Genomic DNA, 57122 nt, shown 5'->3' with positions numbered 1-57122 from the left:
GGGCGGTTCTCCGGGCTGGGACCCAGTCAAACGGTGTCCGCACCCGCCACTCCATGGGGGAATTCCCCCGACCTGCTGACGTACGCGTCGTCGACCGTCCTCGGTCGGTCAGGGCAGCCAGCCCTCGTCCAGGGCGCGGACGACCGCAGCGGTCCGGCTCGTCGTGCCGCTCTTGCGCAGGACCGCGCTCACGTGCTTCTCGACGGTCTTGGGGGACAGGCACAGCCGGGTGGCGATGGCCCTGTCGCTCAGTCCCTGCCAGAGCAGCACCAGCACCTCCTGCTCGCGGGCCGTGAAGGGAGCGGCATCGGTGGCGTCGCCCGTACCCCGGGCCCCGGCGCGGGCGCCGGCCAGCGTGGGCGCGTCCGCACCGTCGGACCCCTCGATGACCTCGTGCCAGCGCAGGGTGCCGCGCCCGACCACGAGGTCGTCCTCCGAGCGGACGAGCAGGCGGTGGCGGTCCTCGTCGCGGACGACGCGGACCTGAAGGTCGCGATGGTTCCCGAGAGCACCCCCGGACGCCCGCTGCGCGAGGTCGACCAGGTCGGCGACGACGTCCTTGACCGACGGGACCTCCGGAGCCACCTGAGCCGGCAGGGCGGTGAGCCAGTGCTCGTCCCGGCGTCTCGTGAGCGCCTTGTCGGGCAGCTCACGCTGCACGGCGCTGACCAGCCCGGGGGCGACGACCTGGGTCACCAGCTCGAGGCTGTCGACCTCACCCGTGGTGAACGGCCGCGGCGACCCGACGAAGATGACGTTGACGGCGACGATGTCGGCGCGCCACCAGATGGGGATGGCCGCCACGGCACCGTCCCACGCGGCGTGCCCCGGCTTGAGGTGACCGGTCCGGATGTCGCGGTAGGAGCCGAGGATGACCGGCGCGCGCCGGTTCACCACCTGTCCGGTGACCCCCTCGTCGATGGGGAAGCTCTCGCCGAGCTGGCAGGCGGTGCCGAGCTCGGCGATCTTGGTGTAGCGGCCGGCCGCGGAGTCGACGAGCGAGACGCTGCCCCCGACCGCACCGGTGATCTGGCAGGTGCTGCGCACGAGCTGGCGGAGCATCGGCATCAGCCGGGAGTCGTCGTAGAGCTCGCTCGCCTGGCGCGAGAGCATCGTGAAGACGTCCGCGGCGGCGAGGTCGCTGCGCTGCGACTCGACCATGAGGTCAGTGTAGGCCGCATCCCCGCTGGTCACCGCGACCTCCTCCTGAGGAGCCACACAGCGGTCACCCCGCGACGGAGGGCAGGGGCCGGCCGTCCAGCACGGCGACCGCGTGCCGGGTCAAGGGCGCCCCGGTGCTCCAGGCGGCGACGCTGAGCGCGCGCAGCGCGTCGATCCGGGGCCCTGCCCCGGCGACATGGATGACACCGTCCCCCAGTCGGCAGTCCCAGCCGCCGCACGACCACGTGCCGCCTCGGCGCACCACGGGAGGGTGGGGTCGCAGCAGTCCATCGGGAAGGGTCTCGGCCACCCAGGTGGGCCGGTGCGACGGCTCGGCCATGACCACGTCGAGGGGAGTGGTGATGCCGGTGAGGACGAGCAGGGTGGGCACACCCGCCCGGTTGCCGCCCTCGATGTCGGTGTCCAGCCGGTCCCCGACGACAAGGGGGCGCTCGGAACCGGTTCTGCGCACCGCCTCCCGGTGCAGCGGGAGCTCCGGCTTGCCGGCGGCCAGCGGGAACGAGCCGGTGGCGCGGGCGACGACCCCCACGAGGGTGCCGTTCCCCGGTGCGGGCCCGCGGGGGGTCGGCACGGTGAGGTCGAGGTTGCTCGCGACCCACGGCAGGCCGGCCCGCACGGCGAGCGCGCCCTCGGTGAGCTGTCGCCACCCGACGTCGGGAGCGAAGCCCTGGACGACCGCGTCCGGCTCGTCGTCGGCCGACCACACCGGCCGCAGCCCCCTCTCCTTGAGCGCCTCCTCGAGTCCTGCCCCGCCGACGACGAGCACCCGCGAGCCGGGTGGCACCAGTTCGGCCACGAGCGTCGCGGCAGCCTGGGCGGAGGTCACGACGTCCGCGGCCACCGCGGCGATCCCGAGCTCCGTCAGGTGCTCGGCGACGACCTCGGGCGTGCGCGAGGCGTTGTTCGTCACGAAGGCGACCCGCATCCCGGCGCGGCGCGCGGCCTGCACCGCCTCCGGGGCGCCCTCCACCGCGCTGCGTCCGACGTAGAGCACGCCGTCGAGGTCGACCAGGGCAGCGTCGAACCGCTTCGAGAGCGGGTCCACACTGCCCTGGCCGAGTGGCTCGATCACCTCGTCACACCCCGTGGGAGGTGGTGACCGGCATCACGACATCCGGTCCGCGATGGTGCGCACGATGAGGGCGAAGGACACGGCGCCGGCGTCGGGGTGCCCCACGCTGCGCTCGGCCAACGGCCGAGCGCGGCCGATCCGAGGGCGCAGCGGGGCCGTGGCCCAGGCAGCCGCCTCGGCTGCCTCGGCGGCGGCCCTCCAGGCCTGGGCCGGCGAGCGCCCCGCGCCGAACTCGGCCTCGAGGGTCTCGACCGCCGGGATGAAGGCGTCAAGCATCGTCTTGTCGCCCGGCTGGGCACCGCCGATGCGCTGGAGCGCGTCGAGCCCGGCCCTGGCCGCGCGGGCGTGCGCCTCGGGGCCCACCCCCTCGACGTCACCGAGTGCGCTCCCCGCGGCAGCAAGGACCGCGCCCCACAGCGCGCCCGAGGTGCCGCCGGCCTGCTCCGACCAGCGCGACCCTGCCCCGGCGAGGACGGTCTGGGCGCCGCCACCACGCTCGGCGAGCTCGCGGGCCGCCGCGTGGCCGTTCTCGGCTCCGCGCACCATCCCGACGCCGTGGTCCCCGTCACCGGCGAAGGCGTCGAGCCTGCCGAGCTCCTCCTGCTGCTCCCGCAGGCTGGCGAGGACGGCCTCGAGCCCGTCGACGAGGTGCTGCGCCACCGCGCGGGACTCGGGAGAGCCCTCCTCCTTGACGACGAGCTCGGGCGCCTCCACGGACAGCTCGCCGTCGTCGACGAGCTCGACCTCCCCGACGGCGCCGCGACGAATGGCCGGGGTGTCGCACGGCGCGTTCCAGAGCCGTTCGATCTCCTCGTCGGTCCAGGTCAACGACAGCGAGACCCCACCCATGTCCATGGAGGTGGTGAGCTCGCCAACCTCGCAGTCGACCACGGTCACACCGTGGTCGGCCAGCAGCCGCTCGACCGCCCCGTAGGTGACGAAGAGCTCCTCGTACGTCGTCGAGCCCAAGCCGTTGAGCAGGGCGATGACCCGGTCGCCCGCGTCGTCGGGGCGGTCCTTCAGCAGGCCCTCGACGAGGACGCGGGCGACCTCGTCGGCAGTGCCGAGGTCGGCGTCGTAGATTCCCGGCTCGCCGTGGACACCGAGGCCGACGCCCATCTTGCCGGTCGGCACGGTGAACAGCGGACCGTCGGCGCCCGGGAGGGTGCACCCGGAGAAGGCGACGCCGAAGGTACGGGTGCGACGGTTGACGTGGTTGAAGACCTCGACGACCTCGTCGAACGAGCGACCCTCCTCACACGCCGCACCGGTCACCTTGAACACGGTGACCCAGCCGCAGATGCCGCGGCGCTTGTGGGCCTCCTCCGCGGGCGCCGAGGCGATGTCGTCGGTGACGACGGCGATCGCGGAGTTGATCCCCTCGGCCTTGAGGGTCTCGGCCGCCTGCCCGAAGTGCAGCACGTCGCCGGCGTAGTTGCCGAACGCGATGAGGACGCCGCCGCCCTGGTCGGCCGCCCGCCCGACGCTGACGGCCTGGCCGGCCGAGGGCGAGGAGAAGATGTTCCCGAAGACCACGCCGTCGGCCATTCCCTGGCCGACCCAGCCGGCGAAGGCGGGGTAGTGGCCGGTTCCGCCCCCGACGACGAGCGCCACCTTGCCCGGGCGGCTCTTCGTGGCGCGGACGGCGCCGCCGAAGACCTTGCGGACGTAGCGGCGGTTCGCCGCGATGAAGCCGTCCGCGAGCTGGGTCGGGAAGTCGGCGGGGTCGTTGAGCAAGAACGTCATTGGTCTTGGCCTTTCTCGGGCTGGGTCTCGCGTTCAGGCGAGGATGGTGATCGGGTTCTCGAGGAGCGACTTGAGGTGCTGGAGCCACTGCGCCGCGAGGGCGCCGTCGACCGGGCGGTGGTCCACCGAGAGCACGACGGTGAGGCACCGGCCCAGCTCGAGGCCACCGTCGGCCGCCTCGAAGGCCTGGGGGACCACGGCGCCGACGGCGAGGATGCCGACGTGCGGGGGGTTGATGATGGCCGCGAACTCCTCGACGCCGTACATGCCGAGGTTCGAGATGGTCAGGGATCCGCCCTCGAGCTCCTGCTGCTTCAGGCTGCCCGCGGACGCCCGCGCGGCGAGGTCCTTGATCGCCGCGGAGACGTCGGTGAGCGAGCGGGACCCGACGGAGCGGACCACGGGGGTCATCAGGCCGCGCTCGGTGGCCATGGCCACCGCGACGTCGGCCGACTCGAACCGACGCACCGCGTCGCCCGTCCACACGACGTTCATCTCGGGCACCCGGAGCATCGCGGCGGCCGCGGCCTTGACCACGAAGTCGTTGATCGTGACCTTCGGGCCGCCACCGGCGTTGACGACCTCGCGCAGCCTCAACAGCTCGTCGACCCGACAGCTGGCCTTGAGGTAGAAGTGCGGCACCGTCTGCTTGCTCGCGGTCAGGGCCGCGGCGACGGCCCTGCGGAACCGGGTGGCCGGCACGTCGGTGTACCCGGCGGCCGACGGCTGGGCGGAACGGGCGGTCGCAGTGGTAGCGGCCTGAGCCTGCGCGCCCGCTTCGGCCGGGGCCGCAGCCGGCGCGGCGGCGGCATCGCCGGCGGGTCCGCTCGGACGCTCCGCCAGGGCTGCCTCGAGGTCCCGTCGGCGGATGCGCCCGTTGGGGCCGGTCCCGGTCAGCTCCTCCAGGGCGACGCCCGCCTCGGCCGCGAGACGGCGAACCAGCGGGGTGGCGAAGACGCGCCGGCCCTCACCGGGTTGGCCGCCCGGCTCGACGACCTCGTCGCTCGTGTGCTCGATCGGAGGCCGGGCCCCCGGGACGAGGGTGTCCTGGGAGCGCTCCTCGTCGACGGCGTCGAGCGGACCCGCCGCCTGGGGCCCGAGGCCCAGCTCGGCAAGGAGCTCGGCCTCGTCACGGCCGGCGTCGTCCTCGGAGACGAGGACGGCGATGGGGCCGCCGATGGCGACGGACTCGCCGGCGACGGCGAACGTCTTGAGCAGCGTGCCGCTCGCCTCGGCCTCGATGTCGACGACGGCCTTGTCGGTCTCCACGGTGGCGATGACGTCACCGCGGGTGACGCTGTCGCCGGCGGCGACGGCCCACTCGACGAGGGTCGCCTCGGCCGCGTCGGCGGAGACCCCAGGCATCCTGACCACGCTTGCCATGCGTTTCACACCCTTCCGCGTGCTGGGTCGGTCAACTGCAGGACGACGCGCGGGGCCCTCACGGGGTCCCCACGAGGGCGGTGAGGGCGGCGACGACGTCCTCGGTGTTGCCGAGGGCGGCGCGTTCGAGGACCTTGCTCACGCTCGGCGACGCCTCGCCACCAGTGACCCGCTCGACGGGGGCGTCGAGCCAGTCGAAGTACCGCCGTTGGATCTCGTCGGCCAGCCTCGTGCCCCAGGAGGTCCCGATCGCACCCTGCTCGACGATGAGCACGCAGTTGGTCTTCTTGACGCTGGCCTCGATGAGGTCCCAGTCGAGGCTGGCGTGATCGAGCCAGCGCAGGTCGATGACGTCGGCCGAGACGCCGGACTGCTCGACCGCGTCGAGGCACCGCGAGACCATCGACAGGTACGAGATGACCGTGACGTCCTCGCCCTCGCGCCGAAGCGCCGCCTTCCCGACGGGGAGGCAGTAGTCGAGGTCCTCGGCAGGTACCTCGCCCATGGAGGAGTAGAGGTCCGCGTCGTGCTCGAGCACGGCCACCGGGTCGTCGCACGCCAGGGCGGTGTTCATCAACCCGATGTAGTCGTAGGGCGTCGACGGCGCGATGATCCGCCAGCCGGCCGCCGTCGCGAGGATGCCCGCGGGGTCCATCGAGTGCTGGGAGCCGTAGCCGGTCCCCGTGCCGATCTTGATGCGCAGCACGTACGGGACCGGGCTGTCGCCGCCGAACATGTGCCGCATCTTCCCGACCTGGTTGAACAGCTGGTCGGCCGAGACCCAGATGAAGTCGGCGTACATCAGCTCGGCGACCGGGCGGTAGCGGCCGTCGAGGGACAGACCGCCGGCGAGGCCGACGAACGCGTTCTCCGCGATGGGGGTGCCGAGCACCCGGTCGGGGAACGCGGCCTTGAGCCCGCGGGTCGCGCCGCGCGGGCCGCCCTTGAGCTTGTGCACGTCCTCGCCCATGACGACGATGCGCGCGTCGGTCTCCATCCGCCGGTGCATGACGTCCGCGACGACGTCGACGAACTTCTTCGTCACGAGCTCGCCGGTGTACTCGGTCGGCTCCATGTAGCGCGCGCCCTCGAGCTCGGAGAGGTCGCCGCGCACGCCCACGTCGACGAAGGCCGGGTCGGGCAGCAGCGCCGGCCGGTAGCGGCGTGCGCCCTGCTTGCCCTGGGGGTCGGGCTCGGTCATCGAGCCAGAGATGTCGGCCATCGCCTTCTTGCAGGCGTTCCAGTGCGCCTCGACCTGCTTCTCGGTGAGGAGCTTGCGACGGACCAGGTGCCCGGCGACACGCGCGATCGGGTCCCGCTCGCGCCAGCTCTTCTCCTCGTCCTTGGTGCGGTAGCCGAAGGCGCTGCCCGGGAAGGGACCGTTCTGGTGGAAGTACCGGTAGAGGTCGGCCTCGACGATCGTCGGTCCACCGCCGCTGCGCATGTGCTCGACGGCCTCGCCCATGGCGAAGTGCACCGCGAGCGGGTCCATGCCGTCGACGCGCCAGCTCGGGATCGCGAAGCCCAGACCGCGGCCGGACAGGCGCGGCTCGCCGGTCGCCTCCTCAGGGGTCGTCGACACCGCGTAGTGGTTGTTCTCGATGAAGAAGCAGACCGGCACGCTCCAGGCGCCGGCGAGGTTGAACGTCTCGAGCACGGAGCCGATGTTGACCGCGCCGTCACCGAAGTAGGTGACCGAGACGGCATCGGTGCCGGCGTGCTTGTCCGACCACGCGAACCCCGCCGCCTGGGGCACGGCGCCACCGACGATGGCGTTGGTGCCCATGCATCCGGCCTCCATCCACTGCAGGTGCATCGACCCGCCGCGGCCGCGGCAGTAGCCGTCGCTGAGGCCGCAGATCTCGGCGAGGGACCTGGTCAGGACCTCGATCACCTCGGGCTTGAGCTCGGCCTTCGGGTCGAGCCCGTCCGGGGCGACGTGCCCGAGCGCCTTGGCGAGGAACTGGTGGTGCCCGCGGTGCGACCCGGTGACCTGGTCGTCCGAGCGCAGCGGCAGGCACGAGCCCACCGCGCCGCCCTCCTGCCCGATGCTCGAGTGCGCCGGACCGTGGACCAGCCCGAGGGCGGCCAGGCCGAGCACCTCCTCCTCGAACGCGCGGATCAGGTGGAGCTGGGCGAGCATCGTCGACAGCAGGCCGGGCGCGGCCTCGTCGTAGTCCTCGTCCGTGCAGGTCAGCTCCACCCAGCTGCTCGTGGGGGCGAGGGGTGTGGACTTCGGCATCGTGTCCGATCCTTCTGGCGTCGTCGTGTCGGGGTGTCGCTCGTGAGGGGCCCGGGCCGCGTCAGCGGATCGCCAGGCCCGTCGTCGGGTCGAAGAAGTGGAGCTTGTCGGGTCGGTAGCCCAGGTAGACGGCCGCGTCCATGTCCTCGTTCGTGACCGTCCCGAGCTCGGCACGCACGAGCACCCGGTCCTCGCCGACGCGCACGTCGATGACCTCGACGTCGCCGAGGGGCTGCACGGCGTAGATGCGCCCGACGATCGGGTGCGCGGCATCGGGGGTGGACGACAGCGAGAGCGCCTCCGGGCGCACGCCCACCTGGACCCGACGGTCCTTCAGGGGAGCGGCGGTGAGGGGTCCCTCCATCGCCGCGGGCACGTGGATCTCGAAGGCGGCCGCCTTGACGGCCAGCCGCCCGTCGGCCCCCTCGAGCTCGCCGGTGAGGACGTTCATCGGCGGGTCGCCGACGAAGGTCGCGACCCAGACGTTGGCGGGCCGGTTGAACACCTCGAAGGGGGTGCCCACCTGCTGGAGGACGCCCTCGCGCATGATGGCGATCCGGTCCGCCATCGACATCCCCTCGAGCTGGTCGTGGGTGACGTAGACGGTCGTCGTGCCCAGGCTCTTCTGGATGTGCTTGAGCTCGCCGCGCATCCGGGCCCGCAGCTTGGCGTCGAGGTGGGCGATCGGCTCGTCGAAGAGGAAGGCCTTCGGCTCGCGGACGAGGACCCGGCCGATGGCGACTCGCTGCTTCTGCCCACCCGAGAGCTGCGCGGGACGCCGCTCGAGGAGCCGCTCGATCTCGAGGATCCGCGCCGCCTCCCGCACCCGCTTGTCGATCTCGTCCTTGCCCATCTTGCGCAGGCGCAGCGGGTTCGCCATGTTCTCGTAGACACTCTTCTGCGGGTACAGGGCGTAGGACTCGAACACCATCGCGATGTCGCGGTGCCGGGGCTCGAGGTCGTTGACCCGCTTGTCGCCGAGGCGGATGTCGCCCTCGGAGATGAACTCCAGGCCCGCGATCATCCGCAGCGACGAGGACTTGCCGCAACCGGACGGGCCGAGCAGGCAGAGGAACTCGCCGTCCTCGATCTCGAGGTTGAGGTCCTTGACGGCCTCGACCTGGTCGTATCGCTTCCACACGCCGTCGAAGGTCAGAGATGCCACGGGTACTCCTTGGTCAGGCCTGCCGAGGGCAGGGAGAGCTCATTGGTGCTGACTGTTGCACTGGTGCTGGAAACTGCGCTGGTTCGGGGAGACCCGGTCGGGAGTGGGCGGTGGATGGCACTCACTGCTTCACCGCGCCCATGGTGAGGCCCTGGACCATGTACTTCCTGATGACGATGCCGAGGAGCAGCATCGGAGCCACCGTGACGATTCCGGCGGCCATGATCTGTCCCCACTCGATGCCGCTGGCCGACTTCAGTCCCTGGGTCGCGACAGGCAGCGTCTTGGCCGACTCCCCACCCATGACGGCGGCGAAGATGAAGTCGTTCCAGGCGAGGAGGATGCACAGGACGAGCACGGCGGCCAGGCCCGGGACGACGAGCGGCACGATCTTCAGCAGCGCCTGCCACCTCGAGTGGCCGTCGACCATGTAGGCCTCCTCGATCTCGTAGGGGACCGAGTCGAAGAACCCCTTGAGGATCCAGATCGAGAAGGGGAGGTTGAAGACGGTGTACGCGAGGATCAGGCCGGGGATCGAGCCGAGCAGCCCGAGGTTCTTGAAGATCGCGTACAGCGGGACCGTCACGGCGACGACGGGGGCCATGCGGGTGGAGATGATCCAGAAGTACAGGTCGCTCTTGCCCCGGAACCGGCCGCGAGAGATGGCGTAGGCCGCGGTGGTGCCGAAGACGATCGAGATGACCGCGGATCCGAGGGCCGCGAGGACGCTGTTCGTCATGTAGCGCTCGAAGTCTCCGGCGCGGAACAGCGCGGCGAAGTGCTCACCGGTGGGCTCGAAGACGAACAGCTTCTTCGCCGCGCCGCCCCAGTCGCCCTCGGCGGGGAGGTTGAAGGCGCTGCCGCGCTGCTTGAAGGCGCTCGTCACCATGATGTAGAACGGGGCGAGCGTCCAGAGCACGTAGAGGCCGAGGAAGATGCTGATGGCAGGCCCCGAGAGGCGGGCCCCACGGCCCCGGACGACCTGGTCCTTGGGGTTGATGGCCGGACCGGGGAGGAGGTCGTCCTCGTCGCGACCGACGACAGGGGTGGCGATGTCGACCATGGCTCAGACCAGCTCCTCGTCCTTCTTGGCGATCTTGGGCTCCCGCTCCTCGAACGTCGCGACGACGAACTTGCCGAGCAGGATCGTCACGAGGAGCAGGGTCAGGGCGATCGAGGAGCCGTACCCGAGCTCGAAGAACGAGAACGACTGCTCGTAGAGGTAGAGCGGCAGCAGCTTGGTGCTGTTCGCGGGACCACCGCCGGTGAGGGCGATGAAGTGGTCGATGATGCGGATGTTGTCCATGAACCGCAGCAGGATGGCGATGAGGAGCGAGGACTTGATGCTCGGCAGGGCCACCTGGAAGAAGCTGCGCACCGGGCCGGCCCCGTCCATCCAGCTGGCCTCGAGCTGGTCGGTCGGCACGAGCTTGAGGCCGGAGAGGACGATGAGCGCGACGAGGGGCGTCCACTCCCACACGTCGACGGCCACGATGGCCCACAGCGCGTGGTCCGAGCTGCCGAGGATCGTGCCGCCGTCGAGGAGGCCCAGGCTGCGCAGCAGCCAGAAGTACCAGCCGAAGGTGCCGTTGTAGAGGTACTGCCACAGCAGGCCCGCGACGACCGGCGCCATCATCATCGGCATGAGGAGGATCGTGATGAGCAGCTTCTCGTGCTTGCTCCGGTTGATGAGGACGGCCAGGAGCGTGCCGAGTCCGACCTCGAGGACCATGCTCACGCCGGAGTACTTCGCGAGGATCCCCCAGCTCGCCCAGTACTGGCTGTCGCCGAACAGCTTGCTCCAGTTGTCCAGTCCCACGAACTCGTTCGGCGCGCCTGGGGCCAGGCCCACGGCGTTGAACGACATGTAGATGAGCCACACGAACGGATAGATGCTGAGCAGCGCGAGCAGGATGACCGCGGGCAGCAGCAGGGGCACGAGGAACCGCCGGGGCTGCTCCTTGTTGGGCGGGCGCGTGGGCCGGTCCTGGCCGGAGCCACTCACCGTCGAGTCGGCAACGGACATCATCACTCCTCTGGTGTGGCGGGGGCGGCTGACCGGGGCGCCGCCGCCCCCGCGAGGGGTGGCGGCGCCCCGGGCGTCAGACGCCGTGGAGCTGGTCGGTCTGGGTCTTGATGGCCTTGGCGGTGGCCTCGGGCGACGACTGGCCGGCGCACATCTTCTGGACCTCGTTGCCGACGATCGTCACGTACTGGTTGAACTTGGGGATCTTCGGGCCGAGGACGGCGTTGGGGGCCGCCATGCCCTTCGAGATCGCCGGGAAGGTGAGCGCGTTCGGGAAGTCCGAGGGACCGACGCGGCCGGTGTCACCGGTACCGAAGGCCTTGCCCTCCGCGGCCTTGATCTCCGCGATCTCACCGACCCCGACGCGCGTGGGGGTGCCGCCGGAGATCGCCAGGTTCTCCTTCTGCACGTCGACGCTCGTCGACCAGGCGAGGAACAGCCATGCCGCGCGCTTCTTCTCGTCGGAGGACGCCGCGTTGATGCCGATGCCTCCGATGCCGCAGTTCGTCCCGTTGACCAGCTGCCCACTGCCGGCGAGGTACTCCGCGTCACCCTTGGGACAGATGTCGTAGGCGGTCTTGCCGCCCCCGCCCGCCGAGGTCTTCGCCTCGAAGGACGCCGCGAACTCGTGGAACTGGGACTGCATGACGAGCTTGCCCGCGTTGTACGCGTCCGCGACCTCGACGGTCCCGAGCGAGAGCGCGTCGGGGGTCGAGGTGTCGAAGAGCGCCTTGTAGAGCTCCAGCCCCTTGATGGACTGCTCGTCGCCCCACTTGGTCGGGCCGGGGTTCTTCGAGCCCTGCACGTCGTCGATGTCGAACTCCCGCCACTGCCCGTGGGCGTAGAGCAGGCGCTGGATGTCCAGCTGGGTCGTCCAGGCGAACTGGCCGAGGTGCAGGCCCATGCCGTACGGGACGGTGGCGTCCTGCTCGTGGAGCTTCTTGAAGAAGCGTCCGATGTCCAGGACGTTCTTGTAGGTCGAGTCGGGCCCGTACTCGAGCGCGTAGCCGTACTCGTCCTCGAACTGCTTGCCGTACTTCTCGAACAGGTCGCGCCGGTAGCAGAACACCGAGTCCGCCGCGTCGTACGGCAGGGTGATGAGTCGCTCGCTGTAGGCATAGCCCGAGACCGCGAGGTAGTTGGGGTACCAGCTGGCCTCGTCGTACCCTTCGGCCGCCTGCGGGAGCGAGGAGTCGGCGGTGTAGGGGCGCAGGTCCTCGAAGTAGTCGGCGAGGACGCTCGTCACGGGCTTGTCCTGGCCGTAGATCAGGTCGTAGGACGACCCTCCCGAGCGCAGGTCGAGCTCGGCCTTCTGGAGCATGACGGGGAGGTCGTACTGGAGGATCTCGACGTCGATCCCCGTCAGCTTCTTGAAGTCGCCCCGGTCGACGAGCTGCTTGATGCCGGTCGAGGGTGGGGTGTTCTCGGTGATGAAGGTCAGCTTGGTGCCCTTGGCCTGCATCCACTTCTCGCCCTCGTTGGCGAAGGTGCGGTTGGCGCTGCTGGTGGCGCCGTCACCCGCACAGCCGGTGAGGAGGAGGCCGGCGCCGGCGAGGCCGCCGCCGAGGAGGGATCGGCGGGACAGGTGGCGCTGGCCCAGCAGGTCGAAAGTGCTCATGTCAGGTGGCTCCTAGCTCTGGCGGTCAGACGAGGGTCTCGGCGGCGTACTTGGGGTGGAACAGGCGCGTGGTGCCCTTCGCCTTGGCCTCGTTGTCGAACACCGTGCCGCCGGGGGCGGAGACGACCTCGAGCTGCATGCCCCACGGGGCCATGAAGTAGCACCAGGTGAGCCCGAGGTTCGGGCCCTCCGTGTAGGCGGTGGGCTCACCGAGCACCTCCACGTCGTTCTCCCGGAGGTAGGCGATCGCGGCGTCCATGTCGTCCACGTAGAAGGCGAGGTGGTGCCCGCCGACGTCACTGTTGCGGGGCGGGGTGGTGACCTGCCCGGGCGACTCGTACTCGAAGACCTCGAAGTTGGTCCCGTTGCCCACGCGCAGGTACCGGAACTCCTTGATGACCGACCGCGGGTGCACGTGCAGGTGCTCCTCCATCCAGTCGTCGTCGTCGTGGCGGAAGTCGGTCGCCGCCGTGTACAGGACCTCGGCACCGAGGATGCGCACGAAGAAGTCGCACGCCTCGTCGATGTCGGGGACGGTGAACCCGATGTGCTCGGTTCCGTGAATGCCGGGGATGGCCATGCGACCGTTCCTCTCCTCGTTGAGATGACGCTGGGCTCGTGACGCGGGGGCGGCGGTGGCTGACCGGCCGTTTGCCACGTTTTCAGGAGGTTAGGCAGCGCGGCCGGACCGGCCTATGGGGAAGATCCCCCATAGGTGGCCCCATGGGCGCCGGGAGCCGCTGGTAGCGTCCGCGTCCACCGGAGCGGATCGCGACGGGATGCCGGTGGGCGACGAGCGAGGTGAGTGATGAAGGGTCAGGAGCTCGCGGGCCAGGTTGCCTTCGTGACCGGAGCCTCCACGGGGATCGGACGCGCGATCGCCGCGGGCCTGGCCGAGCGCGGCGCCGCCGTCGCCGGCATGGCCCGCGGGGGCGAGGCCCTTCGTACGGCGATGGAGCAGATCGCGGCGGAGTCGGGGGCTCGTACCGCGGCCGTGACCGGCGACGTCACGAGCGCACCCGACGTGGCAGCCGCGGTCGCGCAGGTGGAGTCGCGACTGGGACCGGTGGACCTCCTGGTCAACAATGCCGGCCTCGTCGACGCCGCCGAGGTCCCGATGTGGGAGACCGACGCCGACCAGTGGGTCGCGGTCGTCACGAGCCACGTCGTCGGCGCCTACCTCACGGTGCGCGCGGTGGTGCCGGGGATGGTGGCGCGCGGACGCGGTCGTGTCGTCAACATCGCGAGTGGCATGGGCACCAAGCCCCAGGCCGACTACTCCGCCTACTCCGTCGGCAAGGCTGGGCAGATCCGGCTGACGGAGTCACTGGCCGAGGCCCTGCGTGGCACCGGCGTCGGCGCCTTCAACATCGCGCCGGGTCTCGTCGAGACGACCATGACCCGGTCGATGCCCAAGTGGGACAACCAGACGTCGTGGACCCCTGTCGAGCACGTCGTCGAGCTCGTCACCGCGGCGGCCAAGGGGGAGCTCGACGCGTGGAGCGGGCGGTTCCTGAGAGCGGGGGTCGACACGCCGGCAACCGCCCGCGATGTCCTGCTGAGCGGCGGACAGCGACAGCTTCAGCTGCAGCCCTACGGCGCCGAGGACCCCACGGCCCGTTGATCTCCGCGCGGCGCGACCCCGGACCGGTCAGGCGTCTCGGGGTCGCGCTGACCGACATCGACGTCCACCACCTCGACGTCCCCTTCTCCCGGCGGCTGGACACGCCTCTCGACGCGCGGCCCGTTGCGAGCGATGATGGCCTCCCGCCCCGTCCCGCCGAGAGGGCCCTCCATGAGCCCGATCCGCTCCCGCCGTCGTCGTTGGCTGCTCTACGTCGCGCCGATGGTGCTCGTCGGCCTCGTCGTCGCGCTCGTGTTCTTCGAGCCGTGGAAGCTCGTCGTCGACGACGTCGTCGACGAGGCCCTGCCGACCGTGTCGTCCACGGCGCCCACGACACCGGCCACGGCACGGGCGGGGACCCCCGCGCCGGCCCCACCGACGACGGAGGCGGCCACCGTCCTCGCCGAGGGCAGCCTCATCAGCCACGAGCACGAGACGTCCGGGACGGTCCGGGTGCTGCGCCTCGGCGACGGCAGCCGCGTCCTGCGCCTCGAGGACCTCGACACGAGCAACGGCCCCGACCTCAAGGTCTGGGTCACCGACGCCCCCGTCATCGAGGGCCGCGACGGGTGGTTCGTCTTCGACGACGGGGAGTACGTCGACCTCGGGGACCTCCGGGGCAACCGCGGCAGCCAGAACTACCCGCTCCCGGCCGAGGTCGACCTCGCCGAGCTGTCGAGCGTCAGCATCTGGTGCGCCCGGTTCCGGGTCTCCTTCGGCGCTGCCGAGCTGACGCCGGTGGCGGCCTGACCCACGGTCGGCCGGGCCGAGGGCCCGGGTGACGTGGCCGACGTTCTCGTGCCGGCCGCGCCGGACGGTCCTACCGTCGAGGTGGAGGATGCTCCGCCACGAGCCGCTCGCGGTGCCATCCGCACCGAGGAGGTCGCCATCGCCACCACCGCAGCCGACCGCCGTCCCACCCGGACCGTCGCCGGTCCCGTCGGGCGCAGGGCCGGCCGCGCCCTGGGGGCCGCGGCCAGCGCCGTCCTCCTCGTCCTCGTCAACGACCCCCCCGGATGGCGCGCGGTCCCGTTCCTCACCGAGGACGTCACCGCCGTGCTGGGCATCGTCAACGCCTCGCTCGTGGTCGGCGCCGTCGTGAACGCCGCGCTCGTCGTCCGCGACCCGCCGTGGCTCGACGCCCTCGGTGACGTCGGCACGACCTCGGTCGGGCTGGCGGCGCTGACGGCCCTCTGGCAGGTCTACCCCTTCGCCTTCGCCGACGCCTTCGCCATCCCCTCGCTCCTGACCCGCTGGGTGCTGGCCTTCGGGATCGCTGCGAGCGTCATCGGGGTCATCGTCGCGATGGTTCGCCTCACCAACGCCCTGGCACGGTGGTCGTGAGCGCCGAGACCAGCCCGCCCCGCGCGGAGCCCCTGAGCGCCGCCGACACCGCCCACCTGGACATCGAGGCGGCAGGGCAGCCGAACGTCGTCCTCCTCGCGGCGCGGCTCGGCGTCGGCGGGATCGTCCGCGCGGACGGCTCGGTCGACCTCGAGCGCCTGCGGGCCGAGGTCGGCGCCCGGCTCGAGCGGGACGACGGCACCCTCCGACGGCTGCGCCAGCGGGTCGACGCGAGCGGCCACAGACCGGTGTGGCGCGACTGCGCGCCGGACCTCGAGTGGCACGTGCGGCCCGCCGACGGCCTCGCCGGGGACGCGACCCTGGCCGGCCTGGCCGGGCGACTGGTGGCCGAGCCGTTGCCCCTCGACCGGCCTCCGTGGGAGCTGTTGCTCGCCTCCGGTGGGTCGACCTCGGCGCCCGGCCTCGTGCTGCGGCTGCACCACGCGGCGGCCGACGGCGTCGGAGGCATGGCCCTCGTGTCCGCCCTGTTCGGTGCCGCGCCGGGCTCTGCCGACCAGGTGTCGCCCCGGCCGCTCGACGTCCCACCGGACCTGCCGGACCGCCGAGGACGGCGCGGTGGGTCGCTGGCCGTGCTGCGCGGCGTCCGGCGGGCCGGAGCCGTCCTCGGACGCTCGGTCGGCCCGACCCCCCTCCTCGGACCCATCGGCCCCACCCACGGCGTGGCCTTCGTCGAGGTCGACCTGGCCAGACTGTCGGACCGGGCCCACCGGCTCGGCGCGACCCTGAACGACATCCTGCTCACCTCCGTCGCCGACGCAGCCGTCGCGGCCCTCAACCACCTCCACGCACCTGTTCCAGCCGCCCTGCCCGTCAGCGTGCCGGTGGCGCTGGCCGAACGGGTCGGCACGTCGAACGCCGTCGGCGTCATGCTCGTGCGCGTCCCCACCGGGCCCGAAGGGCTCGGCGACCGGGTCTCACGAGTGGCGCGGGCCACGCGCGAGGGCAAGGAGGTGGCCCGGTCGCGGGGGGCCTTCGCGGTCACCCGGCACCGCTGGGGCACCAGACTCTTCGCGCGGTTCGCCCGTCACCAGCACGCCGTGGCGATCTTCGTCTCGAACGTCCGCGGCCCCAGCGCCGGCCTGCGGGTCGCGGGCGCGCCCGTCACGGGCCTGTGGGCGGTGACCCCGCTGCAGGGGAACGTCCGGCTCGGCGTGACGGCCCTGTCCTACGCGGGGGTCCTGTCCTGCAGCGTCCACGTCGACGCCGCCGCCGTTCCCCTCGGCGTCGTCGCGGCAGGCCTGGCGACGTCGCTCCACCGGCTGGCCGGGACACCGGTGCTCCCGCACCCGGTCGGGACCACGGGCTCCTAGCGGAACGAGCGGACGTCGGCGAGGAGGGCGGCGCGCCCGCGCAGCGTCACGTCCATCGCGTCGTGCATCGCGACGACGGTGCGGACCGCCCACACGATGACGCCCATGCGCTCCGCCTCGGAGGCGGTGAGCAGGTCGACGGCGGGGTGGTGAGCCGCGATCCGGCAGGCGCCGCGACCGGGCAGCCGCTCGAACTCGAGGTCGACGCCCGAGGCGACGGCCCACTGGGAGCTCGTCGCGTCCATGAGCTCGAGGAGCGAGGTGTTGCGGCCCGGGTCGCCGCAGTCGAGGCGGGCCTCGACGCGCAGCCGGCCGTCGCTCGCCTGGGTCAGGCCCCAGCTGCCGAACGGGCCCTCCGCGAACGAGATCCAGCTGCTGTTGTGGTTGCGGCCCGGCGCCTCGATGGCCGGGCGGCTCAGGGCGACGGCCGCGAGGATCTCGGCGTAGAGGTCCTGGCGGACGCGGTTCTCCGCGGACTCCGGGACGGCCGCGCGCGAGCGCCCGACGGGGCCGGCCGTCATCGCCGCGTCGTCCGGGCGGACGGCCACGTCGAGGACGGGGGCGAACGCGTCGTCGTCACCGAGTCGCACGAGGCCGACCTCCACGCCGAAGAAGCGCACGGTGTGGTCGGTGCGCTCGTTGAGCCAGTCGAGGGCGCGGCGCACGTCGGGGTGGAGGTGCCGGCCGAGCCAGACCACCGCCGAGGCGTCGAGGGCCGCAGCGCAGGACAGCGCGGAGCCGAGCCGCTCGAGGTCGGAGCCCTCGAAGTCGGCGACGACGAGGACGGCGCGGCCCTCGGCGTCGGTGGCACGCAGGCCGACGCGGACCCGGCCGACGAGGACGTCCGAGCCGACGACGGTGAGGGTGCCGCCGACGACGTCCTCGAGGAGGTCGACGTTGAGGGACAGCCATGCCGGGAGGTCCTCGGCCATCGTGGGCCAGACCTCGTCCACGTCGGTGACGCGCCGGAGGCGTCCGAGGATGCGGGGGCCGGCCGGCGTCGCCGCGTGGCGGGCGGCGCGGGTCGTCGGTGCGGTGTCGGTGCCGCCGTTCGAGTCGGCGGCAGCGGGTCGTGTCGTCGTCGTGGTCAGAAGCGTGCCGTCCATCGTGCGCTGCCTTCCCCTGCCGCGGAGTCATGCCGAGCAGGGACGTGTCGAGGCCCTACTCCTCGGTGGTCGGCGGCCGGTGCGAGAGGTCTCCGACGAAGTGGCCCGACTGTGACACCGCCCGAAGGCCCCCGACCGGCGCGTCAGGGGCGGGTCGGCCGTTCGTCGCAGGACCTCTGGCCGAACGGTGGAGGCGTTGCGCGCCCCCTGAGCACGAGTCCGTCGTTTCCGCAGGTCAGCCCCGCGTCGCCGAAAAAGCCGCTTCCGGGCCTCTTGACCCGGGCTTGACCATCGCCTGACCGAGCCCTGACCGGACCATGACCAGGCGCTGACCCTCGGGCGCGCGACGTGGCGGTCAGTCGCGCAGCGGGGCGCCGGCGCGGGCGATGACCGTGCGCGCCAACGCGTCGACCGAGTCGACGACCGTCGGGTCGTCGATGCCGAGGTCGCCGTGGAGCACCGACAGCTCGGTGCAGCCGAGCGCGACGACCTCGGCTCCCTTGGTGCGCAGGTGGTCGACGAGGGCGTCGAACCGGTCACGGGACACCGGGTTCCCGGCCTTCACGCCGTCGTAGATGACGGACATGACCTCGCGCTGGACGTCCTCGTCGGGGATGACGAGCTCGAGGCCGAGCCGTTCGGCGACCCCGGCGTAGGTGCCGGCCAGGAGGGTTCCGTCGGTGGCGAGGAGCCCGAGCCGGCGCAGACCCGGCTGGGCGTCGACGGCCGCGGCGACCGTCTCGTCGACGATGCTCAGCACCTCGACGCCGACGGCCGCCCGCACCGCGTCGAGCCAGGCGACCCCGGTGTTGCACGGCATCGCGATGAAGCGCGCGCCCGCCGCCTCCAGCTCCGTGGCGTTGCGGACGAGGGCCGGCTCGGGGCTCTCGCCCTCGCCGCGGAGGAAGGCCGTGCGGTCGGGGGTCGACCCGTGCTGCCAGACGAGGAGGTCGACGTGGTCCTGGTCGCGGGCGGCGTCGGTGAGCTCGACCATCCGGCGCATGAAGTGGACCGTGGCGGCGGGCCCGAGCCCCCCGACGACCCCGACCGGCTCGACCCGTCCGCTCATCGGGCCACGAAGTGCTCGCGGAACTTGCGCACCTGGTTGACGTGGTAGGCCAGGTTGTAGGCCCGGCGCTTGAGGGTGAGGTCGGGCGCGTACACGTTGGGGTCGCTCGCCCGGCCGGCCTTCATCAGGGCCAGGGCCTTGTCGCGCAGCACCGGGTCGAGGACGTACTTCTTGATGACGGCCTTCGGGACGAACGCGAACAGGTGCTCGCCGCGGGCGATCTCGAGGCCCTCCAGCTTCTCGTGGCGGACCCAGTCGCGGACGTACCAGTCCGAGACGTTGTAGCCGTTGGCGGTGACGTAGAAGTTGCTGCGCCCGAGCCGGACGTTGATCTCGAAGAACTTGTACGTGCCGTCGCGGCGGTCGTACTTGAGGTCGAAGTTCGAGAACCCGACGTAGCCGATCTTCTCGAGGAATCGCTGGGCCTGCTCGACGACCTCGTCGATCTCGGTCGTGATGATGACGCACGGGTTGCCGATGGCCATCGGGTGGTGCTCCTCGAGGAGGACGTGCCCGACCGAGCCGAAGCGGACCTTGCCGTCGCGGTCGGAGTAGCAGGTGAGGACCCGCATGTTCGTGTCGTCGCCGGGGACGAACTCCTGGAGGAGGAAGTTGCCGTCGTAGTTCGAGGCGCGGACGGCGGCGAGGGCCCTGTCGAGGTCCTCGCGGCTGTCGTGGATGAAGACCTTCTTCTTGCCCGGGTACTTCGCGTAGTGGTGCAGCGCGCTGTCGGCGGGCTTCATGACGACGGGGAACCCGAACGGCAGGTCGTCCTCCTCGCCGAGGTCCTGCGACATGTCGACGACGACGGTGGCCGGGTGCGGGACGTCGACGTCGGCGAGGTGGGCGTGGAAGCGGTCCTTGCGGACGATGTCGTCGAGGAGCGGGAGGTCGATGTAGGGGATCGTGAACCACTGCGAGAGGTGGTCCTTGTTCTCGATGATCATCCGCACGTACCAGTCGCCGGCGGCGACGAGGAGCAGCGGGACGCCGGCGGCGGAGTGCTCGCGGCCGACCTGCTCGAGAGCGCCGACGAACACCGCCTCGCTCTCGAGGTCGGGGACGTAGACGTGGTCGCAGACGGTGCTCATCCCGATGGGGCCGCCGTCGGTCATGTTGACGACGAGGGGGCGCACGCCGTGGCCCTCGTGGAAGGTGCGCACGAGGCTGTAGGCGGTGATGTCACCACCGAGGATGACGGGGCGGAAGTCGGTGGCCGGGGCGGCGGGCACGCGGGGTCCTCCGGGGTCGGGGTCGTGCGCAGGCGGGTGCGCAGGGCGGCCTCAAGGGTCCCACAGGGCAGGTGGCCACCCCCAATCCGCGGCGTCAGGCGGGGGCGACGTGCTCGAACGCCCCGCCCCGGAAGGCGTCGACGAAGAGCTGGTGGTCCTCGCGGGCCCGGTGGGCGTAGTCGTGCGCGAACGAGGTGAGGACCTCGACGAGCGCGTCGACCTCGCCGCCGATGCACCGCCCCACGGCCTCCTCGACGCTCACCGTGACGAGGTCCTGGTCGGACTCGGTGTCCGCGACGCAGTGGATCTTGGCCGTGGCCCGGCCCAGCTGGGGCACGAGGACGGCGAGGTCGTCGGGCTCGGAGACCTCGCCCCAGGACAGGTCGGCCTCGTAGGGCGAGACCTCGCTGACGACGTACCCCACGTCGCCGCCGTCGCCGCCCGGGAGCGAGGTCCAGCCGAGGAAGCGGTCGGCATGCGCCTGGAGGGCCCGCTGGGAGATGGCGGTCCGGTGGCCGTGGTGGTCGAAGTAGCCGTAGCCGCGCTCGTCCCGGACGACCCGGCTCGGTGCGGCGACGTTGCCCTGCTTCATCGACAGGACCACGTCGTTGTCGAGCGCCTGGGTGAACCCCTCGATGAGGATGCTGTAGGCCGGCAGCCCCGCCGACCCGATGCCGAACCCCGACCGGCCCACCGCGTCGAGGACGTCGAAGGTCACGACGTCCTGCCTGCGCTCGGGCAGGGTGCGCCGGTAGCGCTCGAACGCGTCGCGGACGCGGCCGGCCTCGTCGTCGTCGAGCCGTCGCACCCCGGGGGCGTCCGCGAACCGGCGGGCGTGGTCCTCGACGACGGTCATCGACTCGAGCATCGCGAACCGGGTGGCGAGCTTGGCCCGGTGGAGGGAGTCGAGGACGGCGCCCTCGGCGGTGTCCAGGGTCAGGGCCCACCCGGTGTCGTCGGCGACCTCGCGGTAGTGCTCGACCTGGTCGGCGTACGCGCGCACGTAGGCGGCGACCAGCGCGTCGATGACGTCGTCGGGCAGGGCCTTCTGCCAGCAGAGCAGCGCCAGGCTCGCGACGAAGCGGGCGAGGTCCCAGGTCCAGTGTCCGAGGTAGGCCTCGTCGAAGTCGTTGACGTCGAAGACGAGCCGTCCGTCGGCGTCGAGGTAGGTGCCGAAGTTCTCGGCGTGCAGGTCGCCCTGGATCCACACCCGCGAGGACTCCTCGTCCACCCAATCGGCGTCGAACCCGGCGAAGCGGCCGCCCTCGCCGACGTCGGCGTAGAACAGGCACGCCGTGCCGCGGTAGAACGCGAACGGGTCGCGGGCCATCTTGCGGAACTTGGTCCGGAAGCCGTGGGGGTCGGCGACCATCAGCGGCTCGAACGCCTCGAGGAGCGTGGTGACGATGAGGTCGGCACGCTCACCCTGGTCACGGTCGGTCATGCCGCACTGTCGCACAGCATCCTGCGAGCCGGCCCTGCTCAGGCGCTCGCCCCGCTGTACCGGCGCAGGGCCGCCCGCCAGCCCAGGCTCGCCGCGGCGACCGCAGCCACCGCGACCGCCGGGGACACGAGCAGCCACCACCACCCCAGCCGCCCGAGGAGCGCCTCGGCGGGGACCGTCGTCAGGAGCGCGACGGGCACGACGACGAGGAGGGTCGTGAGCGGCTGTCGATAGGCCTGCACCGGGAACCGCGAGAGCTCGACGAGGGAGAAGGAGACCTGGCCGAGGTCCTCGGCGCCAACGAGCAGCACGCCGAGGGCCATGAGGGCGAGGACGAGGGCGTACAGCAGCGCGACGGCCGCCGCGAACAGCAGGACGAACGAGGCGAGGTCGCCGACCGACGGGACCCGGCCGAGCAGGCCGAGCCCGACGCCGGCGAGCACCAGGCCGAGGACCGGGTCGACGAGGTTGTGCATGCCGATGTGCCGCAGGGTGACGAGCAGCTGCGCGTCGACGGGCTGGCTGAGGACGTGGTCGAGGGTGCCGCGGCGCACGTACTCGCCCATCCGGTCCTGGTTGGGCTCGAAGAAGGCCTGGCGGACGCCGTTGACCGCGAAGAAGAGCCCGACGACGACGAGCACCTCGCCGTACGACCACCCCGCGATGTCGCCCGTGAAGCGGAAGTACACCGAGACGCCGACCCCCGCCCACGCCATCCAGAACATGCTCATGAGGGTCTTGGCGAGCAGGTCGGCGCGGTACTCGAGCTGCTCGGCGACCGCCGCGCGCCAGCACACGGCGAGGACGTGGACGTAGCGCCGCCAGCCGTCGGGGACCTCCTCGCGCACGTGGCGCACCCGCGGCGCCGCGCTCATCCGGCCACCGCCTGGTAGCGCCGGATGCCGCGTCGCCAGCCGAGGACGAGGGCGGCGGCGAGCACCACCGTCCAGGCCAGGCCGACCCCGAACCCGAGGGCGGTCTCCGCGCCGTCGAGGCGGCCGGCGACGAGCTCGGCGGGGAAGCCGATCGTCGAGCGGAACGGGAGGACGAGGCCGAGGTCGTGCAGCCACCGCGGCATCAGCTCGAGCGGCGCGACCCACCCCGACGCGAACGACCCGAGGCCCCACACGAGCATCCACACGTTCGTCGTCTGCGTGCTCCAGAAGCCGAGGATCGCGACGACCGACGCCATGACGAGGCTGAGCACCCAGGCGATCACCATGGCGAGGACCGCGAGCAGGAGGTCGAGGGGGCCCAGCTCGTAGTCGAGGCCGGGCAGGGCGAGGGCGGCGACGACGAGCACCGGCACGAGGAAGGTGGCGAGGACGAGCCGGTGGCCCAGGTCGCCGGCGGCGAACTGCCAGAACGGGTGGACCGGCCGGAGCAGCTTCGTCGACAGCTCACCGGTGCGCAGGTCGTGGTCCCAGTCCCAGACGACGTGCTGGCCCGACGCGTGCGACACGAGCGCGGCGGCGGCGTAGTAGGCGAGGAAGTCGCCGGTGGTCCACCCCGCCGGCGGGCCCGACTCGGCGACGACGGTGAGCCACACCGCCATGAGGAGCAGGGGGAAGAACCCCGTGACCGCCCACAGGACCATCCGGCCCCGGTAGGTCACGGCCACCTGCAGCGACGCCCGCAGCAGGCCGGCGCCGGTGCGCAGGAACGCGACCTCAGCCACGCGCGAACACCGTCCGGATGACGTCCTCGACGGGCGGGTCGTCGATCGAGACGTCGTCGACGGGGTGCTCGGCGAGCAGGCGGGCCGTGACCTCGGCCGTGCGGGTGCGGGCCACCTCGAGCGTGGCGACGACACCCTCGGACTCCACGACCCTGCCGAGGGCGGCGAGGGCCTGGGCCGGCACCGGCTCGCGGAAGGAGACCCGGACCCGGCGGTGCGGCGCGTGCTGCTCGACGAGGGCCGCGAGGTCGCCGTCGAACCGCAGCCGGCCGTGGTCGATGACGAGGACGCGGCTCGCGAGCGCGGTGACGTCGCCCATGTAGTGGCTCGTGAGGAGGATCGTGGAGCCGCGGCGCCGGTTGTGCTCCTTGAGGAAGGACCGGAGGACCGCCTGCCCGCCGACGTCCAGGCCGAGCGTGGGCTCGTCGAGGAACAGCACGTCGGGGTCGTGGAGCAGGGCGGCCGCGAGCTCACAGCGCATCCGCTCCCCGAGGCTGAGGACGCGGACCTGCTTGCCGAGGAGCGGCTCGAGCTCGAGGAGGTCGACGAGCTCGTCGAGCGTCGCGCGGTACCGGGACGCCGGGACCCGGTAGATCGTGCGGTGCACCTCGAACGCGTCGAGGGCCGGGAGGTCCCAGAACAGGGAGCTGCGCTGGCCCATGACGAGGGCGATGCGCGACAGGAAGGCGCCCTCGCGGCGGTGCGGCTCGTGGCCGAGGACACGGACGTGACCGGAGGTGGGGTGGAGCAGCCCCGAGAGGCACTTGAGGGTGGTCGTCTTCCCGGCGCCGTTGGGCCCGAGGAAGCCGACGACCTCGCCCGCGGCGATCTCGAACCCGACGCCGTCCACGGCCCGGACGTCGGTGTACTCGCGGTGGAGGACGCTGCGCAGGCTCGCCCGCAGCCCCGGCTCGCGGCGATGGACCCGGAAGTGCTTGACCAGCTCGCGCACCTCGACACTCACCGGGCCGAGCATAGGCAGCCCCTCCGACGGGCGCCTCCGGGTTTCGCCCCCGTGCGGCCCCGACCCCGCCCGTGCGCCGCGCGTGACCGTCAAGACCTGAGCGATGCAGCCGGACCGCACGGCGAGCCGACGAACTGGACGACCGGGTGCCCGAGCGTTCCCGCGAGGCTGCTCGGAGCACGGGCACCCACCCGGGCCGGTTCGGTGTCCGGTTGGCCGGTCGGCGCACCAGCCCCTCGGGCCGCAGCTCCGCGCGGGGTCAGATGCTGTCGGACTTGCCGAGGGTGCCGTCGGGGTCGAAGAGCTCGTAGAGGCGCGGCGCCCACATCAGCTGCGCGCGCGTCAGCTCGGGCGGCTGGATCCGACGCAGCCGGCCGAGGGGCCGCTCGACCCCGGTCGGGCCGGACCGCGGCCCCGACCGGCGGCGCCAGCGGACCGCGGTACCCCTGATCGGCGCCTTGGGCCGCGGCACGTGGTGGTGCCCGCGCGGGGGCGACCCCGCGGAGTACCACTGGTCGAGCCGGTCGGCGCAGGTCGCCATGAGGTCCCAGACCTCGTCGGGGTCGTCGGGCACGTCGTCGGGGTCGACGCCGAGGTGCTCGCCGACGAGCTCGCGCCGTAGTCGCCGGGCGAAGGCGTCGCGCGGCACGTCCTCCCGCTCACCGCGGACCCGGGTGTCCTGCACGGCGCACGCCAGCTCGGAGTCGCTCGACCACGACCTGCGGTTGAAGTTGTCCGACCCGACCGACGCCCACACGTCGTCGACGATGCAGACCTTCGAGTGCACGTAGATCGGGTAGCCGGCCTCGTTCGTCAGCCCGTAGACGGCGACGCGGTCGCCACCGGCCTCGGTGAGGAGGTCGATGGCCAGCCGGCGCCCGTAGAGCTGCGGCGGGAGCGAGACCGCCCCGTCGACGTCCGGGTGCAGCGGGATCACCGCGATGAGCCGGAGCTCCGGGTTCTCGCGGAGGGAGCGGGCGAAGTGCCGGCCGACGTCCTCCGACCACAGGTACTGGTCCTCGAGGTAGATGAGCCGGCGGGCCCGGGCGGCCGCCTTGGTGTTGGCAGCGGCGATGCTGCGCTCCCCCCACCGCGCGAAGTCGTAGCCCTTGGGGAGGATCGAGGGGTAGGTCCGCACGACCTGCAGCGCCTCGTGGCCCTCGTCGACCGCGGGCGGCGGAGGGGCCTGCTCCGACAGGGGGCGCGGCGTCAGGACCTCGCCCTGGGTCAGGCTCGACAGCAGCCGCCCGGGGTTGAGGGTGAGCGGTGTCGAGTCCTCCCAGCGCTCACGGAAGGAGGACTCGACGTCGTAGACCGCGGGACCCTGGACCGCGAGGTGCACGTCGTGCCAGGCGGGGTACCGCCCGAACACCTGGGGCATGGGCATGACCTGGCGGTCGCCCTCGTGGTCGATGTCGTCACGGCGGCTGTGGCAGAGGTCGATGCCGCCGACGAAGGCGATGTCGCGCGTCGGGTCGTCGCGGTGGCGCAGGACGACGAACTTCTGGTGGTGCGCCCCGCCCGTGCGGACCCGCATGTCCCGCAGGCACTGTCCACCCGCCTCGTTGATCTCGATGCCGAGCAGGCGGGACTTCTCCGAGTGGAAGCCGAACTTGTGCCAGTGCGAGCGCCACAGCAGCCCTCGCACGTCCACTCCGCGGCGGGCCGCTGCCGCGAAGGTGGCCGACACGGTCGCGCCGTCGTCGGTCAGCCGCTGGTCCGGGTCGCCGCGCCAGTCGACGAAGTAGAGCAGGTCACCCTCGCCCATCTCGGTGACGCGGTCATGGAGCTCACGCATGTAGGGAGCGCCGTGCACGACCGGCCGGACGCTGTTGCCCGTGCTCCAGGCCGTGCCGTCCGGGTGGTGGTCGTCGACGTGGGTGTCCGGGTTGTCACGCTCCTCGGGGAGCAGGAAGAGGTCGGAGAGCACCTCCGCATCCTGCCCCCTCGCGAGGCCCGCAGGGGACTTGCCCGCGAGATGCCGGGGCGAACGCCCTCGCGCTCCTACCATGCAGCCATGCCCGGCATGAAGGTCGTCCTCGCCGAGGACAGCGTCCTGCTCCGCCAGGGACTGGTCGCCCTCCTCACCGAGCACCCGTCGGTGACCGAGGTCGTCGAGGCCGGCGACCTCGGCGAGCTGCTGGACGCCGTCGAGCGCGACCGCCCGGACGTCGTCCTGGCCGACATCCGGATGCCGCCGACCCACACCGACGAGGGAATCCGCGCGGCCGAGCGCTTCCGCACCACGCACCCCGACCTCGGCGTCGTCGTCCTCTCGCAGCACGCGGATGCCGAGGGCGCGCTCGCCCTCGTCGCGGGCGGCAGCACCGGACGCGGCTACCTGCTCAAGGAGCGCGTCGCCGACGTCGAGCAGCTCGTCGCCGCGCTCGAGGCGGTCCGTGGCGGCGAGAGCGTCATCGACCCCCACGTCGTCGACGCGCTGATGCGGCACCGGATGCGGTTCGAGGCGAGCCCGGTGGCCCGCCTCACCGGCCGCGAGCGCGAGGTGCTCGGGCTCATCGCGTCGGGCGACTCCAACAGCGCCATCGCGACCCGCCTGCACATCACCTCGCGCGCCGTCGAGAAGCACATCAACTCGATCTTCACCAAGCTCGACCTGCCGGTCGGCGACCGCACCCACCGCCGGGTCGCGGCCGTGCTGCTCTATCTCGGCGACAGCGGCTCCACCCCGTCGACGGACGGCGTCGGGGCCTGAGGTGGCCGAGCAGACCGCGATCGAGGCCGACCGACCCCGGCTCCGCAGTGCGAGCGCCGAGGCCCGGCTGCGCCGCTACCTCCTCGTCAACGCCATCGCCGTGTGGGTGTCGGTCGTCGTCCTCCTCGTCCTCCGCACGGTCGTCGGGGGCGAGTCACGGACGATCCTGTGGACCGTCGAGGTGCTCGTCGGGGCCGGGGTCCTGCTGCTCACCGCCGTCCTCCTGGCCGGTCGGGCGCGCTCGGGGCTGGCGGCGGGGATCGTCGTCGTCGCGACCTGGGTGGTCGCCGTCTCGATCACCTGGTTCACGCCGTTCATCGCGCCCGTGGGGCTGCTCGCCCTGTTGCTGCCCCTCGTCATCGTCGCCGACCACCTCCCGCGGCGAGGGCGCCCGCTCATCGTCGTCGCGACCACGCTGCTCTCCGGCACGATCGTCGCGGTCGGGTCGCTGCGCACTCCCGAGTACGAGCTGACCCACCCCCACTCGCCGATCCAGGCGGTCGTCCTCGCCCTGTTCGTCCCGCTCCTCGTCACCGTGCTGGTCCTCGGGCTGCGCGACTACGTCCTGCGCCTCCACGAGCGCACCCGCGAGCTCGAGGAGTCGCGGGCGCGCCTCGCGCAGGCCTCCGTCGAGGCGCGGCGCGCCATCGAGCGCGACCTGCACGACGGGGCCCAGCAGCACCTCGCCACGCTCGCGGTCGACGTCGGCCGGGTCACCCGGCTGTGCGAGACCGACCCGTCGAGGGCGCGGGAGGCCGTCCACGCGCTGCTGCCCACGGTCGAGCTCGCCATCCGTGAGCTGCGCGACCTCGCCCACGGCATCTACCCCACCGCGCTCGGTGAGAAGGGGCTGCCGGGGGCCCTGCCGGCCGCGGCGCGCCGCACGGTGCTCCCCTGCTCGGTCGAGGCGCGCGACGCCGGGCGACACGCACCGGCGGTCGAGGCCGCCGTCTACTTCTGCTGCCTCGAGGCCATCCAGAACGCCGACCGCCACTCGTCCGGGTCACTCATCGCGGTGCGCGTCACCGACGAGGACGGTCCGGACGGCGGGCTGGCGTTCAGCGTCACCGACGACGGCGTCGGGTTCGAACCGGCGTCGGTGCTCTCCGGGCACGGGCTCACCGGGATGCGCGACCGCATCCGGGCGGCCGGGGGCGAGCTGCGGGTCGAGTCGGCACCGGGGCGCGGGACGGCCGTCCTGGGCCACTTCCCGCCCGGCACGCGCCAGCCCCGGCGCTGACGACCGACTCCCGAATCCGTGGTCCGTTCCTCTCCGGCCCACTGGATCCGAAGGGAGGGCTGCCTCTGCAGTTCGAGAGCAGTGTGGCACTGGTGCAGGCACCACCATGGATTCGGGGGGCCGCACACCCGATCCACGAACCCGCCCTCCGGCACGATGAAGGCCGTGACCGTCGCAGGGGACGGTGCACGAACCCACCGGGAGCGGGTCGACGGATCCCCCCGATGAGCGGTGGGCCACGCAGCGAGATCGTGGCCCACCGCCGTGGGCCGCGGGGTCAGATCGCGAAGAGGGCGATGAGGACCGCGAAGACCAGGGGCACCCCGAAGACGACGTCGAGGACGTGGAACGGCACCCAGAACAGGTGGGTCACCTTCCACCCGTAGTCGGCCTCGGGCCACTCCGGCGGCACCCACGACCGGGCCCGCCACAGCCGCTGTCCGACGAGGAGGAGGACGTAGACCCCGACGGCGACCCACCAGCCGTCCACCAGGCCCGTCGTCTCCCTCATCGCACCATTGTCAGCCCTGCCCGATGGACGTGAGGAGCTCGGTGAACCACGGCGCCGAGGTGTCGAAGGCCTTGCCGCCCTTGATCCGCGGGAACTCGACCGCGCGCAGCTCGTCACCGCGTTCCTCGTCGTGCCCGACGACCCCGGACTCACCACGCAGCGCGGCGTCGACGGCGAGGTCGGTGCACTCCTTGATGAGGGCGAGGTCGCGGTCGTTGGCCGCCGCCGAACGGGAGAAGTAGCCCGACTTCTGCACCATCGTCTTCTCGGCGCCGAGGAGCTCGGCGAACTGCTTGGCGAACCACGCGCCGGGGTTGACCTTGTCGAGCTGGACGTGGCCGAAGGGGTCGCGCGGCACCTCCTGGCCCGCGGCCTCGAGCTCGGCGACGACCTCGGCGACGCCGGCGCCCTCGGAGAGGAAGACGTTGACGCAGCCGATCTCGTCCATGACGGCGGTGAGGCGCTCGGACTCAGCCTTGAGGTCGATGGGCTGCTCGGGCACGAAGACGGCGTGGACGTCCCATCGGCGCGGGTCGTTGCCGATCCCGGGGACGTACTCCTGCTCCCCGACCCACCGGTGGTACTCGGCGGCGGTCGCCGCCGTCAGCCAGCCGCAGTGCCGGCCCATGACCTCGTGGACGATGAGCATCCGCGGGTTGGAGGAGTGCTCGGCGATGACGTTCTGCGCGAAGACCGACCCCTGCTCGGCGGCCGTCCACGCGCCGAGCGACTGGCGGATCGGGACGACGTCGTTGTCGATCGTCTTGGGCAGCCCGACGACCGTGAGGGCGTAGTCGTTCTGCGCGAGATAGGCCGCGAGGTCGGCGGCGGTGGTGTTCGTGTCGTCGCCGCCGATGGTGTGCAGGACGTCGACACCGTCGGCCGTCAGCTGCTCGGCCGCGACGTGGAGCGGGTCCTGGCCCTCCTGCACGAGGCCGCGCTTGACGCAGTCGGCGACGTTGGTCAGCTTGACCCGGCTGTTGCCGATCGGCGACCCGCCGAAGCGGTGGAGGAGGTGGGCCTTCTCCCTCACCTCCGGCGTCACCTCGACGTACTGCCCGCGCAGCAGGCCGGCGTAGCCGTTGGTGTAGGCGATGATCCGCACGTCCGGGGCGACCTCGGTGTAGCGCTCGATGAGGCCACCGACGGCGGACGAGAGACACGGGGCGAGCCCACCGGCGGTGAGCATGGCGACGGTCCGGACGGTCATGGGTGCGCTCCTGCGGTGCAGTGGTCGGGTGCCGGTCGTGGCGGGCGTGGGGACTGGTGGGCGGCGGGACCGCGCTGTCCCTCCACCGACCATCGTGGCAGAGCGGGCGTGACGCGGGTCACTCGACCACCATCCGGTCGGCGGACGGTCGTCCTCCGGTGCGCGTGGCCGTCACCCGCGCGCGGACTCCTGCGCCACCAGCTCGGCCGTCTGCACCATGTTGAGCGCCGCCCCCTTGCGCAGGTTGTCGCCGGAGATGAACAGGTCGAGCGTGGTCGGCTCGTCGGGCGCCTGCCGGATGCGGCCGACGAACCGCGGGTCGGCGCCGACCACGTCGTTCGGCGTGGGGAACTCCGGCTCGTCGGGGTCGTCGAGCACGACGACCGCCGGGGCCTCGACGAGCGCCTGGCGGGCGTCCTCCACCTTGACCCTCCGGCCGAAGGTGGCGTGCAGGCTCACCGAGTGCGACGAGACGACGGGGACCCGGATGCACGTCGCGGAGACCGTCAGGTCCGGGAGGTCGAGTATCTTGCGGGTCTCGTCGCGGACCTTGCGCTCCTCCGACGTCCAGCCGTCGCCGACGTGGTGCCCGACGAACGGAACCACGTTGAGCGCCAACGGAGCCGGGAACACCGACTCGCCGAGCTCGTTCTCGATGAGACGCCGCACGTCGCCGGGTCGGGTGCCGAGGTCGCGGTCGCCGTGGACGACGTCGAGCTCGTCGTGGAGCCGGTTCATGCCCGCCCGCCCCAGGCCCGAGGCGGCCTGGAGGGTCGTGACCACGAGGTCCTCGAGCTCCCAGCCGGCGTGGAGGACGGCGAGGACGTCGATCATCGTCATCACGGTGGCGCCGGGGTTGGCGATGATGCCGCGGGGCCGGTCGGCGACGCGGCGCGGGTTGACCTCCGGCACGACGAGCGGCACGTCCGGGTCGGTGCGGAAGACGGTGCTGTTGTCGATCGCGACGACCCCGCGCGCGGCGGCGAGCTCGACCCAGTCCCGGGCGATGGCCGGCGGGATGTCGAAGATCGCGACGTCGACGCCGTCGAAGAAGTCCTCGGTCAGCGCCTCGACCGACACGTCGGTGCCCCCGACCCGCCGGACCGCGCCGACGTCCTCGGCGCCGGCGGCGAGCCGGACCCCGTCCCAGTGCGTGTCACGCGTCGGGAGGACGTCGAGGACGACGCGGCCGACCGCGCCGGTGGCGCCGACGATGCCGAGGGTCGGCCTGCCGCCCCCGGTCGGGTCCTGCCCGTGCCCGATCACGTCAGCGGCCGGTGCCCCCGTAGACGACGGCCTCACCCTGCGTGGAGTCGAGGCCGAAGGCGGTGTGGACCGCACGGACGGCGTCGTCGAGGAGGTCCTCGCGGGTGACGACCGAGATCCGGATCTCGGACGTGGAGATCATCTCGATGTTGACGCCGGCCTCGGCGAGAGCGGAGAAGAACGTCGCCGAGACACCGGGGTTCGACCTCATGCCGGCACCGACGAGGCTCAGCTTGCCGACCTGGTCGTCGTACTGGATCTGCCCGAAGCCCACGGCGTCCTGGATCGCCTGGAGCGCCTTGACCGCTGTGGGCCCGTCGCTCTTCGGGAGGGTGAACGAGATGTCGGTGAGGCCGGTCTCGGTGGCCGACACGTTCTGGACGATCATGTCGATGTTGATCTCGGCGGCGGCGACGGCCCGGAAGATCTGCGCGGCCATCCCGGTGCGGTCGGGGACACCGACGACGGTCACCTTCGCCTCGCTGCGGTCGTGGGCGACACCGGCGATGATCGGGGCTTCCACGGGGACTCCTTCGGGGTCGGGCTGGTCCGTGACGATGGTGCCGACCTTCTGCGAGAAGGACGAGCGGACGTGGATGGGGATGTCGAATCGGCGCGCGTACTCGACGCTGCGCAGGTGCAGGACCTTCGAGCCGCACGCGGCGAGCTCGAGCATCTCCTCGGCGGAGATGCGGCCGATCTTGCGGGCCGCCGGGACGATGCGGGGGTCGGCGGTGAAGACGCCGTCGACGTCGGTGTAGATCTCGCAGACGTCGGCCTCGAGCGCCGCGGCGAGCGCGACGGCGGTGGTGTCGGTCCCCCCGCGGCCGAGGGTGGTGATCTCCTTGGTGTCCTGGCTGACGCCCTGGAACCCGGCGACGATGACGACGTGGCCCTTGCCGAGGGCCTCGGTGATGCGCCCCGGCGTGACGTCGATGATCTTCGCCTTTCCGTGGATGCCGTCGGTGATGACGCCCGCCTGGCTGCCGGTGAAGGAGCGGGCACTGTGCCCGAGGTCGGTGATCGCCATGGCGACGAGCGCCATCGAGATGCGCTCGCCCGCGGTCATCAGCATGTCGAGCTCGCGCGGCGGCGGCAGCGGGCTGACCTCCTGGGCGAGGTCGAGCAGCTCGTCCGTGGTGTCGCCCATGGCCGAGACGGCCACGACGACGTCGTTGCCGGCCTTCTTGGTCGCCGAGATCCGCTGGGCGACGCGCTTGATGCTCTCGGCGTCGGCGAGCGAGGAACCGCCGTACTTCTGGACGACGATGGGCACGTGGAACTCCCGGGGGCGTGGTGCTGGGGGCGGCCCCAACTCTAACGGCCCGTCCACGGACCGGACACGACGCCCGCCATCCGGTCATGCTTGCCGCCCCTCCGCGTACCCGATCGACCAGTGCGTCGATCTCGGGACGCCGGTTCGTCCGCAGATCGACCGAACCGTCAATGTCGGTACGCCGTCGCCGGGCGTAGCGTCGGGGCATGTCGATCGTCATCGTCGGAGCCGGACTCGCCGGTGGCACCGCCGCCACGGAGCTGAGGGAGCAGGGGTACGACGGCCCGGTCGTGCTCCTCGGAGCCGAGCACCACCCGCCGTACGAGCGCCCGCCCCTGAGCAAGGGGTACCTCCTCGGCAACGACCCGCTCGAGGACGCCTTCGTCCACCCGCGCGAGTGGTACGCCGAGCACGACGTCGACCTGCGCACCGGGGTCGAGGCGACATCCCTCGACATCGACGCCCACGTGGTCACCACGACCGCGGGTGACGTCACCTACGAACGCCTCCTGCTCGCCACCGGCGCCGAACCGAGGCGGCTCACCGCGGTGGAGGACGCCGGTGTGCCGGTCGCCTACCTGCGCACCATCGAGGACTCCGACCGGCTCAAGGCCGCCTTCGGCGAGGGGAGGCGCATCGCCGTCGTCGGCGCGGGATGGATCGGCCTCGAGGTCGCCGCCGCCGCCCGCGAGGCCGGGTCCGACGTCACCGTCTTCGAGACCGCCGACCTGCCGCTGCTGCGCGTCCTCGGCCCGACGGTCGCCGAGGTCTTCGCGGACCTGCACCGCGAGCACGGGGTCGACCTGCGCCTCGGGGCGTCGGTGACGCCGGACGACCTTCGCGACGCCGACCTCGTCGTCGCGGGCATCGGGGTCGCACCGCGCCTGGACCTCGCGCGCTCCGGCGGCCTCGCCGTCGACGACGGCGTCCTCGTCGACGCCGGGCTGCACACCTCCCACGCAGAGCGTGGGACCCGCGTGCCGTCGGTGCTCGCGGTCGGCGACATCGCGAGCCACGCCCATCCCGTCCTCGGCCGCCGGATCCGGGTCGAGCACTGGGACACCGCCATCAACCAGGCGAAGACGGCCGCCCACAACCTCGCAGGCGGCGACGAGGCGTACGACGCGATGCCCTACTTCTTCACGGACCAGTACGACCTCGGCATGGAGTACGTCGGACACGGCAGGGCGGAGGACGAGGTCGTGGTGCACGGCGACCTCGCGGGAAAGACGTTCCGCGCGTTCTGGATCCGCGAGGGCCGCGTCGTCGCGGCGATGCACGCGAACGACTGGGACGCCACCGACGACCTGCGAGCCGCCGTCGCGTCGGGCGACCTCCCCACGCTGGGCTGAACCCTCACCGGCGCGAGCCGTTTCGCCGTTTCGGTTGACGCGCCTCGCGGTCGTGGAGGACCGTGGTCTCTCCTTCAGCAGGGGAAGGACCCACAGATGAAGAAGCAGATCGCTGCCGCTCTCGCGGCGGGGGCGGCACTCGTCGCCGTCCCCACTCCGGCCTCCGCGGCCGGCTGGCAACCGACGTCCGGCGGCGCCACCGCCGAGGTCGTCAACCCGTGCACGGGAGAGGCGACCGACGTCACCTTCTCGTGGACCTCCGAGCACGTCTCGGCGACGAAGAACGGCGCGGTCTGGTCGACCGTGCGCGGCACCTACACCGCGTCCGACGGATCGTCCGGCACGGTGCGCCTCGGGAGCGGCTCGGCCCCCACGCAGGACGGCTACACCGACTGGTTCCGCCGCCACGCCACCGGCGAGTACGACGGTCGGCAGCAGCGGCTGACGTTCCTCTTCCGGGTCAGCGTCGGCGACACGGTCGACGTCAAGGTGCAGCGCGACTCGGGCAGCTGCGCCTCCTGAGGCCGGCGGCGCCCTCCGCCCTCAGGGGTGGAGGGCGTCGAACTCGGCCTCCGACACGGCATCGGGGTCGGCGTCGAGGCGGACGTGCGCGAGGAGCGCGTGGACGACCCGCAGGGCCGCCGCCGCGCGCTCGCCCCAGTGCGACAGGTAGCTGAACTGCCACCACCACAGGGCCTCCACGCGCCGGCCGGCCTCGTGGTGGACGAGGCCGTGCGCGAGCGCCGACGCGATGTCGACGAGGTCGTCGGAGAGGCGGCCGACGGCCGGCTCTGGGTCGAGCACCGGGTCGGCGAGGTCGGCGTACTCGTCGAGGCCCTCGAAGACGTTCGCGAGGCTCTCGCGGAGCGGGTCGAGCTCGGGGTCGGGCCCCGAGTCCGGCTCGAAGCGCTCGACGGGCACGACGTCCTCGACGGCGCCCAGCCGCGCGCCCATGACGGTGACCTGGGAGAGCGCGAGGAGGGCCATCGGCAAGGTGGCGTCGGGACTGTTGCCGGCCGCGATCTCCCGGATCGTCAGCAGGTACATCCGGGCGTCGGCGGCCGACTCCTCGGCGAGCACCGCCCACTCGTCGTCAGACATCGAGCAGCCTCCGTCCCTCGAACGCCCGGCCCAGGGTGACCTCGTCGGCGTACTCGAGGTCGCCGCCGACGGGCAGGCCCGACGCGAGCCGGGTGACGCGCAGGCCGAAGTCCTTGAGCATCCGCGACAGGTAGCTCGCGGTGGCCTCGCCCTCGAGGTTGGGGTCGGTCGCGATGATGACCTCGGTGACCGTGCCGTCGCCGAGACGGGTCAGCAGCTCGCGGACGCGCAGGTCGTCGGGGCCGATGCCGTCGATGGGGCTGATCGCGCCGCCCAGCACGTGGTAGCGGCCGCGGAACTCGCGGGTGCGCTCGATGGCGACGACGTCCTTGGGCTCCTCGACGACGCAGATGGCGTGCTCGTCGCGGCGCGGGTCGCTGCAGATGCGGCAGCGCTCGGCCTCGGCGACGTTGAAGCAGACGACGCAGAACCGGACCCGGGCCTTGACCTCGGAGAGCGCGTGGCCGAGCCGCTCGACGTCGGCGGGGTCGGCCTGAAGGAGGTGGAAGGCGATCCGCTGGGCGCTCTTGGGCCCGACGCCCGGCAGCCTGCCGAGCTCGTCGATGAGGTCCTGGACCGCGCCTTCGTACACGACGTCGAGCCTACGACCTCCGGGCACCGCTGTGCCTCGGCGCCGCGCCCGGGCCCGCCACGCGTCGACGCCAGAGGGGTCAGATGCCGACCGCGGCGCCGGTGGACTCGGGCGGGAGCTCGTTGTAGGTGTCGGCGCGCTCCTGACCGGACAGGCGGGCGATCGCCGCCATGACCTCGTCCGTCAGCTGCCGCCGGGCCCTCCCCGCCGGCACGCCCTGGTACGTGTCGGGGCTGATCGGGGTGCCGAAGGCGACCCGGACCTTGGCGAGGCGGGGGAAGCTGGTGCCGATCGGCTGCACCTCGTCGGTGCCCGTGAGCCCCACGGGCACGATGGGGACGCCCGCGGTGAGCGCGAGCCACGCGACGCCGGTGCGCCCCTTGTAGAGCCGGCCGTCGCGCGAGCGGGTGCCCTCGGGGTAGATGCCGAACGCCCGCCCGGCCCGCAGGACCTCGAGCGCGGCGTCGAGCGACTCCTGCGCGGCCCGCGAGGAGTGGCGGTCGACGGGGATGGACCCGATGCCGTCGAAGAACCCGCGCCGCACGGCGCCGCCCAGCCCCGTGCCGGTCCAGTAGTCGGACTTGGCGAGGAAGACGACGGGGCGCGGCGCGACGATCGGGATGGCGAAGGAGTCGATGAAGGACAGGTGGTTGCTCGCGAGGAGGACGCCGCCGGTCATCGGCACGTTCTCGCGCCCGGTGACCGTGGGCCGCCACAGCGCCTTGGACAGGGGGGCGACGACGCCGTGGCTCAGCGTGTAGGCGAGCCGGGTCACCGCTCCTCCTCACGGATGACGGTGCCGCCGAGGAGCCGCTCGACGACGGGGACGCCGACGTCGCTGAGGTCGTCGAGCGACTCGTCGTCGTCGCTGACCGCGCTGTCGTCGACGACCCGCTCCTCGGGTGCGACCTCGGGGTTGTCGGCGACCTCGGCGCGAGCCCGTTCGAGGGGACTGCCCCAGGAGGGTGCGTCGTCGCCGGGGGGCGGAGGCGCCTCGGACCAGCTCGTCGCCGGGGTGCCGGGCGGCGTGGACCAGCCCTCACGGGGTGGCGCCGAAGCCCCGGCGGCGGCGGGTGCGGCGGGTGCGGCGGTCGCGGACGGCGCGGGACCCGGTGCGGCGTCGCGGGCGTCGCCGGCCGGAGGCGGGACGGCGCCGGGTGCCGGGGAGGCCGGGACGGATGCCGGGCCCGAGGCCGACGCCGCGGGGGTGGGCCCCTCGTCCGGCGGCGGCACGGGGCTCGACGCGCTCACGGCATCGGTGGCCGGCACGCCCTCGACCCGGGCGTCGACGCCGAGGACGTCGATGAGGGCCTGCCGCAGGTAGTCGGCGTGGGGGCCGCGGCGGAAGGTCTCGGCGAGGCCGACGGTGGAGATCGCGAGGAGGACGCGGCGGCCGTCGTAGTCGGCGACCTGGGCGTTCTGCGAGACGAAGGTCCACGTGGAGCGGCGCATCTCGAAGAGCTTGGCGAGGACGTCGGGCCACGAACGGCGCAGCGCGTCGGTGTCGAGGCCGCCGGGACCGCGGGGCGTGGCGGGCGTGGCGGGCGCGGCGGCCGGACCCGGTGCGGCGGGCGATTCCACGCCGGCCGGCGGTGCCACGGCGGCCGGAGCCGCCGGGGCCTCGGGCCCAGCCGGCGGGACGTCCTCGGACGGTTCGTCGGCTGCCTCCGGTCGCGTGGCCGCCGTCGAACCCGGCTGCGGCGCAGCCCGGTCCGCGTCCACGGGACCGGCGCCGACCCGGCTGGAGTCCACACCGGACCGGGCGTCGGACGGAGCAGGCTCCGGCGCGACGGTGACCGGCGCGGGAGCAACCGGCGCGACCGGGGCGGCGGGCGCCGCGGCCGGGCTGGCGTACGAGGGCGCCGAGCCGCTCGGGACACCGCCGACGTCGAGGCGCCGTTCGAGCCGGTCGAGGCGGGCGGCGTACCCGGCCTCCCCGGCTGCGGCGGGGAGCAGGATGCGGGCGGCGATGAGCTCGAGCTGGAGGCGCGGCGCCGTCGCGCCCGTCATCTCGGTGAGGCCGGCGTTGACGACGTCGGCGGCGCGGGAGAGCGCGCCGGCCCCGAAGGCCGCCGCCTGTGACCGCATCCGCTCGAGCTGGTCCTCGGGGACGTGCCGAAGGACGGCCGACGCGCCCTCGGCGGTCGCGTGGACGACGATGAGGTCGCGCAGCCGCTCGAGGAGGTCCTCGACGAAGCGCCGGGGGTCCAGGCCGGTCTCGACGACCCGGTCGACCACCCGGAACACCGCCCCTGCGTCCCCCGCGGCGAAGGCGTCGACGGTGGCGTCGAGCAGCTCGCCGTCGGTGAACCCGAGGAGAGCGGCGGCCGACTCGTAGGTCAGCCCCTCGGAGCCGGACCCGGCGATGAGCTGGTCGAGCACGGACAGGGAGTCACGCACCGAACCGCCACCGGCGCGCGTGACGAACGACAGCACGCCGGGGGCGACGGCGACCTGCTCCTGCGCGCACAGCCGCTCCATGTAGTCGGAGAGCTGGCCCGGCGGGACGAGCCGGAACGGGTAGTGGTGGGTGCGCGAGCGGATCGTGCCGAGCACCTTCTCCGGCTCGGTGGTCGCGAAGACGAACTTCACGTGCTCGGGCGGCTCCTCGACGATCTTCAGCAGGGCGTTGAAGCCCTGCGAGGTGACCATGTGCGCCTCGTCGATGATGTAGATCTTGTAGCGGCTCTGGGCCGGGCCGTAGGAGGCCCGCTCGCGCAGGTCGCGGGCGTCGTCGACACCGCCGTGGCTCGCGGCGTCGATCTCGATGACGTCGACGGTGCCCGGGCCGCCGCGCGCCAGCGCCACGCACGAGTCGCACGCCCCGCACGGGGTCGGGGTGGGCCCCTGCTCGCAGTTGAGGCAGCGGGCCAGGATGCGTGCGCTCGTCGTCTTGCCGCATCCGCGGGGGCCGCTGAACAGGTAGGCGTGGTTGACCCGGCCCGTGCGCAGGGCCTGCATGAGCGGCTCGGTGACGTGCTCCTGGCCGATGACGTCGGCGAACGTCTCGGGCCGATAGCGGCGGTACAGGGCGGTGCTCACGGCGTCGACCCTAGTGCCGATGACGGACACCCGGAACGGCGAGGCGCGGGTGTGGACACCCGGGCCCACGGACCCGCCGCGACGGATGACGGGTCCGCCGTCGCGGCGGGTCCTCCGGCCCCGAGGGGGTCCGGGGCGGGCGGCCCGGGGGGGTGACGGCCGCCCGAAGTGCGAGCCTCCGGGGTCTCCCGATCAGGGTGCCGAACCGTCCTCGCGGACGCCTCTCGCACCCCTCACGTCGTCCTCTCGCCCACCCCTTGGGCGACAGGTGCGCCGTTCCCTGAGAAGTCCCTCATGCATAGCCATTTCGGGCCATTGCGCAGGTCACGACACCCAGACATGGTAACGATCGTTTCTGCAGATGGTAAAGACATCGTAAAGAACTCGGCCGAACGGCCGACCGAGGGGAAGGGTTCCGCGATGACGGTCCTCCTGGTCGTCACCCACGACGGTGCACCGACCGCGGAACACGTCGCGCGTGCGGTCCCCGACCGCGCCGACCTCACCACCCTCCCGGACCGGCGGCTCGGGGACGTCATCGACGACCGTGGGCTCGACCTCGTCGTCGTCGCCTCCGGCGACGACACCGACGCCGGTCACCGGGCGGCCCGAACCGTCCGGGCCGCGACGACGGTGCCGCTCTGCCTCGTCACGCCCAGCCGGCGCGAGGCCGACGAGCTGCTCGCCTTCGCGCGGGGGTGCGACGACTACGTGACGACCCGTGTCTCGCCCGAGGTGCTGCGCGCGCGGCTCGGCGGGCTCATCGCCCGGGGACGGCGCTGGACGGCCGGCGACGGCACGCGGTTCGCCTGTCTCACCCTCGACCCGATGCTGCGCACCGCGACCCTGCACGACGAGACGCTGTCACTGACCCGCACCGAGTTCGACCTTCTCCACGCCCTCGTGACCGAGCAGCGCCGCGTCGTCTCGCGCTGGGAGCTCCTCGAGCGCGGCTGGAGGGGCCTGGCCCCCAACGACCACGTCCTCGACGTCCACCTCAGCCGGCTGCGCCGCAAGGTCCTCCACGCCGGCGGGCCGAGGCTCGCGGACCCGGTGCCGGGCGTCGGGTACCGCATCGGGTCGGCGGCGTGCACGAGCCCGACGTGCGGAGCCCGGCTGCGCTCCGTCGCGTCGGTGTCGCAGCCGGCGGACCGGGCAGCCGCGCCTCGTGGCGAGGCCGCCCGGGGGCGGCGCGTCACCGCCTGAGCCCGCCGACCGCACCGCGCGACCACTCCCGCACGCAGGGGTGCGTGCCGCGAGCGGGGAGTCCGGGACGCACGGCGGATGACGGCGCGGCGGTTCACGCCACGTACCCTCGTGTCGTGCGCATCGACGTCTGGTCCGACATCCTCTGCCCGTTCTGCCACCTCGGCCGACGGCACCTCGAGCTCGCCCTCGAGCAGTTCGAGCACGCCGACGAGGTCGGGGTCGTCTGGCACAGCTTCCAGCTCGACCGCAACGCCCCGGCCGTGGACGACGCCCCCGTGATCGACAAGGTCGCCGCGAAGTACGGCGCGAGCCGCGAGCAGATGGTCGCCCAGCACGAGCAGATGGCGCGCGACGCCGCCGCCGTCGGCCTCGACTTCGCGTGGGCCGACCTCAAGGGCGGCAACTCCTACGACGCCCACCGCCTCGTCCACCTCGCGCGCAGCCTCGGGCGCGAGGGCGAGGTCACCGAGCGGGTGATGCGGGCGTGGTACTCCGAGGGTCAGGCGATCGGCGACCGCGAGGTGCTCGTCCGCCTCGCCGTCGAGTCCGGGCTCGAGGAGGACGTCGTGCGCGAGACCCTGGAGTCCGACGACTTCGGCATCGACGTGCGCACCGACCTCGCGCTGGCCTCCCAGATCGGCATCACGGCCGTCCCGACCTTCGTCCTCGACCAGAAGTACGGCGTCAGTGGCGCCCAGCCGGTCGAGGTGCTGCTCGGCTCGATCCGCCAGGTGTGGGACCTCCAGGGCACCGAGCCCGAGGAGGTCGCGGCCGCCGGCGGTGGGTGCGGTGGCGGCTGCTGCGGCGGGGCGTGCGGCTCCGGCGCGGCGCAGGACGCCGTCGAGGACGCCGCGGAGCCGGCGGGTGCCGGGTGCGGCTGCGGCGCCGGCGGTGCCGCCGGTGGTGGCTGCGGCGGCGGGGTCTGTGGCCCCGAGCACGCCACCGCCGCCCGCTGACCCGGTCCCCCACCCTTCCCCGGACGCGAGGACACCCCGCGTACCTGGAAGAGCCCACCTGCCCTTGCTGCATTCCTGCCCTGGGGGGGTTCGGCGGGGTACCACCACGCGGGGTGCCGTGTCCGATCGTAGGTGAGCGCCCGTCCTCCGGGGAAATCCGCGACCGACCGGCGGCCCCGCCCTCCACCGCGAGTGTCACCGAACCTCACGAATGTCGCCCGACATCGGGTGGCGTCCGCGAGGTTCGGTGACCGCCGTGGCGGCACGGACGGTCGACGTCGCACGGGTGTGTGGCCGGAGGCCACCGTGCGCGGGAACGTGTGGACGCACCAGACATGCCACGGTGGTGGGGGCCCCCCTACGGTCGTCCGCAAGCCCGAGACACCCGTCGACGGCGGCGCGACGTGGCGCAGGGACCCTGACGACGCGCCGGTCACGACGAGCCTCCCGCGGCTCCCACGCCCTCCGCACGAAAGGCCCATCGCATGAGCACCGTCAGCCAGGACAGCCCGGCCGGCGCCACCACCGACGAACCCGGCCGGACCAGCATCGTCAAGGTCGTCTTCGCCAGCGTCGTCGGCACGGCCGTCGAGTGGTACGACTTCTTCCTCTACGGCTCGGCCGCAGCCCTCGTCTTCGGCGTCCTCTTCTTCCCCGAGAGCGAGCCGCTGACCGCGACGCTCCTCGCGTTCGGCACCTACGCCCTCGGCTTCGTCGCGCGCCCCCTCGGCGGCATCGTCTTCGGGCACTACGGCGACCGGGTCGGCCGCAAGAAGATGCTCGTCACCTCCCTGTTCATGATGGGTGCGGCGACCGTCGCCATCGGCCTGCTCCCCACGTACGCGACGATCGGCGTCGCCGCGCCGATCCTGCTCCTCGTCTGCCGACTGGTGCAGGGCTTCGCCGTCGGCGGTGAGTGGGGCGGCGCCGTCCTCATGGTCGCCGAGCACGGCAAGGACGAGCACCGCGGCTTCTGGTCGAGCTGGCCGCAGGCTGGTGTCCCGCTGGGCAACCTCCTCGCGACCGCCGTGCTGTGGGTCCTCTCGGTCGTCCAGCCCGAGGACGCCTTCAACAGCTGGGGCTGGCGCATCCCGTTCCTGCTCTCGGCGGTCATGGTTCTCATCGGCCTGTGGGTCCGCCTCAGCCTCGAGGACTCCCCCGTCTTCGCCGAGGCCAAGGCCGAGATCGACAGCCGCGACGAGAAGCACCTGCCGATCCTCGAGGTCGTCAAGCGCTACCCCAAGGAGGTCTTCCTCGCCATGGGCATGCGGATGGCCGAGAACATCTCCTACTACATCTTCACGATCGTCGTCATCACGTACGTCACCACCTACCTCGACCAGCCCAAGGGCGTCGTCCTCGGCGCGCTGCTCATCGGTGCCGCGGTCCAGGTCGTCCTCATCCCGCTCATCGGGGCGCTGTCCGACCGGGTCGGCCGCCGACCCCTCTACCTCGTCGGCGCGGTCGGCGTGGGCGTGTGGGGTTTCGTGTTCTTCTCGCTCATCGACTCCCTGAGCAGCGGGAGCATCCTGCTGGCCGTCGTCGTCGGGCTGGTCTTCCACGCGCTCATGTACTCGCCGCAGGCGGCGTTCTTCTCCGAGCTGTTCGGCACCTCCGTGCGCTACACCGGCGCGTCGGTCGGCTACCAGCTGGCGTCGATCTTCGCGGGTGCGCTCGCGCCGATCATCGCCCTCCAGCTGCTCGGCTCGGTCGAGACGAAGAACACGACCGCGGTCGGGATCTACCTCGCCGTCGCGGCGGTCATCACCGTCGTCTCGGTGCTCCTCGCCAAGGAGACGAAGGCGACCTCGCTCCGGCACGACCGGGTGCTGCCCGAGGCGCACTGACGCCGCCCCGTCCTCCGACGGCCGGTCCCGCACCACGCGGGGCCGGCCGTCGGCGTCCGCGGGGGTCGCCGGGTCCGCGGCGGGACCGGAGGTGGGCTGCCGACGGCCGTGTGGTGGGCCGGATGCCGGCGGCTCGCGGCCGTGGGTGACGATGGAGCTCCCCGACCCGGAGGCCGTCATGACCCCCCGCACCCTGTTCACGTGGCTCGCCCGAGCCGAGGTCATCACGTGGACCCTCCTGCTCATCGGCATGTGGCTGAAGTACCTGACCCGCGCCACCGACCTGGGCGTGCGGGTGTTCGGGCTCGCCCACGGGGTCGTCTTCCTCGCCTACGTGCTGGCCGTCCTCGTGCTCTGGGTCGACCAGCGGTGGCGGCTGCGCGAGGTCGTGGCCGCGCTCGCCGCCGGGGTGGTGCCGTTCGCGACCCTCTGGGCCGAGCGCCGCGTCGAGCGAGCCGGCCTCGCCCCGCGCCACTGGCGCCTCGGGCCCGGTGGGCAGGCCGCGTCCTCGGTCCCGGAGCGGGTCGTGGGGGCGGCCCTCGCCCGGCCGGCGACCGCCTCGGTCGTCGCCGCGGCCGGAGTGGGCCTGATGACGGCGGCGCTGCTCGTCATCGGTCCCCCACCCACGCCGGGTGCGTGACCTGCGCGACGCCCGTCGGCCCGATTTCTGGCAGGACCGTGGCCTCTAGTAACCTCGCCCGCGGAGGATTCGCATAGTGGCCTAGTGCGCACGATTGGAAATCGTGTTGGGATAAAACCCTCGGGGGTTCAAATCCCCCATCCTCCGCCAGCAGAAGCGCCCCACGAGCTCGCTCGTGGGGCGCTTCTGCTGTGCGGTCGGACGGGGGGGTGCCAGCACCGAAGACGGCGGTTCGAGGTGGAAGAGGACCTCCAGGGGGTCGGGTTCCACCTCGACCCGGCCGGAGGTGGCCGTCACGCGAGGGGGTCGCGCACGTGGGTGCGGGTCCGCTCGTCGTGGAGCTCCACGAGCCGCCGCTCGTCCTCCCCGGGCACCGGCCCGGAGGCACTGATGAGCCGGCAGGTCGACCACCCCAGCGCCGCGTCCTCGTACTCGTCGACCCACCGCAGCCAGGCACGCTCCAGCTCCTCGGACGGGCAGGGCCACCCCACGTGCAGCGCCGCCATCCCGACCCTGAACGGCTTGGGGGTGAGCCGCGCCCGGTAGCTGTCGTGGGTGGAGCAGAGCTCGACGTAGAGCGGGTCGGACCCCAGCTGGGTGAGGATGTCGCGCCCGCGCTCGGACATCGGGGGCGCGTCGGCGCCGGTGACGATGACGCGCAGCCCGGCGCGGGTCCGGTACACCCGCACGCCGAGATCGGGATGGCGCTGGGCGAACTCCCAGACCGGCTCGCACGCCAGGGCCTCGGCGACGCTCGGCCCACCGCTGCCCGTGGCCGGCCTCGGCCCCCCGAGCCCGGCAGAGAACATCCCGTGACCGCCCGCCGAGGGCGACGGTGGCGCGTCGAGGCCGGCGGCGTCCTCGCCCCGCCGGTCCTGCGGCTTCGGGTCGGGGCGGCCCATGACGAGCCGACGGAGGAAGGAGGTCACGCCGCCACCGGTGTCGGAGGGCCACCGGCGCCGCTCTCCCGCCCCGTCCTCGAGCTCGGGGACGTCGACGTCGGCGATGAGCAGGACGTCGGTGCACAGGACCTCGCACCCCATCCGGTTGCGGGTCACGACCGCGAGGCGGCGGCCGTCGTGGCCGCGGACCTCCTCGAGGACGGGCTCGCGCAGCGGGGTCCGCGGGTAGTACCCGCGCGTGGAGGGCAGGCGCCCCTCGACGCGGATCCGATCCAGGAGCTCGGCGAGGCGGACCCGGCCGACCTCCAGGGCCTCGTCATCGGACTCGGTCGACCAGCCCCACACCGCGACCGTGCCGCCCGACGACCCCAGGTCGGGGCTGAAACCCTCGACCTTGACCCAGTGCTGCGGCACCTCCATGGCGGGGAGTCTGTCAGGCCACGGGCGCCGCCGGGCTCAGGCGGAGGGCGCCGGCCCGGTCGACTCGCGGACGACGAGCTCGGTGGGGAGGACGGTGCGCCGCGGCGCGCTCGGTTCACCGGTCAACCCGTGACGGGCACTCCCTCAGCGCGGCGCCTCGCGGCGCGTGTGCTCAGGTGGTCGCCCCGACAGCCGCTCGAGCACACGCCGCTGGAGGGCCGCGGCGCGTGGGCTCAGGTGGTCGCCCCGACAGCCGCTGGAGCACACGCGGCCGCAGACCTGGGGGTGCACGGTCCCCGCAGGCGCGGCAGCCCGGGGCGGGTCGTCAGGGGCGGGGGGCGAGGTGGACGTAGCGCTCGTGGGTGGGCACCGCACCCGTGCGCGCGAGCAGCTCGCCGAGGTGGAGGGCGCCGTCGAGCGCACCGCCCTTCGCCTCGACCGGTGCGGGGCCCACGGCCGCCACCGCCTCGACGAACGCGTCGTGCACGACGTGGGCGCCGAGCAGCCCCCCGGTCCCGACGAGGACGGGGGCGGCGAGCGGGGCAGCGGCCGCGAGGAGGGAGGCCGCGAGCGCGCGCCCGGCCCCGGACGCGATGGCCCCGGCCACGGGGTCGCCCGCGGCGGCCGCCGCCGTGACGAGGGGGGCCGCCGAGGCGAGCACCTCCGGGGCGTCCGGCCCCGTCATCACCCGTCGGGGCCAGGTGTCGCACGGCCCGAGCAGGCCCTCCGCGGCAGAGAGCAGGCCCGCGGAGCCGCCCACCACACCGTCGCGGTGGCGCAGGGCGGCCCGCAGGCCCTCGAGCCCCACCCACGCCGCCGACCCGCGGTCCCCGAGCACGTGCCCCCACCCGTCGACCCTGACCCAGGTCTCGCCGAAGTCGCTCCCGAACGCCACCGCGCCGGTTCCTGCCGCCACGACCGCCCCGGGGCGCACCCCACCCACCGCGCCGACGAGGGAGGCCACGGCGTCGCTGACCACGGCCAGGGCCCGAGGACGCAGCGCGGCGGCGACCGCGGCGAGCACCTCCGCCGGGTCGGCGAGGTGGAGCAGCCCGCGCATCGACCAGCACACGGCGTCGAGCCCCGTCGACCCGGCCGACGACCCCGGCCCGCCCGCCGCGCCCAGCAGGCGGGAGGCATCGGCGGCCAGCGCCGCGACGTCGACCCCTCCCGGCCCCACGCGCGCCCCCGGAGCCCGCAGCACCGGCCCCGGCACCCCGGAGCGGGACGCCACGAGGCGCAGGCCGGACCCGCCGACATCGACCGCCACGACCGTGCTCACGGCCGTGAGCCGATCACTTCGACATGCCCGCGGTCAACCCGGCGACGATCTGCTTCGTCGCGAAGAGGAAGAGGATGACGAGCGGCACCGTGGTGATGACGAGCCCGGCGAACACGGCCGCGTAGTTCGTGGCGTTCTCGCCGAAGAACGTCGTCAGGCCGACGGGCAGCGTGTACTTCTCCTCGCGCCGGAGCAGGACGAGGGGGAAGAGGAAGTCGTTCCAGATCGGGACGAAGCGGAACACGGCCACGGTCGCGAGGGCCGGCCGGACGAGCGGCACCATGATCCGCCAGAACGCCTGCCACGCCGTGGCGCCGTCGAGGAGGGCCGCCTCCTCGAGCTCCTCGGGCAGCTGCCGGAAGAACGTCGTGAGGACGAAGACCGAGAAGGGCACACCCGACGCCGCGTACATGAGCGTGAGACCGAGCCGGCTGTCGATGAGCCCGATGCCGTCGAAGAGGAAGAAGATCGGCAGGATCGCGAGGTGGATCGGGAGCATCAGCCCGGAGAGGAACAGCGACTCCAGCCAGCGGAAGACCCGCGAGCGGCCCCGCGCCAGCGCGTACGACGCCATCGTCGCCACGGCCGTCGAGATGGCGACCGCGCCGAGGGTGACCATCAGGCTGTTGCCGAAGTACGTCGCGAACGAGCCGGCCGTCCACGCCTCCCGGTACGCGTCGAACGACAGCGGCCACGGGGCGCCCAGCGGGTCGGAGATGAGGTCGGCGTTGGTGCGGAACGAGCTGCTGACCATGAGCAGCAGGGGCACGAGGGCGAACGCCGCGTAGGTCCACAGCAGCACGCTCGCCGTCGCCCCACCGACGGGACGGCCCCCGCGACGACGGCGGCGCGGCGAACCCCCCTCGGGGGCAACGGCATCCGACTCGATGTCGACACCGCGGTCGTCGGTGCCGATGCCGGCGGGCACCACGCTCATGAGGTGATCCTCCGTTCGTGGCGGCGGAGCACGGCGGTCGCCCCGAAGGCCCCGCCGAAGATGAGGAGGAAGAGCAGGGTCGCGAGCGCCGAGGAGGTGCCGATGGCGTCCGTCGCGCCCGAGTCGAACGCGGTCCGGTAGAACAGCAGCGAGAGGAAGTCGGTGGCCCCGGCGGGGTTGCCGGTCGAGCCGCCGAACGCATACGGCAGCGCGAACGCCTCCATCGCGAAGATGAACGTCAGGACGCTGACGGTGCCGATCGCGGGGACGAGCAGCGGGAGGGTGATCCGCCGGAAGGTCTGCAAGTACGACGCCCCGTCGACGCGGGCGGCCTCGGACAGCTCCTCGGGCACCCCGCCCAGCGCGGCGCCGTACAGCAGGACCGGGAAGCCGATCCACTGCCACACCGACACGAGGATGACGACCCACAGCGCGGTGTCCGGGTCGCCGAGCCAGGGCAGTGCCCAGCTCTCGAGGCCGACGGCGGTGAGGAGGCTGTTGACGGGGCCGAACGTCGGCGACAGGAGCAGGGTCCACAGGTAGCCGATGACGATCGGGCTCACGAGGTACGGCATCGCGTAGAGCGTCTGCAGCGCCCGCCGGGTCCGTTCGCGCCGGTGGAGCAGGAAGGCGATCGACAGCCCGACCGTGTTCTGCACGAGCATCGTGCCGACGAAGAACAGGACGTTGTGGAGGAGGGCGCGGGGCAGGTCGGTCGTGAACGGGGCCCGGGTCAGCAGGGTGACGAAGTTGTCGAGCCCGGCGAAGCCGCCGCGGGCCGTGCCGCGCCACTCGAAGAACGCGTACGAGAACGCGGTGAGCATCGGGTAGAGGACGAACACCCCGAACAGGAGGAGGGCCGGGGTGACGAAGAGGAGGCCGGTACGTCGTCGCATGGAGGGGCTTCGGGGTCGGGACCGCCGGTCACCCGGCGGCCGGGCACGAGGTGCGCCGGCCGCCGGGGTGGCCGAGGGTCAGCTGACGGGCTTGAACCAGGTCTTGACGCCGGTGTCGAGGTCGCTGCTCACGGTCTTGGCGTCCTTGCTGCCGAGGAACATCTCCTGCACACCCTTCCCCAGCAGCTCGGTCCCGGTGGGGGTTCCGTACCGGAAGTCCGTGAGGAGGAGGTAGGGCGAGCCGTTGCTGTCGTAGTTGGCGCTGATCTCCTCGAGCACCGGGTCGGCGTAGGTCACGCCGGGGACCGCGGAGATCTGCTTCACCTCGTCGGCGACGAGCTGGCCGAACTCGGGCGTCGCCATCCACTTCACGAGCTCGAGGGCGGCCTCCTTGTCGGGCGACTTGGAGTTGACCGCGAAGTTGCCGTCGGCCCAGCCGGCCGTCGTGGCCTCGGAGCCGGCGGGCGCGCCCGTGGCCGGCGGCACCTGGAGGACGCCGATCTCCATCTCGGGGTTGCCCTTCTGGAGGGTCGCGAGGTCGTAGGAGCCGCCCGGGTACATCGCCGCCCTGCCCGCGGTGAACAGCGTCATCGCGTCGGTCACGGCCACGCCGGTGACGTTCTTCGGCATGTACTTCTCGAGCGACTTCAGCACCTCGACCGAGGCGACCCAGTCGGGGTCGGTGAAGTCCTTCTCGCCCGTGAGGACCGCCTCCTGGAAGGCGGCGCCACCGAAGCGGGCGCCGCCGAGCACCTCGTGGACGATCGGGAGCGTCCAGTCGTCCTTCGCCCCGACCGCGAGCGGCGTGACGCCCGCGCCGAGGAGGGTGTCGTTGGCCTTGATGAAGTCGTCCCACGTCGTCGGGACGTCGATCCCGTTGTCCGCGAACAGCTTCTTGTTGTAGAAGAGCACCGTCGCCTGCCGGGCGAGCGGGACGGAGTAGATCTTCCCGTCCTCCTTGCCCTTGGCGCTGGCGACGACGTTCTCGTCCCACGACGACAGGTCGACCTGGCCGTCGAGCGGCAGGAGGGCCCCCGACGCGACCGTCGCCTGGAGCTGGCCGTACGAGCGGACCTGCGGGATGTCGGGACCGTCGGAGCCGGCCAGGCCCGTGGCGAGGATCTTGTTGTACTCCGTCGCCTTGAACGGCTTGAACTCGACGGTGACACCCTCGTGCTTGCTCTCGTAGACGTCGAAGATCTTGTCGTAGGCCGCCTGGTCCTCGACGCGCCACGACCACACGGTGAGGGTCGTGCCGTCACCCTCACCGGAGGTGCCGGTGTCGGAGGACGGCGCGCAGGCCGTGAGGGCGAGGGCGCCGGCACCGATCGTGACGGCGAGGTGCTTCCAGGAACGCGGGGTCATGCGGGATCTCCTGTCGGGACGGTGGCCACGGGGTGGGCCGCAGGGGTGGTGGTGCGCGGTGACGCGGGGTGGGGTGCCGCGCCGTTGGGTCCGGTGGCGCCGAGGGCGGCGAGGGCCCGCGCCACGGACCCCCCGTTGCCGCGCAGGGCCGCGCGGGCCTCCTCGGCCCCGGAGCCGCAGAGCAGGGTGACGAGCGCGGGTTTGAGCTCGCCGTCGGCGTCCTCGAGGGCGCGGCGGGCGTCGTCCTCGGAGGCGCCGCTGGCCTCGCGCAGGATGCGCAGCACCCGGCCGCGGAGCTTGGCGTTCGTCGCGACGACGTCGACCATGAGGTTGGACCAGGTCCTCCCCAGCCGCACCATGACGGCGGTCGAGAAGGCGTTGAGGACGAGCTTCTGGGCCGTGCCCGCCTTGAGCCGGGTCGACCCCGTGATGGCCTCGGCCCCGGTCGCGACCGGCAGGAAGTGGTCGGCGAGGGGGGCGAGCTCGGCCTCCGGGTTCGAGCTGACGAGGGCGGTCACGGCGCCGCGCTCACGGGCCAGGGCGAGCGCCCCGCCGACGTAGGGGGTGCGCCCGGAGGCGGTCAGGCCCACGACGACGTCGGCCGCGGTCACGGCGTCGACGTCGGCCCGGCCCTGCTCGGCGTCGTCCTCGACGTTCTCGACGGCGCGCACGAGCGCCTCGCCGCCCCCGGCGTGGTGCGCGACGACGAGCCCGTCCGGGGCGTTGAAGGTGGGCAGCAGCTCGGCGGCGTCGAGGACGGCGAGCCGGCCGGAGGTCCCCGCGCCGACGTAGTGGATGACGCCACCGGCCTCGACGGCCGCGACGGCGAGGTCGACGAGCGCGGCGAGGGCGGGGAGCACCTCGGCGACGGCGCCCGGGACCGTGGCGTCCTCGGCGTTGAGGACCCGCAGGATCTCGAGGGTGGAGAGCCCGTCGATCCCCGCCGTCCCGGGATGGCGGTCCTCGGTGGGCGCGCTGACAGTGGCCTCGGTGCTCACCCGGAGGACGGTACTTTCTTACGAACTTCCCGTCAAGAGTGTGAATCAGTGACGGACATGGTGTCCGGCGACCGCCCGCCGGGTGTCCTCGACGGCCGTGCGGGCCCGGTCGAGGTCGAGCTGCGCGACGGCGATGTAGAGGCAGTCGACGACGGTGAGGGCCGCGATCCGGCTCGCCGTGGCACCGGAGCGCAGGCTCGACTCGCGGGCCGCCGTGGCGAGGACGAGGTCGGCGTCCCTGGCGAGGCGCGACAGCGGGAAGTTCGTGATGGCGACCGTCGTCGCGCCCTTGCCGCGCGCGAGCGCGAGCGCCTCGACCGTCTCGGTCGTCGTCCCGGAGTGCGAGATCCCGATGGCGACGTCGCCGGGTCCGAGCAGGGTGGCGCTGGTCAGCGCGACGTGGGGGTCGTTCCAGCAGAACACCATCGAGCCGATCCGGTGCAGCTTCTGCTGGAGGTCCTTGCCGACGAGGGCGCTGGCCCCGATGCCGTAGACGTCGACCCGGCCGGCGCCCGCGATGGCCCGCGCCGCCGTCGACAGGGCCCCGCGGTCGATCGTCTCGGCGGTCTCCTCGACCGCGCTGGCGTCGGCGTAGGCCACCTTCGCGATGACGTCGTCGATGGAGTCGTCGGCGCTGATGTCGGACGTCGGCGCGGCCTGCGTGCGCGGCTGGGTGCCGGCCTCGGCGAGGGCGAGCCGCAGCTGGGGGTAGCCCGGCAGCCCGAGGCGCTTGCAGAACCGCAGCACCGTGGTCTCCGAGGTCCCGGCCGCCACCGCGAGCTCGGTGATGGTCAGCCCCGCCGTGCCTCGGGGGTCGCCGAGCACCCGCTCGGCGACACGGTCCTCGGCGGGCGAGAGGGAGGGCCGCAGCCCCCTCAGCTGCACGAGCAGCGAGGGGGCGACGGCGTGGCCCGTGGCGGCGGGCTCGGGATCGCGCGGCATGCGCCCTACGCTACGGCCCGCTCGCGCAGGAGGGTCCACCCCGCCGCCGTGAACGCGCCGGGGTCGCGCTCCCCGTCGAGGACCACACCCGCCGGGCTCGTGGCCCGCACGCCGTCGACGACCACGCCGCGGCCGAGGTAGGCCCCGTCGGTGGTCGTCCTCCACCGCAGGAGGAGGTCGCCGGCCGGCAGGTCGGCGCGCACCTGGGTCCAGCGCCGCTCGAAGGTCCCGGCGATGACGCCGTCGGTCTCCAGGGCCGTACCGCGGTCGCGGTGGGTGAACGGCAGGGCCTGCCACGTCGCTCCGCCGTCGGAGGACGTCTCCAGGGCGAGCGGGTCCGTCTCCTCCGTGTCGAGGAAGAGGTCGAAGGCCAGCTTCGCGCCCTCGGCCGGGACCTCGACAGGGGCCGTGAGGGTGGCCGTCGTCGCGTCGGACCCTCCCGAGTACCAGGCGGACCCGCCGTCCCTGGGTGCGAGTGGCATCGCGGCGGCGAGGCCGTGGGCCCACTCGCGGCGGGCGATGTTGTTGCTCCCCCAGGTGCGTGACGGGTGGACGCGGTTGGTCAGCAGGATCGCGAACGACCGCGAGGCGAAGTCGATGACGAACGAGGTGCCCGTGTACCCGGTGTGGCCCGCGGTGCGGGGTCCGGAGAGCGCGTCCATGTACCAGCGCTGGTCGAGCTCGAACCCGAGGCCGTGGCTGTCGCCGGGGAACGCCTCGGTGAAGTTCGTGGTGAGCAGCCCGACGCTCTCGCGGCCGAGGATGCGGCGCCCGTCGTACGTCCCGCCGTTGAGGAGCGCCTGGGCGAGCACGGCGAGGTCGTCGGCCGTCGAGAAGACCCCCGCGTGGCCGGCCACCCCTCCGAGCGACCACGCGTTCTCGTCGTGCACCTCGCCCCGCACCATCCCGCGAGGGGGCGTCGCCTGGTACTCGGTGGCCGCGGTGCGTGCGCGGTCGGTGGGGTTGTAGCCCGTGTCGTCCATGCCCAGCGGCTCGGTCACCTCGGCGCGGACGACCTCGTCGAGGCCCTTCCCGGTGAGCCGCTCGACCATGACGCCGAGAGTGATGAGGTTGAGGTCGCTGTAGAGGTAGGTCGAGCCGACCGGGTTGGTGAGCTTCTGGTCCATGACCGCCTTGACCCGCGACGCCTCGTCCGGGTAGCGGCTGTGGAGCGGCAGCCAGGAGGTGAAGCCCGAGGTGTGGGTCAGCAGGTGCCGGACCGTCACGGCCTCCTTGCCGTTGGCGGCGAACTCGGGCAGGTAGGCGGCGACCGGCGCCTCGAGGTCGACGGTGCCGTCCTCGATGAGCTGGACGGTGACGATCGAGGTGAACAGCTTGCTCACCGACGCGAGGTCGAAGACGGTGTCCTCGCGCATCGGGACCCACTGCTCGCGCGGGAGCTCGGTGGTGCCGTCCTTCCAGCGCAGGGCGTGCCCGCTCGTGTGCCGGCCGACGACCCTGCCGTCGTGGCCCATGATCCCGACCGCGCCGGCGTACATCGGCCGCCCGCCCGCCGGGGCGGTCTCGTGCGACTCGACGAGCTCGCCGGCGCGGGCGATCGGCGCCGGGTCGAGGCCGGCGTCCTCCGGCGAGGTCTCGCGCAGGACGGTGGACGCGGGCATGAACCCCTCCCGGGGGTCGTCGAAGTCGTGGGCCTGCGCGGGTGCGGCGACGACGAGCGAGGCCGCCACGGCACCGGCGAGGACGCCGGCGGCACGGCCGGGACGGGTCACGAGACGGGCCCGCGGTAGATGAGGTACTGCTGACGGCGGGCGTCGAACGCCGCCAGCTCCTCGCGCCAGGCGCCGACGACCTCGTCGGCGGAGGCCCCGGCGTCCACCTGCTCGCGAAGCCGGGTCGAGCCGGTCAGCTTGTCGATCCAGTACGGGCGCGCGGCGTCCCAGCTGTCCCTGCGCCACTGGAAGTCGGCGACGGTGGCCTTGGCGGCGACGAGCATCTCGGCGCCCAGGCGCGGCCCGTCGACGGCGCGGGGGTCGGTGACGTGCACCTGCACCCCTCCGCAGACCTTGCCGACGTGCTTGTTGACGACGGGGTTGAAGTACGCCTCGCGGAACTCCACGCCGGGCACGTCGCGCCCGGCGAGCCGCTCGGCCCAGCGGTGGTCGACGAAGGGCGCACCGATGAGCTCGAAGGGCCGCGTGGTCCCGCGCCCCTCCGACAGGTTCGTCCCCTCGAACAGGCAGGTGCCGGGGTAGACGAGCGCGGTGTCGGCGGTCGGCATGTTCGGGCTCGGCAGCACCCACGGCAGGCCGGTCGCCGCGTGGGTCACGTCGCGGCGCCAGCCGGCGACCTCGACGACGTCGAGCCGGGTGAGCCGCCTGCCCTCCTCGGCCTCGAGGAACTCGCCGTCGAAGAAGCGGGCCAGCTCGCCGACGGTCATCCCGTGGGCCTGGACGATCTCCTTGGCGCCGACCCCGGAGGTGAAGGCGGTCGTCATCATCGGGCCACGGGCGGTGCCGCCGACCGGGTTCGGCCGGTCGAGGACGACGAACGAGGCGCCGGCGCGGACGGCCGCGCGCATCGCCGTGTACATCGACCAGATGTAGGTGTAGAACCGCGAGCCGACGTCCTGGATGTCGAAGACGACGGTGTCGACCCCGGACTCGGTGATCATCCGGGCGAGCGTCGTGGCCGAGGCGCCGTACGCGTCGTAGACGGTGACGCCGGTCCGCGGGTCCACGAAGGTCTCCTCGGCCTCGCCCGCCTGGGCCGTGCCGCGGAACCCGTGCTCGGGGCCGAACACCGCCTGGAGGTCGACCGTGCCCGAGTCGTGCATCTCGTCGACGATGCTGCGCAGGTTCGTGAGGATGCCGGTCGGGTTGGTGAGGACACCGACCTTCCGGCCGGCGAGCGCGCGCCAGCCGTCGGCGGCGGCGCGGTCGGCGCCCGGGGTCACCGGGCGGGCCGGCATGGGTGACGCGCCGGTGGCGGCCAGCGACGGGGCAGCGGCCCCGAAGGTCGTGGCGGCCGCACCGAGGGCGGTGGCGGTGATGAGCTGGCGGCGGTCGAGGCCGGGCATGGGGGGCTCCTGGGGGTGGGGAGGTCGGTCAGTACCGGAGGCCGTGGCCGAACGGGTACAGGACGGTGTCGGGGTCGTCCTTCGTGGGGATGTCGACGGGGAGGGTGCCCGTGGGCTTCACCTCGCCGGTGATGACGCGCGCCACGGCCTCGATCGCGACCGGGCTGTACGAGTACGTCGCGAGGTAGGTCTGCACGTCGCCGAGGTGGGCGATGTCGTAGGGGTCGCGCGTCGCGACGACGACGACCGGGATCCCGGTCGCCCGCAGCTGCGCGACGAGCTTCTGCTGGCCGCGGTTCTTGTCGGTGACCTTGGTGTCCCAGGCCTTCATCGTCGTGACGACCACGGCGTCCTGTCCGGCGGCCTTCGCGACGGCGGCGGCGACCGCGGCGTCGGAGGGCGAGGTCCCGGTCTGGTGGACCGTGGTGGTCGCGCCCTTGGCCGACAGGCCGTCGGCGAGGATCCGGGTCGTGGTGACGCCGTAGCCGGTGACGAGGACCTTCTTGCCGGACACCGCCATCGGCAGGACGCGGTCGTCGTTGCGGACGAGGGTCGTCGTCCGGTTCGTCACGGCTGCCGCGGTGGCGAGGTGCTCGGGCGTCCCGACGCGCTCGGCGACCTTCGCGACGTCGACGAGGGCGTCGTCGACGAGCCCGCGGTGGTACTTGAGCGCGAGGACGCGACGCACCTTGTCGTCCAGGTCCCCCTCCGCGATCCGGCCGGACTCGACGGCCCCGATGACGGCGGCGTACGCCGCGTCCATCGCGGGCGTCATCAGCAGCTGGTCCGCGCCGGCCAGGAGAGCCCGGACGGCGACCTCGGCGTCGCTGTAGAGCGCCCGCACGCCCGCCATCTCGAGGGCGTCGGTGATGATGACGCCCTCGTAGCCGAGCTCCTCGCGGAGCAGGCCGGTGAGGATGGGGTGGCTCAGGGTCGCGGGGAGGCCGGAGTCGTCGAACGCCGGCACGGCGAGGTGCGCCGTCATCACCATGTCGATGCCGGCGGCGAAGGCGGCCCGGAACGGCGGTGCGTCGAGCTCCTCCCACTCCTCGCGGGTGTGCGTGATGACCGGGAACGCGACGTGGCTGTCGGTGGCGGTGTCGCCGTGGCCGGGGAAGTGCTTGGCGGAGGCCGCGACGCCGCCGTCCTCCTGGTAGCCGCGCACCTGCGCCGCGACCATCTCGGCGGCCAGCTGCGGGCTCGAGGAGAACGACCGCGTGCCGATGACGGGGTTGAGCGGGTTGACGTTGGTGTCGGCGACGGGCGCGAAGTTCGTCGTGACACCCATCGCGCGAAGCTCCGTGCCGGTGATGGCGGCGGCGGTGCGGGCGTCCTCGGTGCTGCGGCCGGCGCCGAGCGCCATCGAGCCGGGGAACTGGGTGGCGGGCGGGCCGATGCGCGTGACGACGCCCTGCTCCTGGTCGATGCTGATCGTCAGCGGCACGGCGGCCTTCGAGGGGCGCTGGGCGGCCGCGCGCTGGAGGCCGTTCGAGAGCCCGGCGATCTGCTGCGGGTTCTTGACGCTGTCGGTCCACGCGAAGTAGATGACGCCGCCGAGCGCGTACTTCTGGACGACCTCGGCGGGGCTCGCGACGCCGTAGAGCGGGAGGTTGCGGCTGTCCGGGGTCGTGGCGTCGCTGCCGTAGACCTGCTGGACGAACAGCTGGCCGACCCGCTCGCGCAGGGTCATCCGGCGCAGTGTGGCCTCGGCCCAGCCGCGGGCCGCGGGGCCGGGTCGGACGGGGGCCGCGACGGCGGTCGGGAGGGTCGCGCCCGCGAGCGCGAGGACGAGCCCTCCGGTGAGGGCGGTGCGACGGGTCAGCGTCCGGGACATCAGGGTCTCCTCCGAGCGTTACTTGTTCACAACTCTGCGACAGATCTTGCAACTTAGTTACCGATCTCGGGGAGGTCAACGGGAGGAGGGCCGAAGGAGGGTAAAGACTCCGTCAGGGTTTCCGGGTCGTGTGCCCAGGCCGTTCGGCGCGGAGGACGCCCGCCCGGCTCGCGCCCGGCTCCCGCTCGCCGCACGGGGGCTGGTGGCCCGGCGACGCGGGGCGCACGATGGGGTCCCATGAGCACCGGTGCCTGGGCGGCGGCCCACCAGCAGTCCATCGCGGACCCGACGGCCTTCTGGGGAGCGGCGGCCGAGGCCATCGAGTGGACCACTCCCCCGGCGACGGTCCTCGACTCGACGAACCCGCCCTTCCACCGCTGGTTCCGCGGCGGACGGCTCAACACCTGCTTCAACGCCCTCGACCGGCACGTCCGCGACGGCCGCGGCGACCAGCCCGCCCTCCACCACGACAGCCCGGTCACGGGGACGAAGCAGACCTTCACCTACCGCGAGCTCCTCGACCGGGTGGCCGTGCTCGCGGGCGCGCTCGCCTCCCTCGGCGTCGAGAAGGGCGACCGGGTCGTCGTCTACATGCCGATGGTGCCCGAGGCGGTGTTCGCGATGCTGGCGTGCGCGCGCCTCGGGGCGGTGCACTCCGTCGTCTTCGGCGGGTTCGCGCCGGCGGAGCTCGCCGCGCGGATCGACGACGCCCGCCCCAAGGTGATCCTCTCCGCCAGCTGCGGCATCGAGCCGACCCGTGTCGTCGAGTACAAGCCGATGCTCGACGGCGCCCTCGACCGCAGCACGCACACACCCGAGACCGTCGTCGTCCTCCAGCGACCGCAGGCCCGTGCGGCCGTCGGCGAGCGCGACACCGACTGGGAAGAGCTCGACTGGGACGAGCTCGTCGCCGACGCCGAGCCCGCCGACTGCGTCGACGTCGAGGCCACCGACCCGCTCTACGTCCTCTACACGTCGGGGACGACCGGCCGGCCGAAGGGCATCGTCCGCGACAACGGCGGCCACGCCGTCGCGCTGCGCTGGTCGATGGAGAACGTCTACGACATCGGCCCGGGGGAGACCTTCTTCACCGCGTCCGACGTCGGGTGGGTCGTCGGGCACTCCTACATCGTCTACGCGCCGCTCCTCACCGGGGCGACCACCGTCCTCTACGAGGGGAAGCCGGTCGGCACCCCCGACGCGGGCGCCTTCTGGCGGGTGTGCGCCGAGTACGGCGCGAAGGCGATGTTCACCGCGCCGACGGCCTACCGGGCCATCAAGCGGGACGACCCCACGGGGGCGCTGCTCGCCGGCCACGACCT

Annotated in this window: 49 protein-coding genes, 1 tRNA gene and 1 other RNA gene (1 of these 51 only partly in view); 14 read left to right on the top strand and 37 right to left on the bottom strand. The window is 72.8% G+C overall.

Translation table 11 applies throughout. The features are described from left to right. Positions 1-108: 108 nt before the first annotated feature. The 10 genes from ACK8HX_RS11205 to ACK8HX_RS11160 all read right to left on the bottom strand — a co-directional run bounded on the left by ACK8HX_RS11205 (position 109) and on the right by ACK8HX_RS11160 (position 13014). On the bottom strand, positions 109-1161 hold the full coding sequence (locus ACK8HX_RS11205) for a LuxR C-terminal-related transcriptional regulator (protein WP_411940782.1): 1053 nt from the start codon (positions 1159-1161) through the stop codon (positions 109-111). Positions 1162-1225: 64 nt separating this feature from the next. After that, on the bottom strand, positions 1226-2254 hold the full coding sequence (locus ACK8HX_RS11200; RefSeq protein ID WP_411940781.1) for an HAD-IIA family hydrolase: 1029 nt from the start codon (positions 2252-2254) through the stop codon (positions 1226-1228). Positions 2255-2287: 33 nt separating this feature from the next. Continuing rightward, positions 2288-4000 carry a dihydroxyacetone kinase family protein gene (locus ACK8HX_RS11195; protein WP_411940780.1) on the bottom strand — a complete coding sequence of 571 codons (1713 nt, stop codon included), beginning with the start codon at positions 3998-4000 and terminating at the stop codon, positions 2288-2290. Positions 4001-4033: 33 nt separating this feature from the next. Further along, positions 4034-5365: a dihydrolipoamide acetyltransferase family protein gene (locus ACK8HX_RS11190; RefSeq protein ID WP_411940779.1), complete on the bottom strand. Its 1332-nt coding sequence runs from the start codon at positions 5363-5365 to the stop codon at positions 4034-4036. Positions 5366-5441: 76 nt separating this feature from the next. Then, positions 5442-7625: an alpha-ketoacid dehydrogenase subunit alpha/beta gene (locus ACK8HX_RS11185; protein WP_411940778.1), complete on the bottom strand. Its 2184-nt coding sequence runs from the start codon at positions 7623-7625 to the stop codon at positions 5442-5444. Between the two features lie 61 nt (positions 7626-7686). Then, positions 7687-8790 (bottom strand): ABC transporter ATP-binding protein, encoded by a 1104-nt coding sequence (locus ACK8HX_RS11180; protein WP_411940777.1) that lies wholly within the window; start codon positions 8788-8790, stop codon positions 7687-7689. A gap of 121 nt (positions 8791-8911) precedes the next feature. After that, positions 8912-9853 carry a carbohydrate ABC transporter permease gene (locus ACK8HX_RS11175; RefSeq protein WP_411940776.1) on the bottom strand — a complete coding sequence of 314 codons (942 nt, stop codon included), beginning with the start codon at positions 9851-9853 and terminating at the stop codon, positions 8912-8914. Positions 9854-9856: 3 nt separating this feature from the next. After that, positions 9857-10816: a carbohydrate ABC transporter permease gene (locus ACK8HX_RS11170; RefSeq protein ID WP_411940775.1), complete on the bottom strand. Its 960-nt coding sequence runs from the start codon at positions 10814-10816 to the stop codon at positions 9857-9859. A 76-nt stretch (positions 10817-10892) separates the two neighbouring features. Beyond that, positions 10893-12434 (bottom strand): ABC transporter substrate-binding protein, encoded by a 1542-nt coding sequence (locus tag ACK8HX_RS11165; protein ID WP_411940774.1) that lies wholly within the window; start codon positions 12432-12434, stop codon positions 10893-10895. A gap of 25 nt (positions 12435-12459) precedes the next feature. After that, positions 12460-13014 carry a VOC family protein gene (locus tag ACK8HX_RS11160; RefSeq protein ID WP_411940773.1) on the bottom strand — a complete coding sequence of 185 codons (555 nt, stop codon included), beginning with the start codon at positions 13012-13014 and terminating at the stop codon, positions 12460-12462. A 264-nt stretch (positions 13015-13278) separates the two neighbouring features. Between ACK8HX_RS11160 and ACK8HX_RS11155 the strand changes: the two genes are divergently transcribed. From ACK8HX_RS11155 to ACK8HX_RS11140, 4 genes are all read left to right on the top strand, one after another. Then, positions 13279-14058, top strand: a complete 780-nt coding sequence (locus ACK8HX_RS11155; protein ID WP_411940772.1) for an SDR family oxidoreductase — start codon at positions 13279-13281, stop codon at positions 14056-14058. 171 nt (positions 14059-14229) lie between these two features. After that, positions 14230-14808 (top strand): DM13 domain-containing protein, encoded by a 579-nt coding sequence (locus ACK8HX_RS11150; RefSeq protein ID WP_411940771.1) that lies wholly within the window; start codon positions 14230-14232, stop codon positions 14806-14808. Positions 14809-14889: 81 nt separating this feature from the next. Continuing rightward, the gene (locus ACK8HX_RS11145) at positions 14890-15402 is read left to right on the top strand and encodes a hypothetical protein (RefSeq protein WP_411940770.1); all 513 of its coding nucleotides are present in this window, start codon (positions 14890-14892) and stop codon (positions 15400-15402) included. After that, entirely contained in the window at positions 15399-16733 is a 1335-nt protein-coding gene (locus tag ACK8HX_RS11140; RefSeq protein WP_411940769.1) for a wax ester/triacylglycerol synthase domain-containing protein, read from the top strand. Before ACK8HX_RS11145 ends, ACK8HX_RS11140 begins: the two co-directional genes overlap by 4 nt. On the opposite strand, the gene ACK8HX_RS11135 is transcribed toward ACK8HX_RS11140, so the two are convergent. The 8 genes from ACK8HX_RS11135 to ACK8HX_RS11100 all read right to left on the bottom strand — a co-directional run bounded on the left by ACK8HX_RS11135 (position 16730) and on the right by ACK8HX_RS11100 (position 26156). Then, positions 16730-17839, bottom strand: a complete 1110-nt coding sequence (locus ACK8HX_RS11135) for a hypothetical protein (RefSeq protein WP_411940768.1) — start codon at positions 17837-17839, stop codon at positions 16730-16732. The two genes, ACK8HX_RS11140 and ACK8HX_RS11135, sit on opposite strands and share 4 nt — an antisense overlap. Positions 17840-18194: 355 nt before the next feature. Then, on the bottom strand, positions 18195-18908 hold the full coding sequence (gene cuyB, locus ACK8HX_RS11130) for a cysteate racemase (protein ID WP_411940767.1): 714 nt from the start codon (positions 18906-18908) through the stop codon (positions 18195-18197). After that, entirely contained in the window at positions 18905-20140 is a 1236-nt protein-coding gene (locus tag ACK8HX_RS11125; protein ID WP_411940766.1) for a carboxylate--amine ligase, read from the bottom strand. Before ACK8HX_RS11125 ends, cuyB begins: the two co-directional genes overlap by 4 nt. Positions 20141-20234: 94 nt before the next feature. Then, the gene (locus ACK8HX_RS11120) at positions 20235-21584 is read right to left on the bottom strand and encodes a DUF2252 domain-containing protein (RefSeq protein ID WP_411940765.1); all 1350 of its coding nucleotides are present in this window, start codon (positions 21582-21584) and stop codon (positions 20235-20237) included. Between the two features lie 38 nt (positions 21585-21622). After that, positions 21623-22459: an ABC transporter permease gene (locus ACK8HX_RS11115; protein WP_411940764.1), complete on the bottom strand. Its 837-nt coding sequence runs from the start codon at positions 22457-22459 to the stop codon at positions 21623-21625. Continuing rightward, complete coding sequence (locus ACK8HX_RS11110; RefSeq protein WP_411940763.1) at positions 22456-23262, bottom strand: ABC transporter permease; 807 nt, start codon at positions 23260-23262, stop codon at positions 22456-22458. Before ACK8HX_RS11110 ends, ACK8HX_RS11115 begins: the two co-directional genes overlap by 4 nt. After that, positions 23255-24226, bottom strand: coding sequence for an ABC transporter ATP-binding protein (locus ACK8HX_RS11105; RefSeq protein WP_411940762.1), 972 nt, complete (start codon positions 24224-24226; stop codon positions 23255-23257). The genes ACK8HX_RS11110 and ACK8HX_RS11105 overlap by 8 nt, the downstream gene beginning before the upstream one ends. A gap of 259 nt (positions 24227-24485) precedes the next feature. Further along, a complete protein-coding gene (locus tag ACK8HX_RS11100; protein ID WP_411940761.1) occupies positions 24486-26156 on the bottom strand; it encodes a phospholipase D family protein in 1671 nt (556 codons plus the stop codon). 87 nt (positions 26157-26243) lie between these two features. On the opposite strand from ACK8HX_RS11100, the gene ACK8HX_RS11095 reads away from it, so the two are divergent. Both ACK8HX_RS11095 and ACK8HX_RS11090 read left to right on the top strand, forming a co-directional pair. Beyond that, entirely contained in the window at positions 26244-26942 is a 699-nt protein-coding gene (locus ACK8HX_RS11095; protein ID WP_459349933.1) for a response regulator transcription factor, read from the top strand. A 1-nt stretch (position 26943) separates the two neighbouring features. After that, positions 26944-28182 (top strand): sensor histidine kinase, encoded by a 1239-nt coding sequence (locus ACK8HX_RS11090; RefSeq protein WP_411940760.1) that lies wholly within the window; start codon positions 26944-26946, stop codon positions 28180-28182. Positions 28183-28459: 277 nt separating this feature from the next. On the opposite strand, the gene ACK8HX_RS11085 is transcribed toward ACK8HX_RS11090, so the two are convergent. From ACK8HX_RS11085 to ACK8HX_RS11070, 4 genes are all read right to left on the bottom strand, one after another. Then, complete coding sequence (locus ACK8HX_RS11085; RefSeq protein WP_411940759.1) at positions 28460-28693, bottom strand: hypothetical protein; 234 nt, start codon at positions 28691-28693, stop codon at positions 28460-28462. 10 nt (positions 28694-28703) lie between these two features. Beyond that, positions 28704-29903 carry a pyrophosphate--fructose-6-phosphate 1-phosphotransferase gene (locus tag ACK8HX_RS11080; RefSeq protein WP_411940758.1) on the bottom strand — a complete coding sequence of 400 codons (1200 nt, stop codon included), beginning with the start codon at positions 29901-29903 and terminating at the stop codon, positions 28704-28706. A gap of 171 nt (positions 29904-30074) precedes the next feature. Then, complete coding sequence (locus tag ACK8HX_RS11075) at positions 30075-31169, bottom strand: aspartate-semialdehyde dehydrogenase (protein WP_411940757.1); 1095 nt, start codon at positions 31167-31169, stop codon at positions 30075-30077. A gap of 1 nt (position 31170) precedes the next feature. Further along, the gene (locus tag ACK8HX_RS11070; protein WP_411940756.1) at positions 31171-32445 is read right to left on the bottom strand and encodes an aspartate kinase; all 1275 of its coding nucleotides are present in this window, start codon (positions 32443-32445) and stop codon (positions 31171-31173) included. Between the two features lie 206 nt (positions 32446-32651). On the opposite strand from ACK8HX_RS11070, the gene ACK8HX_RS11065 reads away from it, so the two are divergent. Beyond that, a complete protein-coding gene (locus tag ACK8HX_RS11065; protein ID WP_411940755.1) occupies positions 32652-33797 on the top strand; it encodes an NAD(P)/FAD-dependent oxidoreductase in 1146 nt (381 codons plus the stop codon). 96 nt (positions 33798-33893) lie between these two features. After that, positions 33894-34319 (top strand): hypothetical protein, encoded by a 426-nt coding sequence (locus ACK8HX_RS11060; RefSeq protein ID WP_411940754.1) that lies wholly within the window; start codon positions 33894-33896, stop codon positions 34317-34319. A gap of 21 nt (positions 34320-34340) precedes the next feature. Here ACK8HX_RS11060 and ACK8HX_RS11055 read toward each other — a convergent pair whose 3' ends face one another. The 4 genes from ACK8HX_RS11055 to ACK8HX_RS11040 all read right to left on the bottom strand — a co-directional run bounded on the left by ACK8HX_RS11055 (position 34341) and on the right by ACK8HX_RS11040 (position 38532). After that, positions 34341-34898, bottom strand: coding sequence for a DUF5063 domain-containing protein (locus ACK8HX_RS11055; RefSeq protein ID WP_411940753.1), 558 nt, complete (start codon positions 34896-34898; stop codon positions 34341-34343). Beyond that, positions 34891-35490: a recombination mediator RecR gene (gene recR, locus ACK8HX_RS11050; RefSeq protein WP_411940752.1), complete on the bottom strand. Its 600-nt coding sequence runs from the start codon at positions 35488-35490 to the stop codon at positions 34891-34893. Before recR ends, ACK8HX_RS11055 begins: the two co-directional genes overlap by 8 nt. 79 nt (positions 35491-35569) lie before the next feature. Further along, positions 35570-36265 carry a lysophospholipid acyltransferase family protein gene (locus ACK8HX_RS11045; protein WP_411940751.1) on the bottom strand — a complete coding sequence of 232 codons (696 nt, stop codon included), beginning with the start codon at positions 36263-36265 and terminating at the stop codon, positions 35570-35572. Then, positions 36262-38532 (bottom strand): DNA polymerase III subunit gamma and tau, encoded by a 2271-nt coding sequence (locus ACK8HX_RS11040; protein ID WP_411940750.1) that lies wholly within the window; start codon positions 38530-38532, stop codon positions 36262-36264. The genes ACK8HX_RS11045 and ACK8HX_RS11040 overlap by 4 nt, the downstream gene beginning before the upstream one ends. 420 nt (positions 38533-38952) lie before the next feature. Between ACK8HX_RS11040 and ACK8HX_RS11035 the strand changes: the two genes are divergently transcribed. Continuing rightward, positions 38953-39738 carry a winged helix-turn-helix transcriptional regulator gene (locus ACK8HX_RS11035; RefSeq protein ID WP_411940749.1) on the top strand — a complete coding sequence of 262 codons (786 nt, stop codon included), beginning with the start codon at positions 38953-38955 and terminating at the stop codon, positions 39736-39738. 116 nt (positions 39739-39854) lie between these two features. Continuing rightward, positions 39855-40697: a DsbA family oxidoreductase gene (locus tag ACK8HX_RS11030; RefSeq protein WP_411940748.1), complete on the top strand. Its 843-nt coding sequence runs from the start codon at positions 39855-39857 to the stop codon at positions 40695-40697. A gap of 24 nt (positions 40698-40721) precedes the next feature. On the opposite strand, the gene ffs is transcribed toward ACK8HX_RS11030, so the two are convergent. Then, positions 40722-40818: signal recognition particle sRNA small type (ffs, locus tag ACK8HX_RS11025), an RNA gene on the bottom strand. Positions 40819-41182: 364 nt separating this feature from the next. Here ffs and ACK8HX_RS11020 point away from each other — a divergent pair. The 3 genes from ACK8HX_RS11020 to ACK8HX_RS11010 all read left to right on the top strand — a co-directional run bounded on the left by ACK8HX_RS11020 (position 41183) and on the right by ACK8HX_RS11010 (position 43334). Next, entirely contained in the window at positions 41183-42544 is a 1362-nt protein-coding gene (locus ACK8HX_RS11020) for an MFS transporter (protein ID WP_411940747.1), read from the top strand. A 178-nt stretch (positions 42545-42722) separates the two neighbouring features. Further along, on the top strand, positions 42723-43184 hold the full coding sequence (locus ACK8HX_RS11015; protein ID WP_411940746.1) for a DUF3817 domain-containing protein: 462 nt from the start codon (positions 42723-42725) through the stop codon (positions 43182-43184). Positions 43185-43246: 62 nt separating this feature from the next. Next, positions 43247-43334, top strand: a tRNA-Ser gene (locus tag ACK8HX_RS11010). A gap of 143 nt (positions 43335-43477) precedes the next feature. On the opposite strand, the gene ACK8HX_RS11005 is transcribed toward ACK8HX_RS11010, so the two are convergent. The 10 genes from ACK8HX_RS11005 to ACK8HX_RS10960 form a co-directional block, all read right to left on the bottom strand. Further along, complete coding sequence (locus ACK8HX_RS11005; protein ID WP_411940745.1) at positions 43478-44506, bottom strand: hypothetical protein; 1029 nt, start codon at positions 44504-44506, stop codon at positions 43478-43480. A gap of 325 nt (positions 44507-44831) precedes the next feature. Beyond that, complete coding sequence (locus ACK8HX_RS11000) at positions 44832-45788, bottom strand: BadF/BadG/BcrA/BcrD ATPase family protein (RefSeq protein WP_411940744.1); 957 nt, start codon at positions 45786-45788, stop codon at positions 44832-44834. Between the two features lie 13 nt (positions 45789-45801). Continuing rightward, the gene (locus ACK8HX_RS10995) at positions 45802-46725 is read right to left on the bottom strand and encodes a carbohydrate ABC transporter permease (RefSeq protein WP_411940743.1); all 924 of its coding nucleotides are present in this window, start codon (positions 46723-46725) and stop codon (positions 45802-45804) included. Beyond that, positions 46722-47621: a carbohydrate ABC transporter permease gene (locus ACK8HX_RS10990; protein WP_411940742.1), complete on the bottom strand. Its 900-nt coding sequence runs from the start codon at positions 47619-47621 to the stop codon at positions 46722-46724. The genes ACK8HX_RS10995 and ACK8HX_RS10990 overlap by 4 nt, the downstream gene beginning before the upstream one ends. Positions 47622-47699: 78 nt before the next feature. Next, positions 47700-48986, bottom strand: a complete 1287-nt coding sequence (locus tag ACK8HX_RS10985) for an ABC transporter substrate-binding protein (protein ID WP_411940741.1) — start codon at positions 48984-48986, stop codon at positions 47700-47702. After that, complete coding sequence (murQ, locus tag ACK8HX_RS10980) at positions 48983-49984, bottom strand: N-acetylmuramic acid 6-phosphate etherase (protein WP_411940740.1); 1002 nt, start codon at positions 49982-49984, stop codon at positions 48983-48985. Before murQ ends, ACK8HX_RS10985 begins: the two co-directional genes overlap by 4 nt. A gap of 45 nt (positions 49985-50029) precedes the next feature. Beyond that, positions 50030-50926 carry a MurR/RpiR family transcriptional regulator gene (locus tag ACK8HX_RS10975; RefSeq protein ID WP_411940739.1) on the bottom strand — a complete coding sequence of 299 codons (897 nt, stop codon included), beginning with the start codon at positions 50924-50926 and terminating at the stop codon, positions 50030-50032. 5 nt (positions 50927-50931) lie between these two features. Continuing rightward, positions 50932-52659 carry a serine hydrolase gene (locus ACK8HX_RS10970; protein ID WP_411940738.1) on the bottom strand — a complete coding sequence of 576 codons (1728 nt, stop codon included), beginning with the start codon at positions 52657-52659 and terminating at the stop codon, positions 50932-50934. Further along, positions 52656-53966: an exo-beta-N-acetylmuramidase NamZ family protein gene (locus ACK8HX_RS10965; protein WP_411940737.1), complete on the bottom strand. Its 1311-nt coding sequence runs from the start codon at positions 53964-53966 to the stop codon at positions 52656-52658. The genes ACK8HX_RS10970 and ACK8HX_RS10965 overlap by 4 nt, the downstream gene beginning before the upstream one ends. A gap of 28 nt (positions 53967-53994) precedes the next feature. Continuing rightward, positions 53995-55800 carry a glycoside hydrolase family 3 protein gene (locus ACK8HX_RS10960; RefSeq protein ID WP_411940736.1) on the bottom strand — a complete coding sequence of 602 codons (1806 nt, stop codon included), beginning with the start codon at positions 55798-55800 and terminating at the stop codon, positions 53995-53997. A 237-nt stretch (positions 55801-56037) separates the two neighbouring features. Here ACK8HX_RS10960 and ACK8HX_RS10955 point away from each other — a divergent pair, with 237 nt between their 5' ends. Next, positions 56038-57122, top strand: the 5' portion of a protein-coding gene (locus ACK8HX_RS10955) for a propionyl-CoA synthetase (protein ID WP_411940735.1). 823 nt of this gene lie beyond the right edge of the window; only the first 1085 of its 1908 coding nucleotides appear in the window; the start codon lies at positions 56038-56040; its stop codon lies off the right edge, out of view.

Source organism: Oryzobacter faecalis (assembly GCF_046764005.1).
In the GTDB taxonomy this organism is placed as follows: Bacteria; Actinomycetota; Actinomycetes; order Actinomycetales; family Dermatophilaceae; genus Oryzobacter; species Oryzobacter faecalis.
Note: the sequence above shows the minus strand (reverse complement) of the source record. Positions and strands in the feature narration are given on the sequence as shown.

What these genes read in the sequence shown, in the direction of transcription:
- ACK8HX_RS11170 (WP_411940775.1), bottom strand. Translation starts at nt 10,816, where the DNA reads ATGTCCGTTGCCGACTCGACGGTGAGTGGCTCCGGCCAGGACCGGCCC.
- ACK8HX_RS11190 (WP_411940779.1), bottom strand. Translation starts at nt 5,365, where the DNA reads ATGCCTGGGGTCTCCGCCGACGCGGCCGAGGCGACCCTCGTCGAGTGG.
- ACK8HX_RS11165 (WP_411940774.1), bottom strand. Translation starts at nt 12,434, where the DNA reads ATGAGCACTTTCGACCTGCTGGGCCAGCGCCACCTGTCCCGCCGATCC.
- ACK8HX_RS11005 (WP_411940745.1), bottom strand. Translation starts at nt 44,506, where the DNA reads ATGGAGGTGCCGCAGCACTGGGTCAAGGTCGAGGGTTTCAGCCCCGAC.
- ACK8HX_RS10965 (WP_411940737.1), bottom strand. Translation starts at nt 53,966, where the DNA reads ATGCCCGGCCTCGACCGCCGCCAGCTCATCACCGCCACCGCCCTCGGT.
- ACK8HX_RS11065 (WP_411940755.1), top strand. Translation starts at nt 32,652, where the DNA reads ATGTCGATCGTCATCGTCGGAGCCGGACTCGCCGGTGGCACCGCCGCC.
- ACK8HX_RS11020 (WP_411940747.1), top strand. Translation starts at nt 41,183, where the DNA reads ATGAGCACCGTCAGCCAGGACAGCCCGGCCGGCGCCACCACCGACGAA.
- ACK8HX_RS11195 (WP_411940780.1), bottom strand. Translation starts at nt 4,000, where the DNA reads ATGACGTTCTTGCTCAACGACCCCGCCGACTTCCCGACCCAGCTCGCG.
- ACK8HX_RS11185 (WP_411940778.1), bottom strand. Translation starts at nt 7,625, where the DNA reads ATGCCGAAGTCCACACCCCTCGCCCCCACGAGCAGCTGGGTGGAGCTG.
- ACK8HX_RS11080 (WP_411940758.1), bottom strand. Translation starts at nt 29,903, where the DNA reads ATGACCGTCCGGACCGTCGCCATGCTCACCGCCGGTGGGCTCGCCCCG.
- ACK8HX_RS11035 (WP_411940749.1), top strand. Translation starts at nt 38,953, where the DNA reads ATGACGGTCCTCCTGGTCGTCACCCACGACGGTGCACCGACCGCGGAA.
- ACK8HX_RS11060 (WP_411940754.1), top strand. Translation starts at nt 33,894, where the DNA reads ATGAAGAAGCAGATCGCTGCCGCTCTCGCGGCGGGGGCGGCACTCGTC.
- ACK8HX_RS11135 (WP_411940768.1), bottom strand. Translation starts at nt 17,839, where the DNA reads ATGGACGGCACGCTTCTGACCACGACGACGACACGACCCGCTGCCGCC.
- ACK8HX_RS11120 (WP_411940765.1), bottom strand. Translation starts at nt 21,584, where the DNA reads ATGACCGACCGTGACCAGGGTGAGCGTGCCGACCTCATCGTCACCACG.
- cuyB (WP_411940767.1), bottom strand. Translation starts at nt 18,908, where the DNA reads ATGAGCGGACGGGTCGAGCCGGTCGGGGTCGTCGGGGGGCTCGGGCCC.
- ACK8HX_RS11055 (WP_411940753.1), bottom strand. Translation starts at nt 34,898, where the DNA reads ATGTCTGACGACGAGTGGGCGGTGCTCGCCGAGGAGTCGGCCGCCGAC.
- ACK8HX_RS11015 (WP_411940746.1), top strand. Translation starts at nt 42,723, where the DNA reads ATGACCCCCCGCACCCTGTTCACGTGGCTCGCCCGAGCCGAGGTCATC.
- ACK8HX_RS11115 (WP_411940764.1), bottom strand. Translation starts at nt 22,459, where the DNA reads ATGAGCGCGGCGCCGCGGGTGCGCCACGTGCGCGAGGAGGTCCCCGAC.
- ACK8HX_RS10975 (WP_411940739.1), bottom strand. Translation starts at nt 50,926, where the DNA reads ATGCCGCGCGATCCCGAGCCCGCCGCCACGGGCCACGCCGTCGCCCCC.
- ACK8HX_RS11160 (WP_411940773.1), bottom strand. Translation starts at nt 13,014, where the DNA reads ATGGCCATCCCCGGCATTCACGGAACCGAGCACATCGGGTTCACCGTC.
- ACK8HX_RS11085 (WP_411940759.1), bottom strand. Translation starts at nt 28,693, where the DNA reads ATGAGGGAGACGACGGGCCTGGTGGACGGCTGGTGGGTCGCCGTCGGG.
- ACK8HX_RS10960 (WP_411940736.1), bottom strand. Translation starts at nt 55,800, where the DNA reads ATGTCCCGGACGCTGACCCGTCGCACCGCCCTCACCGGAGGGCTCGTC.
- ACK8HX_RS11205 (WP_411940782.1), bottom strand. Translation starts at nt 1,161, where the DNA reads ATGGTCGAGTCGCAGCGCAGCGACCTCGCCGCCGCGGACGTCTTCACG.
- ACK8HX_RS11150 (WP_411940771.1), top strand. Translation starts at nt 14,230, where the DNA reads ATGAGCCCGATCCGCTCCCGCCGTCGTCGTTGGCTGCTCTACGTCGCG.
- ACK8HX_RS11095 (WP_459349933.1), top strand. Translation starts at nt 26,244, where the DNA reads ATGCCCGGCATGAAGGTCGTCCTCGCCGAGGACAGCGTCCTGCTCCGC.
- ACK8HX_RS11175 (WP_411940776.1), bottom strand. Translation starts at nt 9,853, where the DNA reads ATGGTCGACATCGCCACCCCTGTCGTCGGTCGCGACGAGGACGACCTC.
- ACK8HX_RS10995 (WP_411940743.1), bottom strand. Translation starts at nt 46,725, where the DNA reads ATGAGCGTGGTGCCCGCCGGCATCGGCACCGACGACCGCGGTGTCGAC.
- ACK8HX_RS10990 (WP_411940742.1), bottom strand. Translation starts at nt 47,621, where the DNA reads ATGCGACGACGTACCGGCCTCCTCTTCGTCACCCCGGCCCTCCTCCTG.
- ACK8HX_RS10985 (WP_411940741.1), bottom strand. Translation starts at nt 48,986, where the DNA reads ATGACCCCGCGTTCCTGGAAGCACCTCGCCGTCACGATCGGTGCCGGC.